This window comes from Streptomyces venetus (genome assembly GCF_039540295.1).
In the GTDB taxonomy this organism is placed as follows: Bacteria; Actinomycetota; Actinomycetes; order Streptomycetales; family Streptomycetaceae; genus Streptomyces; species Streptomyces venetus.
This window is the reverse complement of sequence record NZ_BAABET010000003.1, coordinates 115,344-173,014: the sequence shown is the minus strand read 5'-3', so window position 1 is coordinate 173,014 and position 57,671 is coordinate 115,344. Positions and strand designations below refer to the sequence as shown.

General features: G+C 71.5%; 47 protein-coding genes, 1 tRNA gene and 2 pseudogenes (2 of these 50 cut by a window edge). 35 read left to right on the top strand and 15 right to left on the bottom strand.

The features are described 5' to 3' along the window. On the top strand, window positions 1-331 hold the 3' portion of the coding sequence (gene wblA, locus ABEA82_RS10555) for a transcriptional regulator WblA (protein ID WP_345661131.1). The gene continues 8 nt to the left of window position 1, outside the view; only the last 331 of its 339 coding nucleotides appear in the window; its start codon lies off the left edge, out of view; it ends in the stop codon at window positions 329-331. A 243-nt stretch (window positions 332-574) separates the two neighbouring features. Here the strand turns inward: wblA and bagB are convergent, their stop codons facing one another. After that, complete coding sequence (gene bagB, locus ABEA82_RS10550) at window positions 575-1,975, bottom strand: ATPase BagB (RefSeq protein WP_345661130.1); 1,401 nt, start codon at window positions 1,973-1,975, stop codon at window positions 575-577. Between the two features lie 127 nt (window positions 1,976-2,102). After that, window positions 2,103-3,080 carry an ATPase BagA gene (bagA, locus tag ABEA82_RS10545; RefSeq protein ID WP_345661129.1) on the bottom strand — a complete coding sequence of 326 codons (978 nt, stop codon included), beginning with the start codon at window positions 3,078-3,080 and terminating at the stop codon, window positions 2,103-2,105. A 106-nt stretch (window positions 3,081-3,186) separates the two neighbouring features. Here bagA and sp36 point away from each other — a divergent pair, with 106 nt between their 5' ends. The 4 genes from sp36 (at window position 3,187) to ABEA82_RS10525 (ending at window position 5,624) form a co-directional block, all read left to right on the top strand. After that, the gene (gene sp36 / locus ABEA82_RS10540; protein WP_003991873.1) at window positions 3,187-3,345 is read left to right on the top strand and encodes a Sp36 family protein; all 159 of its coding nucleotides are present in this window, start codon (window positions 3,187-3,189) and stop codon (window positions 3,343-3,345) included. Then, a complete protein-coding gene (locus ABEA82_RS10535) occupies window positions 3,345-3,806 on the top strand; it encodes a RidA family protein (RefSeq protein ID WP_003991874.1) in 462 nt (153 codons plus the stop codon). Before sp36 ends, ABEA82_RS10535 begins: the two co-directional genes overlap by 1 nt. A 112-nt stretch (window positions 3,807-3,918) precedes the next feature. Next, window positions 3,919-4,797: an NUDIX hydrolase gene (locus ABEA82_RS10530; protein WP_345661128.1), complete on the top strand. Its 879-nt coding sequence runs from the start codon at window positions 3,919-3,921 to the stop codon at window positions 4,795-4,797. Beyond that, the gene (locus tag ABEA82_RS10525) at window positions 4,794-5,624 is read left to right on the top strand and encodes an MBL fold metallo-hydrolase (protein WP_345661127.1); all 831 of its coding nucleotides are present in this window, start codon (window positions 4,794-4,796) and stop codon (window positions 5,622-5,624) included. Before ABEA82_RS10530 ends, ABEA82_RS10525 begins: the two co-directional genes overlap by 4 nt. 86 nt (window positions 5,625-5,710) lie before the next feature. Here the strand turns inward: ABEA82_RS10525 and ABEA82_RS10520 are convergent, their stop codons facing one another. Continuing rightward, window positions 5,711-6,385, bottom strand: a complete 675-nt coding sequence (locus ABEA82_RS10520; RefSeq protein ID WP_003991877.1) for a Crp/Fnr family transcriptional regulator — start codon at window positions 6,383-6,385, stop codon at window positions 5,711-5,713. A gap of 572 nt (window positions 6,386-6,957) precedes the next feature. Between ABEA82_RS10520 and nth the strand changes: the two genes are divergently transcribed. The 3 genes from nth to ABEA82_RS10505 all read left to right on the top strand — a co-directional run bounded on the left by nth (window position 6,958) and on the right by ABEA82_RS10505 (window position 10,004). Next, a complete protein-coding gene (gene nth / locus ABEA82_RS10515; protein ID WP_345661126.1) occupies window positions 6,958-7,905 on the top strand; it encodes an endonuclease III in 948 nt (315 codons plus the stop codon). A gap of 190 nt (window positions 7,906-8,095) precedes the next feature. Beyond that, a complete protein-coding gene (locus ABEA82_RS10510; RefSeq protein WP_345661125.1) occupies window positions 8,096-8,791 on the top strand; it encodes an NUDIX hydrolase in 696 nt (231 codons plus the stop codon). Window positions 8,792-8,804: 13 nt separating this feature from the next. Continuing rightward, window positions 8,805-10,004, top strand: a complete 1,200-nt coding sequence (locus ABEA82_RS10505) for a MarP family serine protease (protein WP_345661124.1) — start codon at window positions 8,805-8,807, stop codon at window positions 10,002-10,004. A 70-nt stretch (window positions 10,005-10,074) separates the two neighbouring features. On the opposite strand, the gene ABEA82_RS10500 is transcribed toward ABEA82_RS10505, so the two are convergent. The 5 genes from ABEA82_RS10500 to acs form a co-directional block, all read right to left on the bottom strand. Next, window positions 10,075-10,257, bottom strand: a complete 183-nt coding sequence (locus ABEA82_RS10500; protein ID WP_078506886.1) for a hypothetical protein — start codon at window positions 10,255-10,257, stop codon at window positions 10,075-10,077. Between the two features lie 139 nt (window positions 10,258-10,396). Beyond that, window positions 10,397-11,335: an alpha/beta fold hydrolase gene (locus tag ABEA82_RS10495; RefSeq protein ID WP_345661123.1), complete on the bottom strand. Its 939-nt coding sequence runs from the start codon at window positions 11,333-11,335 to the stop codon at window positions 10,397-10,399. Beyond that, on the bottom strand, window positions 11,332-11,820 hold the full coding sequence (locus tag ABEA82_RS10490) for a phage holin family protein (protein WP_003991883.1): 489 nt from the start codon (window positions 11,818-11,820) through the stop codon (window positions 11,332-11,334). Before ABEA82_RS10490 ends, ABEA82_RS10495 begins: the two co-directional genes overlap by 4 nt. Window positions 11,821-11,949: 129 nt before the next feature. Then, a complete protein-coding gene (gene nhaA / locus ABEA82_RS10485; protein WP_345661122.1) occupies window positions 11,950-13,386 on the bottom strand; it encodes a Na+/H+ antiporter NhaA in 1,437 nt (478 codons plus the stop codon). 211 nt (window positions 13,387-13,597) lie between these two features. After that, a complete protein-coding gene (acs, locus tag ABEA82_RS10480) occupies window positions 13,598-15,553 on the bottom strand; it encodes an acetate--CoA ligase (RefSeq protein ID WP_345661121.1) in 1,956 nt (651 codons plus the stop codon). Window positions 15,554-15,808: 255 nt separating this feature from the next. Here acs and ABEA82_RS10475 point away from each other — a divergent pair, with 255 nt between their 5' ends. Both ABEA82_RS10475 and ABEA82_RS10470 read left to right on the top strand, forming a co-directional pair. Next, window positions 15,809-16,423, top strand: a complete 615-nt coding sequence (locus ABEA82_RS10475; RefSeq protein WP_345661120.1) for an RNA polymerase sigma factor — start codon at window positions 15,809-15,811, stop codon at window positions 16,421-16,423. Further along, the gene (locus ABEA82_RS10470; RefSeq protein ID WP_345661119.1) at window positions 16,420-17,076 is read left to right on the top strand and encodes a hypothetical protein; all 657 of its coding nucleotides are present in this window, start codon (window positions 16,420-16,422) and stop codon (window positions 17,074-17,076) included. The genes ABEA82_RS10475 and ABEA82_RS10470 overlap by 4 nt, the downstream gene beginning before the upstream one ends. Window positions 17,077-17,224: 148 nt before the next feature. Here the strand turns inward: ABEA82_RS10470 and ABEA82_RS10465 are convergent, their stop codons facing one another. Next, entirely contained in the window at window positions 17,225-19,594 is a 2,370-nt protein-coding gene (locus ABEA82_RS10465) for a bifunctional SulP family inorganic anion transporter/carbonic anhydrase (RefSeq protein WP_345661118.1), read from the bottom strand. Window positions 19,595-19,889: 295 nt separating this feature from the next. Between ABEA82_RS10465 and ABEA82_RS10460 the strand changes: the two genes are divergently transcribed. Together ABEA82_RS10460 and ABEA82_RS10455 are read left to right on the top strand one after the other, a co-directional pair. Then, entirely contained in the window at window positions 19,890-21,170 is a 1,281-nt protein-coding gene (locus ABEA82_RS10460) for a polysaccharide deacetylase family protein (protein WP_345661117.1), read from the top strand. Between the two features lie 247 nt (window positions 21,171-21,417). Next, window positions 21,418-22,242 (top strand): Fic family protein, encoded by an 825-nt coding sequence (locus ABEA82_RS10455; protein WP_345661116.1) that lies wholly within the window; start codon window positions 21,418-21,420, stop codon window positions 22,240-22,242. A gap of 383 nt (window positions 22,243-22,625) precedes the next feature. On the opposite strand, the gene ABEA82_RS10450 is transcribed toward ABEA82_RS10455, so the two are convergent. Then, the gene (locus ABEA82_RS10450; protein WP_345661115.1) at window positions 22,626-23,459 is read right to left on the bottom strand and encodes an HAD family hydrolase; all 834 of its coding nucleotides are present in this window, start codon (window positions 23,457-23,459) and stop codon (window positions 22,626-22,628) included. A 573-nt stretch (window positions 23,460-24,032) separates the two neighbouring features. Between ABEA82_RS10450 and ssd the strand changes: the two genes are divergently transcribed. From ssd to ABEA82_RS10415, 7 genes are all read left to right on the top strand, one after another. Beyond that, the gene (gene ssd / locus ABEA82_RS10445) at window positions 24,033-25,145 is read left to right on the top strand and encodes a septum site-determining protein Ssd (protein ID WP_345661114.1); all 1,113 of its coding nucleotides are present in this window, start codon (window positions 24,033-24,035) and stop codon (window positions 25,143-25,145) included. Continuing rightward, window positions 25,142-26,443, top strand: a complete 1,302-nt coding sequence (locus ABEA82_RS10440) for a TadA family conjugal transfer-associated ATPase (RefSeq protein ID WP_345661113.1) — start codon at window positions 25,142-25,144, stop codon at window positions 26,441-26,443. Before ssd ends, ABEA82_RS10440 begins: the two co-directional genes overlap by 4 nt. Further along, entirely contained in the window at window positions 26,427-27,299 is an 873-nt protein-coding gene (locus tag ABEA82_RS10435) for a type II secretion system F family protein (RefSeq protein ID WP_345661112.1), read from the top strand. Before ABEA82_RS10440 ends, ABEA82_RS10435 begins: the two co-directional genes overlap by 17 nt. Next, entirely contained in the window at window positions 27,296-28,084 is a 789-nt protein-coding gene (locus ABEA82_RS10430; protein WP_345661111.1) for a type II secretion system F family protein, read from the top strand. Before ABEA82_RS10435 ends, ABEA82_RS10430 begins: the two co-directional genes overlap by 4 nt. Window positions 28,085-28,156: 72 nt before the next feature. Beyond that, window positions 28,157-28,366 carry a DUF4244 domain-containing protein gene (locus ABEA82_RS10425; protein ID WP_345661110.1) on the top strand — a complete coding sequence of 70 codons (210 nt, stop codon included), beginning with the start codon at window positions 28,157-28,159 and terminating at the stop codon, window positions 28,364-28,366. Further along, a complete protein-coding gene (locus tag ABEA82_RS10420) occupies window positions 28,353-28,718 on the top strand; it encodes a TadE family type IV pilus minor pilin (protein ID WP_345661109.1) in 366 nt (121 codons plus the stop codon). The genes ABEA82_RS10425 and ABEA82_RS10420 overlap by 14 nt, the downstream gene beginning before the upstream one ends. Then, a complete protein-coding gene (locus tag ABEA82_RS10415) occupies window positions 28,715-29,131 on the top strand; it encodes an Rv3654c family TadE-like protein (protein ID WP_425588505.1) in 417 nt (138 codons plus the stop codon). The genes ABEA82_RS10420 and ABEA82_RS10415 overlap by 4 nt, the downstream gene beginning before the upstream one ends. On the opposite strand, the gene ABEA82_RS10410 is transcribed toward ABEA82_RS10415, so the two are convergent. Next, window positions 29,073-31,610 carry a DEAD/DEAH box helicase gene (locus tag ABEA82_RS10410; RefSeq protein ID WP_345661108.1) on the bottom strand — a complete coding sequence of 846 codons (2,538 nt, stop codon included), beginning with the start codon at window positions 31,608-31,610 and terminating at the stop codon, window positions 29,073-29,075. The genes ABEA82_RS10415 and ABEA82_RS10410 overlap by 59 nt on opposite strands. Before the next feature lie 79 nt (window positions 31,611-31,689). Here ABEA82_RS10410 and bldG point away from each other — a divergent pair, with 79 nt between their 5' ends. The 12 genes and pseudogenes from bldG to ABEA82_RS38655 form a co-directional block, all read left to right on the top strand. Next, entirely contained in the window at window positions 31,690-32,031 is a 342-nt protein-coding gene (bldG, locus tag ABEA82_RS10405) for an anti-sigma factor antagonist BldG (RefSeq protein WP_003991900.1), read from the top strand. A 135-nt stretch (window positions 32,032-32,166) separates the two neighbouring features. Further along, window positions 32,167-32,604: an ATP-binding protein gene (locus ABEA82_RS10400; RefSeq protein ID WP_345661106.1), complete on the top strand. Its 438-nt coding sequence runs from the start codon at window positions 32,167-32,169 to the stop codon at window positions 32,602-32,604. Window positions 32,605-32,877: 273 nt separating this feature from the next. Continuing rightward, a complete protein-coding gene (locus ABEA82_RS10395; RefSeq protein WP_345661105.1) occupies window positions 32,878-35,283 on the top strand; it encodes a sodium-translocating pyrophosphatase in 2,406 nt (801 codons plus the stop codon). 194 nt (window positions 35,284-35,477) lie between these two features. Further along, window positions 35,478-36,062: a small secreted protein gene (locus ABEA82_RS10390; protein WP_345661104.1), complete on the top strand. Its 585-nt coding sequence runs from the start codon at window positions 35,478-35,480 to the stop codon at window positions 36,060-36,062. 285 nt (window positions 36,063-36,347) lie between these two features. Next, complete coding sequence (locus tag ABEA82_RS10385; protein ID WP_345661103.1) at window positions 36,348-37,877, top strand: DUF7059 domain-containing protein; 1,530 nt, start codon at window positions 36,348-36,350, stop codon at window positions 37,875-37,877. Between the two features lie 223 nt (window positions 37,878-38,100). Beyond that, a complete protein-coding gene (locus ABEA82_RS10380) occupies window positions 38,101-38,298 on the top strand; it encodes a hypothetical protein (protein ID WP_345661102.1) in 198 nt (65 codons plus the stop codon). Between the two features lie 246 nt (window positions 38,299-38,544). Continuing rightward, window positions 38,545-41,373 carry a type I DNA topoisomerase gene (gene topA / locus ABEA82_RS10375; RefSeq protein ID WP_345661101.1) on the top strand — a complete coding sequence of 943 codons (2,829 nt, stop codon included), beginning with the start codon at window positions 38,545-38,547 and terminating at the stop codon, window positions 41,371-41,373. 156 nt (window positions 41,374-41,529) lie between these two features. Next, window positions 41,530-44,805: a dTMP kinase gene (tmk, locus tag ABEA82_RS10370; protein WP_345661100.1), complete on the top strand. Its 3,276-nt coding sequence runs from the start codon at window positions 41,530-41,532 to the stop codon at window positions 44,803-44,805. Window positions 44,806-45,173: 368 nt separating this feature from the next. Continuing rightward, window positions 45,174-46,379 carry a DNA polymerase III subunit delta' gene (locus tag ABEA82_RS10365; RefSeq protein WP_345661099.1) on the top strand — a complete coding sequence of 402 codons (1,206 nt, stop codon included), beginning with the start codon at window positions 45,174-45,176 and terminating at the stop codon, window positions 46,377-46,379. 123 nt (window positions 46,380-46,502) lie between these two features. Next, window positions 46,503-48,164: an alpha/beta hydrolase gene (locus ABEA82_RS10360; protein WP_345661098.1), complete on the top strand. Its 1,662-nt coding sequence runs from the start codon at window positions 46,503-46,505 to the stop codon at window positions 48,162-48,164. Window positions 48,165-48,272: 108 nt separating this feature from the next. After that, a tRNA-Thr gene (locus tag ABEA82_RS10355) sits at window positions 48,273-48,349 on the top strand. A 121-nt stretch (window positions 48,350-48,470) separates the two neighbouring features. Next, window positions 48,471-49,395: pseudogene (locus ABEA82_RS38655) on the top strand (IS630 family transposase); the annotation flags it as partial. A gap of 88 nt (window positions 49,396-49,483) precedes the next feature. Here ABEA82_RS38655 and ABEA82_RS10335 read toward each other — a convergent pair. The 4 genes and pseudogenes from ABEA82_RS10335 to ABEA82_RS10320 form a co-directional block, all read right to left on the bottom strand. Then, window positions 49,484-50,122 (bottom strand): methyltransferase domain-containing protein, encoded by a 639-nt coding sequence (locus ABEA82_RS10335; protein ID WP_345661096.1) that lies wholly within the window; start codon window positions 50,120-50,122, stop codon window positions 49,484-49,486. 316 nt (window positions 50,123-50,438) lie between these two features. Continuing rightward, window positions 50,439-51,097: pseudogene (locus ABEA82_RS38830) on the bottom strand (hypothetical protein); the annotation flags it as partial. A gap of 439 nt (window positions 51,098-51,536) precedes the next feature. Further along, on the bottom strand, window positions 51,537-52,781 hold the full coding sequence (locus ABEA82_RS10325) for an MFS transporter (protein ID WP_345661095.1): 1,245 nt from the start codon (window positions 52,779-52,781) through the stop codon (window positions 51,537-51,539). A gap of 29 nt (window positions 52,782-52,810) precedes the next feature. Further along, entirely contained in the window at window positions 52,811-53,878 is a 1,068-nt protein-coding gene (locus ABEA82_RS10320) for a 3-oxoacyl-ACP synthase III family protein (RefSeq protein ID WP_345661094.1), read from the bottom strand. 343 nt (window positions 53,879-54,221) lie between these two features. Between ABEA82_RS10320 and ABEA82_RS10315 the strand changes: the two genes are divergently transcribed. The 4 genes from ABEA82_RS10315 to ABEA82_RS10300 form a co-directional block, all read left to right on the top strand. Beyond that, window positions 54,222-54,881 carry an MmyB family transcriptional regulator gene (locus tag ABEA82_RS10315; RefSeq protein ID WP_345661093.1) on the top strand — a complete coding sequence of 220 codons (660 nt, stop codon included), beginning with the start codon at window positions 54,222-54,224 and terminating at the stop codon, window positions 54,879-54,881. A gap of 200 nt (window positions 54,882-55,081) precedes the next feature. Beyond that, complete coding sequence (locus ABEA82_RS10310) at window positions 55,082-55,942, top strand: 3-hydroxybutyryl-CoA dehydrogenase (protein ID WP_345661693.1); 861 nt, start codon at window positions 55,082-55,084, stop codon at window positions 55,940-55,942. 53 nt (window positions 55,943-55,995) lie between these two features. Next, complete coding sequence (locus ABEA82_RS10305; RefSeq protein WP_345661092.1) at window positions 55,996-57,213, top strand: 8-amino-7-oxononanoate synthase family protein; 1,218 nt, start codon at window positions 55,996-55,998, stop codon at window positions 57,211-57,213. A 3-nt stretch (window positions 57,214-57,216) separates the two neighbouring features. Next, on the top strand, window positions 57,217-57,671 hold the 5' end (the start) of the coding sequence (locus ABEA82_RS10300) for a carboxyl transferase domain-containing protein (protein WP_345661091.1). The gene runs 1,150 nt beyond the window's last position; the window shows 455 of its 1,605 coding nt (coding positions 1-455); the start codon lies at window positions 57,217-57,219; the stop codon falls past the right edge of the window.

Here is a 57,671-nt window from a genome sequence, read left to right as displayed (position 1 = left end):
GGTAGTCGACTGGAGTGCGCAGGCGGCCTGCCGCACTACCGATCCGGATGAACTGTTCGTTCAAGGAGCAGCGCAGAACAGGGCCAAGGCGGTGTGCACCGGATGCCCGGTGCGGACGGAGTGCCTGGCCGATGCGCTGGACAACCGCGTCGAGTTCGGCGTGTGGGGAGGCATGACGGAGCGGGAGCGCCGTGCACTGCTGCGCAGGCGGCCCACGGTGACCTCCTGGCGCCGGCTGCTGGAGACCGCGCGCTCGGAGTACGAGCGCGGCACGGGGATCGTGCCCCTCGACGACGACGAGATCTACGAGAACTACGCGGCGGTGAGCTGAGGTGAGCTGAGGGGGTTCCACCGGGAACTCCACGGCTGGGCCGGGAACCTTACGGTTAGGCCTGGAACTCCAGGGTTACGCCTGGAACTCCACGGTTAGGCCGGGAACCTGACGGTTGGGCCGGGACCTCCACGGTCGGCGCCGGACACTCCATGGCTGGCGCCGGGTGCTTCACGGCCGGCAGGCCCTCGACGGGCCCTTCGCCGTCGCCGGTTTCGCTGGTTTCGCCGAGGACGGTTGCCCTCAGGCACTCGCCTCGGGCAGGTCGGGGTCTTCGGTGGGGTCGGGCAGCTCGCGCTCGTCCGCCGCGAGCCGGTCGCCGATGTCGCGCAGTCCCGTGAGGTCGTGCACGTCGCCGGGCAGTGCGGCCACTTCCGTCACGGCCACCTCGGGGTGGAGCGCGGTGAAGCGGTCACGCGTGCGCTGCTCACGGGAGAGCAGCTGCATCCGTTCGGCGTGCAGCCTCAACAGGCCTGCCGTGAGCTGGTCGACGGACCGCTCGGCGTGCCCGGCATCCTCGGCGGGGGAGCCACCCTCAGGAGCCGGAGCGGGCGCCTCGGCACGGTCGTGAGCTGGTGCTTCCGACGTGGGAGAGTCTGAACTGCCGTACGTTTCGGGAGAGTTACGAAGTCCAGCTTTCCCGTCCTCCTGATCCACAATGCGGGCGTCCTCAAGATTTTCCGCGGCGGCGAGCGCCCGCTCGGCCGACAGGCCGTCGGCGCCGCTGCCATGGACCCGGTTGAGGACGAGACCGGCGAGCGGCATGTCCTCCGCGGCCAGCCGCTCCACGAAGTACGCGGCCTCGCGCAGCGCGTCCCGCTCCGGGGCCGCGACCACCAGGAACGCCGTGCCGGGCGCCTGGAGCAGCTTGTACGTGGCGTCCGCGCGGGTGCGGAACCCGCCGAAGGTCGTGTCCATCGCGGACACGAACGTCTGGACGTCCTTGAGGAGCTGGCCGCCGAGCAGCTTGCCGAGGGTGCCGGTCATCATCGACATCCCGACGTTCAGGAACTTCATCCCGGCCCGGCCGCCCAGCTTCGCCGGTGCCGTCAGCAGCCGGATCAGCCGGCCGTCCAGGAACGACCCGAGCCGCTTCGGCGCGTCCAGGAAGTCCAGCGCCGAGCGGGACGGCGGGGTGTCGACGACGATCAGGTCCCACTCGTCCCGGGCCCGCAACTGCCCGAGCTTCTCCATCGCCATGTACTCCTGCGTGCCCGCGAAGCCCGCCGAGAGCGACTGGTAGAAGGGGTTGCCCAGGATCGTGGCCGCCCGCTCGGAGTCCGCGTGCGCCTCGACGATCTCGTCGAAGGTGCGCTTCATGTCGAGCATCATCGCGTGCAGCTCGCCGCCCGCGGAGTCGTCGATGCCCTTCACCCGGCGCGGGGTGTTGTCGAGCGAGTCGATGCCCATGGACTGGGCCAGCCGGCGGGCCGGGTCGATGGTGAGGACCACGACCTTGCGGCCCCGCTCGGCCGCGCGCAGCCCCAGGGCGGCGGCCGTCGTGGTCTTGCCGACGCCGCCCGAGCCGCAGCAGACCACGATCCGGGTCTTCGGATCCGCCAGCAGCGGATCCACGTCGAGCACGCGCGCGGGGTCCAGAGGGCGGGCCGGGTCGTGTGTGTGGGCCGGGTCCGGACGACTCATGACATCCCCTGCTTCCGACTCATGACGGGCCTTGCCTGTGCTTCCGACTCATGACGGGCCGCCTGCGTACTTCGCCGGGGCTCGAGGCACGCCCGGTTCACGACACCTCGGGTCATAACACCCCGGCTCACGACACACCCTGCTCGCGCAGCTCGCGGGCCAGCGCGTACAGCCCCGCCAGATCCATGCCTTCGGCGAACAGCGGCAGTTCGTGCAGCGGCAGCCCCAGCTCGGCGAGGACCGCGCGCTGGTCGTGCTCCAGCGTGTACCGCTCGGCGTACTCCTCGGCCTGGGTGAGCAGCGGGTCCACCAGCCGCTCGGCGTGCCCGCCGCGCCGCGCCCCGCCGAGCCCGGCGGACGACAGGGACCGCGCGACAGTGGAACGCGGGACCGACCTCAGGAGTTCCAGGTCGGTCTCGTCCAACACCTCCGGCCGGACCATGTTCACGATGATCCGCCCCACCGGCAGCCGGGCCGAACGCAGCTCGGCGATGCCGTCCACGGTCTCCTGGACGGGCATCTCCTCCAGCAGCGTCACCAGGTGCACGGCCGTCTCCGGCGACTTCAGCACCCGCATCACGGCCTGGGCCTGATTGTGTATCGGGCCGATCTTGGCGAGGCCCGCGACCTCGTCGTTGACGTTGAGGAACCGCGTGATGCGCCCGGTGGGCGGGGCGTCCATGACGACGTAGTCGTACGCGAACCGCCCGCTGCGTTCCTTGCGGCGCACCGCCTCACACGCCTTGCCGGTGAGGAGTACGTCCCTCAGGCCGGGCGCGATGGTGGTGGCGAAGTCGATCGCGCCGAGCTTCTTCAGGGCCCGTCCGGCACTCCCCAGCTTGTAGAACATCTGGAGGTAGTCCAGAAGGGCCAGTTCGGGGTCGATGGCGAGGGCGTACACCTCCCCGCCCCCTGGAGCGACGGCGATCTTCCGCTCCTCATAAGGCAGCGCTTCCGTTTCGAAGAGCTGCGCGATGCCCTGGCGACCCTCGACCTCGACGAGAAGCGTCCGCTTCCCCTCCGTGGCCAGGGCCAGCGCTAGGGCGGCGGCCACCGTGGTCTTACCGGTACCGCCCTTGCCGCTGACGACCTGGAGCCTGCTCACGTATTCGAGCCTAACCAGTCCGCGCCCGGGCTACGCGGGAGGCTGTGGACAACCGGTGCCCGGTCGGCTGCGTGACGCCTCCCGGGCAGGGGCTAAAGTCGGCCGCATGACCAAGTGGGAATACGCAACCGTGCCGCTGCTCGTCCACGCCACGAAGCAGATTCTGGACACCTGGGGCGAGGACGGCTGGGAGCTCGTCCAGGTCGTGCCCGGGCCGAACAACCCCGAGCAGCTCGTGGCCTACCTGAAGCGGGAGAAGCAGTGATGGGCGCTGTCGAGGCGAAGCTGGCCGAGCTGGGCCTGACCCTGCCCGACGTGGTCCCGCCGCTCGCCGCGTACCAGCCGGCCGTGCAGTCCGGACCGTACGTCTACACCGCCGGCCAGCTCCCGATGGTGGAGGGCAAGCTTCCGCTCACGGGCAAGGTCGGCGCGGAGGTCACCCCGGAGGAGGCGAAGGAGCTGGCGCGCACCTGCGCGCTGAACGCCCTGGCCGCCGTCAAGTCCGTCGCCGGTGACCTGGACCGCATCGCGCGCGTGGTGAAGGTCGTGGGCTTCGTGGCCTCGGCCTCGGACTTCACGGGCCAGCCCGCGGTGCTGAACGGCGCGAGCGAGCTGCTCGGCGAGGTTCTCGGCGACAAGGGCGTGCACGCGCGCAGTGCCGTGGGCGTGGCGGTGCTGCCACTGGACGCGCCGGTGGAGGTCGAGATCCAGGTGGAGCTCGCGTAGGACCCCGCGAGCTCGCACAGGACCCTTCAGGGCCTCCTCAGTGGGCTCTAGCTGCGGAGTCCGTCCCGGGGGCCACTCGAACATCCGCCCGTCACCAGATAGCCTCGCGCCCATGGCGAACGGTCAGTGGTACCCCCCGGAGTGGCCGGACCGCATCCGCGCACTCGCGGCCGGCAGCCTCACCCCGGTCACCCCGAAACGCGCGGCCACCGTCATGCTCCTGAAGGACACCGGCGCCGGCCCCGCCGTCCACATGCTGCGCAGACGCGCCTCCATGGCCTTCGCCGGAGGCGCGTACGCGTATCCGGGCGGCGGCGTCGACCCACGGGACGACGACCACCAGGTCCGCTGGGCGGGCCCCACGCGCGCGTGGTGGGCCGAGCGGCTCGGCGTCGACGAGAGGTCGGCCCAGGCGATCGTCTGCGCGGCCGTCCGGGAGACGTACGAGGAGGCGGGCGTGCTGCTCGCCGGTCCCACGCCCGACTCGGTCGTCGGCGACACCACCGGCGCCGACTGGGAGGCCGACCGTGCCGCCCTGGTCGCCCGGGACCTGTCCTTCGCGGAGTTCCTGGACCGCCGCGGCCTGGTGCTGCGCTCCGACCTGCTGGGCGCCTGGACCCGCTGGATCACGCCGGAGTTCGAGTCCCGCCGCTACGACACCTGGTTCTTCGTGGCCGCCCTGCCGGACGGGCAGCGCACCCGCAACGCCTCCACGGAGGCGGACCGCACGGTGTGGATCACCCCGGGCGAGGCGGCGTCCGGCTACGACAAGGGCGAGCTGCTGATGATGCCGCCGACGATCGCGACCCTGCGCCAGCTGACGGAGTACGACAGCGCCGCCGGGGCGCTCGCGGCCGCCCCGGGGCGTGACCTCACGCCCGTGCTGGCCACCGCCCGGCTGGTGGACGGCGAGATCGTGCTGTCCTGGCCGGGGCACGACGAGTTCACCAAGCACGTCCCGACCCTCCCGACCGGTGGAGCCACCGCATGACGGACGCAGCAGCCCTTCCCGGACAGCCTCGCGGCGGGGTCCTCTCGGGCCCTGCCACCGCACGGGCAGTCAACGTCCTCGCCCCCAACCCGTCCGCGATGACCCTGGACGGCACCAACACCTGGCTCCTGTCCGAGCCGGACTCGGACCTGGCCGTGGTCGTCGACCCGGGCCCGCTCGACGACGGGCACCTGCGCCAGGTCGTCGCCACGGCCGAGCAGGCCGGCAAGCGGGTCGCCCTGACCCTGCTGACCCACGGCCACCCCGACCACGCGGAGGGCGCCGTCCGTTTCGCCGAACTGACCGGCACGCGCGTGCGTGCCCTCGATCCGGCGCTGCGGCTGGGCGACGAGGGCCTGGCCTCGGGGGACGTCATCACCACCGGCGGTCTGGAGCTGAGGGTCGTCCCGACCCCCGGCCACACCGCCGACTCCCTCTCCTTCCACCTCCCGGCGGACCGGGCGGTGCTGACCGGCGACACGATCCTCGGCCGCGGCACGACGGTCGTGGCCCACCCCGACGGCCGTCTCGGCGACTACCTGGACACCCTGCGGCGCCTGCGCTCCCTCACGGTCGACGACGGCGTCCACACGGTGCTCCCGGGCCACGGCCCGGTCCTGGAGGACGCCCAGGGCGCCGTCGAGTACTACCTCGCCCACCGCGCCAACCGCCTCGCTCAGGTGGAGACCGCCGTCGAGGACGGCTACCGCACCCCCGCCGACGTCGTCGCCCACGTCTACGCCGACGTGGACCGCTCCCTGTGGCCCGCGGCGGAGCTGTCGGTCCGGGCCCAGCTGGACTACCTGGAGGAGCACGGCCTCATCTGACCGTGCCGGCTACTCGGGTACGACGTCGGGCCCCGTCCCCGAGTGGGGGACAGGGCCCGATGACGTACGGCTGGGGGGTGTGCGCGTCAGCGCGAGCGCTTGGCGAGGCGCTCCACGTCCAGGAGGATCACCGCGCGGGCCTCCAGGCGCAGCCAGCCGCGCTGGGCGAAGTCCGCCAGGGCCTTGTTGACCGTCTCGCGAGACGCGCCGACCAGCTGGGCCAGCTCCTCCTGCGTGAGGTCGTGGACGACGTGGATGCCCTCCTCGGACTGCACACCGAACCGGCGGGACAGGTCCAGCAGGGCGCGGGCGACACGGCCCGGGACGTCCGAGAAGACGAGGTCGGACATCGCGTCGTTGGTCTTGCGCAGCCGGCGCGCGACGGCACGCAGCAGCGCGGTGGCCACCTCGGGGCGGACGTTCAGCCAGGGCTGGAGGTCGCCGTGGCCGAGACCGAGCAGCTTGACCTCGGTCAGCGCGGTGGCGGTCGCGGTGCGCGGGCCCGGGTCGAACAGCGACAGCTCGCCGATGAGCTCGCCGGGGCCGACCACGGCCAGCATGTTCTCGCGGCCGTCGGGGGACGTGCGGTGGAGCTTGACCTTGCCCTCGGTGACCACGTAGAGGCGGTCACCCGGGTCGCCCTCATGGAACAGGGCGTCACCACGCGCGAGGGTCACCTCACTCATGGAGGCGCGGAGCTCCGCGGCCTGCTCGTCGTCGAGCGCCGCGAAGAGCGGATTGCGCCGCAGAACGTCGTCCACGAGTTCTCTCCTTGTCGACCTGCTCAGGGGAGGTTGATCCCCCGCGTACCAAGGCACCGAGGTGCCCATTTTTCCGGACGGTCCAAACAGTGTGATCTGTCACAAGGATGCCGCACACATGTCCCGGGGTACGCGGCAGGGGTCCAATTGGGCGCCGATCTTCAGGGGCCGGGCCGGATGTCGGTGCCGGGGCTTAGGCTGGCCGGGTGTCCAAATCGCCGGTGAGAGCACAGGCCGAGGGGGCTGCGCGGGTGGTTGTACGTCGCGATTCCGCTGTGGGCGAACAGAGCCCCGATGGCGGTAGGAAAACGGCGAAAGCGACAGAGGAGGCGGCGCCCGCGGGGAAGCCGACCACCGGGGAGTCGGCTGCCGCGAAGAAAACGGCCGCGGCCAAGAAGTCGGCTGCGGCGAAGAAGTCGGCTGATACGAAGAAGCCCGCGTCCGTCGGCAAGAAGGCGCCAGGCAAGAAGGCCCCTGCCGAGAAGGCCCCCGCCGAGAAGACGCCCGGCAATAAGGCTGCGTCCTCGAAGCGGGTGGGATCCGCTGCAAAGAAGGCGGCGTCCTCGAGGCGGGTGGCGTCCGCTGCCAAGGAGGCCTCGGCGCCTGTGAGGAAAGCCCCCGCCGTGAAGAAGGCCCCCGCTGTGAAGAAGGCGCCCGCCGCGAAGAAGGTCACCGTCGCGACCAAGAAGGCCACCGCCCGCATCAAGGGCACCGCCCCCGCCAGGGCCGTCGTCCATCCGCCGGGCGGCGAGTCGCGCACCGCCCTGGTCCGGCGTGCCCGCCGTATCAACCGGGAGCTCGCCGAGGTCTACCCGTACGCCCACCCCGAGCTGGACTTCACCAACCCCTTCCAGCTGGTGGTCGCCACGGTCCTGTCCGCCCAGACCACCGACCTGCGCGTCAACCAGACGACACCCGCCCTCTTCGCCAGGTACCCGACCCCGGAGGATCTGGCCGCGGCGAACCCGGAGGAGGTGGAGGAGATCCTCCGCCCGTGCGGCTTCTTCCGGGCCAAGACGAAGTCGGTCATAGGGCTGTCGAAGGCCCTGGTCGAGGACTTCGGCGGTGAGGTCCCCGGCCGGCTGGAGGACCTGGTCAAGCTGCCCGGAGTCGGCCGCAAGACCGCCTTCGTCGTGCTCGGCAACGCCTTCGGCCGCCCCGGCATCACCGTGGACACGCACTTCCAGCGCCTGGTGCGCCGCTGGCAGTGGACCGGCGAGACCGACCCGGACAAGATCGAGGCCGCCATCGGCGCGCTCTTCCCGAAGAGCGACTGGACGGACCTCTCGCACCACGTGATCTGGCACGGCCGCCGTATCTGCCACGCCCGCAAGCCCGCGTGCGGCGCCTGCCCCGTCGCACCCCTCTGCCCGGCGTACGGCGAGGGCGAGACCGACCCGGAGAAGGCGAAGAAGCTGCTCAAGTACGAGAAGGGCGGTTTCCCCGGCCAGCGCCTGAATCCCCCGCAGGCGTATCTGGACGCCGGCGGCAAGCCGGCGCCGCCGCTGGGGGCCGGATGACCCGGCGGGACGGCCGGATGTCCCGGCGGGACGCCCAGGTGGCTGGGCAGGACGGCCGGGTGGCTCGGCAGGACGTCCGGACGGCCCGGCGAGCCGTCCTGGAGGACCGCCCGAACGGTGGGTTTCGGCCGCCGGCGGAACGATCTCGGGCCGACCGGACGTTGGACGCGGCAGGACGACGGGGGTGGCGATGACGCGTGCGAGCAACACACGGGGCGGCCGGGTGACGGTCACCAAGGAGGGGCTGCCCACTTGGCTGGACCCGGTCGTCCACGCCGTCGAGACGGTGCGGCCGACGCAGTTGAGCCGCTTCCTGCCGCCGGAGGACGGCGCGGGGCGCCAGTCCGCCGTGCTGATCCTGTTCGGGGAGGGCGAGCGCGGGCCGGAGCTGCTGCTCATGGAGCGCGCGAGCTCGCTGCGTTCCCATGCCGGCCAGCCCTCGTTCCCCGGCGGCGCCCTCGACCCGGAGGACGGGGACCCGCGGGGCGACGGCCCGCTGCGGGCCGCCCTGCGCGAGGCCGAGGAGGAGACCGGGCTCGACCCCTCCGGCGTCCAGCTCTTCGGCGTGCTGCCCAGGCTCTACATCCCGGTCAGCGGCTTCGTCGTCACCCCGGTCCTGGGCTGGTGGCGGGAGCCCACCCCCGTCGGGGTCGTCGATCCCAACGAGACCGCCAGGGTCTTCACCGTCCCCGTGGTGGATCTCACTGATCCCGCGAACCGCGCCACCACCGTCCACCCAAGCGGCCACCGAGGTCCGGCATTTCTGGTCGAATCAGCCCTTGTCTGGGGTTTCACGGCCGGAATCATCGACCGGCTGCTGCACTACGCGGGCTGGGAGCGGCCCTGGGACCGCGAGAAGCAGGTCCCGCTCGACTGGCGCGCATGACAGGGTGGCCTCCGTGAACGTGCTGGACATCTTGTTGCTGGTCGCCGCCGTGTGGTTCGCGGTCGTCGGGTACCGCCAGGGCTTCGTCGTCGGCATCCTGTCGGTGATCGGCTTCCTGGGCGGTGGCCTCGTCGCGGTCTACGTGCTGCCCGTCATCTGGGACGCGCTCACGGACAACGCGGAGGTGAACACGACAGCAGCCGTCGTCGCGGTCGTCGTCGTCATCGTCTGCGCCTCCGTCGGCCAGGCCCTCACCACCCACCTCGGCAACAAGCTCCGCCGGTACATCACTTGGTCCCCGGCCCGGGCCCTCGACGCCACCGGCGGCGCCCTGGTCAACGTCGTGGCGATGCTCCTGGTCGCCTGGCTGATCGGCTCCGCCCTCGCGGGCACCACACTGCCGACGCTCGGCAAGGAGGTCCGCAACTCCAAGGTGCTGCTCGGTGTCTCCCAGGCGCTGCCCGACCAAGCCGCCACGTGGTTCGCGGACTTCTCCTCCGTCCTCGCGCAGAACGGCTTCCCACAGGTCTTCAGCCCGTTCTCGAACGAGCCGATCACCGACGTCCAGCCCCCGGACCCGGCCCTGGCGAACAGCCCCGTGGCGAGTCGTGCCCAGCGCTCCATCGTCAAGGTCATGGGCACGGCGCCGAGCTGCGGCAAGGTCCTGGAGGGCACCGGTTTCGTCTTCTCCGACCGCCGTGTGATGACCAACGCGCACGTGGTGGGCGGCGTCGACGAGCCGACCGTGCAGATAGGCGGCGAGGGCAGGAAGTACGACGCGAAGGTCGTGCTCTACGACTGGCGGCGCGACATCGCCGTACTCGACGTGCCGGACATCAAGGCGCCCGTACTGCGGTTCACCAAGGAGGACGCGAACAGCGGGGACGGCGCGATCGTCGCGGGCTTCCCGGAGAACGGGGCGTACGACGTGCGTGCCGCACGCGTGCGTGGCCGCATCACGGCCAACGGCCCGGACATCTACCACCGCGGCACGGTCCGCCGCGACGTCTACTCCCTCTTCGCCAACGTCCGCCAGGGCAACTCCGGCGGCCCGCTGCTCACGCCCGACGGCAAGGTCTACGGCGTGGTGTTCGCCAAGTCCCTCGACGACGCCCAGACGGGCTACGCGCTCACCGCGGACGAGATCCAGGACGACATCACCAAGGGGCGCACCGCCAACCAGCAGGTGGGCAGCGACAGCTGCGCCCTCTAGGAGCGGTCCTGGAGAAGGATGGCCGGGGCGTCACTCACACGGGTGGCGTCTCCGTCGCGTGTGTGGCGCCTCAGTCGCGGGTGTGGCGCAGACGTACGGAGACCCAGCGGGCCCGGCGGCGGAGGATGCGCGGAATCCCCACCCTGGGATCCGCGGTCACCATCTGCGGTGCGCCGCTTCTCTGGTGGGGGTTCGCACCGCCCGCCGAGCGGCGATTGCGGCTTGCGTCACTGTAGTCGTGCGTCCAGCCCATACCCCGACGTGTGCCCCCGCCCCATGGTCGATAACCGCTCCCGGCGCCTCCAATTGGCCTATGCGCCAGGCAATTGGCCAGGCATGCGGCCGGGCGTCGGACAAGCGTTCACCTGCGGGCACGGGACGCGCTCGCTCGGTCACCGATCGGGTTCGGGATCCTTCAGCCAGTTGATCAGCTCGGAGGAGAACGCGACCGGGTCCTCCTCGTGCGGGTAGTGGCCGAGGCCGTCGAACAGGCGCCAGCGGTAGGGGGCTTCGACGTACTCGCCGGATCCCGCCGCGCTGCGGGTGCGCATCACGGGGTCGAGCGAGCCGTGCAGGTGGAGCGTCGGCACGCGCACGGGCCGCTTCATGCGGCGGTTGAACTGGATACCGTCAGGGCGGGCCAGGGAGCGCACCATCCAGCGGTACGGCTCGACCGCGCAGTGCGCCGCGGAGGGGATGCACATGGCGCGCCGGTAGTTGTCCAGCGCCTCGTCCTCGGGCGGGCGCGGCCCCGACCAGTCGTGGATCAGGTCGGCCACGAGCGCCCCGTCGTCGGCGGTGAGCTGGCGCTCCGGGATCCAGGGCCGCTGGAACCCCCAGATGTGTGAACCGGCGCGCGTCTGCTTGACGTCCCGCAGCATGGCCGAGCGCCAGCGCCGCGGGTGCGGCATGGACGCGACCGCCAGCCGCCGCACCAGCTTGGGGCGCATCGCGGCCGCCGTCCACGCGAGGTATCCGCCCAGGTCGTGGCCGACCAGCGCGGCGTCCGGCTCGCCGAGCGAGCGGATGACGCCGGTGACGTCGAGCGCGAGGTTGGCGGGGTCGTAGCCGCGCGGTGTGCGGTCGCTGCCCCCGACGCCCCGCAGGTCCATGGCGACGGCCCGGAAGCCCGCGTCGGCGAGTGCCACCAGCTGGTGCCGCCAGGTCCACCAGAACTGCGGGAAACCGTGCAGCAGCAGCACCAGCGGCCCGTCTCCCAGCTCGGCGATGTGGAAACGCGCGCCGTTGGCGGCGACGTCGCGGTGGCTCCAGGGCCCGTCCAGAAGTACGGCCGAGGCTGGTTGTGCCGGGGGAGTGGCGGGGTCCGTCATGACGACGAGCGTGCCACAGCCTCGATGGCCTCGGGGACCCGGTCCTGGGCGAGCTCGGGACGCGGGTGCGGCTTGGCCTTCTGCAGGACGCCCGCGGTCTCCTTCATCGAGGCGGCGACCTTCTGCGGGCCCTTGCTCTTCTTGGCCTTCTTCGCGAAGACCACGCCGATCAGCGCCAGCACGACGGCGACCAGCACGTTCGCCGCGAAGGAGAGCAGGAAGCAGATCGCGAGGTTCCAGTCGCTCCAGGTCCGGATGCCGTACGCCAGCGCGAAGTTCAGCATCGGCAGGGAGAAGATCAGTACCGCGCCGGCCATCGAGAAGGCGCCGCCGCTGGTCGCGCCGCGTTTGACGTCCTGCTTGAGCTGCGCCTTGGCCAGCGCGATCTCGTCGTGCACCAGCGCCGACATTTCCGCCGTCGCCGAGGCGAACAGCTGGCCGATGGTGCGTTCGGCGCCGACCGGGCTGCCGTCGGGTGCGCTCATCGCGGTCTCCCTCTTCTGCTCTTCCGCGTACGGTCCGCTTTTCCGCGTCTTGTGCCTGACCGGCCGCAGTCGCCCGACTGCGTACGGCCTGACTGCGTACGGTCCCGTCTTTTGTACCGTCTCGTCAGATCATGCCGGACGGTGGTGGTCCTCGCCTGCCCCGCCCGGTACTTCGGCAAGCCCGTGCCGCGTCGTCGCCTTCTCCTGGGCGATCCGGCGGTGCTCGGCGGCCTTGCGTTCGTAGAGGGCGGCCAGGCGCAGGTGGTACGCCGGATCGTCCTCCTCGTAGACGTCCGGGATGCCGTCGAGGTCCTCGTCGCGCTCCTCGGCCTCCCACAGCCGGCGGTACTTGGCGTTGCGGATTTTCAGCAGCACGGTCGCGAGTGTCGCGGCGATGATCGAGCCCAGCAGGACGGCTGCCTTGACCTCGTCGGTCATGGTCTGGTCACCCTCGAAGGCGAGTTCGCCGATGAGCAGCGAGACGGTGAAGCCGATTCCGGCGAGGCTCGCCACCGCGAACACGTCCGCCCAGGCGAGGTCGTCGCTGAGCGAGGCCCGGGTGAAACGGGCCGTCAGCCAGGTCCCGCCGAAGATGCCGAGGGCCTTGCCGACGACGAGTCCGAGGACGACACCCAGCGTCTCGGGCTGGGTGAACACGTCGGTGAGCGCGCCGCCGGAGACGGCGACGCCCGCGCTGAACAGCGCGAACAGCGGTACGGCCAGACCGGCCGACAGGGGCCGTACGAGGTGCTCGATGTGCTCGCCGGGGGAGTGGTCCTCGCCCTCGTGGCGGTGGCAGCGCAGCATCAGGCCCATGGCGACGCCCGCGATGGTGGCGTGCACGCCGCTGTTGTACATCAGCGCCCAGACGACCAGGGCGAGCGGCACGTACACGTACCAGCCGCGTACGCCCTTGCGCAGCAGCACCCAGAAGACGACCAGCCCCGCCACGGCGCCGCCGAGCGCGGCGAAGTTCAGGTCGGCGGTGAAGAACACCGCGATGATCAGGATCGCGAAGAGGTCGTCGACGACGGCGAGCGTGAGCAGGAAGGCCCGCAGCGCGCTCGGCAGGGAGGTGCCGATGACCGCGAGCACGGCGAGCGCGAAGGCGATGTCGGTGGCGGTGGGCACGGCCCAGCCGGCCAGGGAGCCACCGCCGATGACGCCGGTGACGGTGTAGACGAGCGCCGGTACGGCCATGCCGCAGAGGGCGGCGACGACCGGCAGCGCGGCGGCCTTCGGATCACGCAGGTCACCCGCGACGAGCTCACGCTTGAGCTCGATCCCGGCGACGAAGAAGAAGAGCGCCAGCAGTCCGTCGGCGGCCCAGTGCGCCACCGACAGGTCGAGGCCGAGGGCGGCGGGCCCCAGGTGGAAGTGGGAGACGCTCTCGTAGCTGTCCCGAAGGGCCGGGATGTTCGCCCAGAGCAGCGCGGTCACCGCCGCGGCGAGCAGCAGGACCCCGCCGACGGTCTCGGTGCGCAGCGCGTCCGCCACATAGGTCCGCTCCGGCAGTGACAGCCGGGCGAGGACCTTGCGGGGGGTGCTGGGGCGGGGCGCGGTCACGGGAGCAACCTCCGGTCGGTGGGCAGGACGGAACGTTTTGCCGACCAGACTTCCCGGCGCACCTTGGAGCAGTTGTTTTGGTTAGTTTAGGTAACCATAGGGCTGAGCGCACGCCAGGACTTTCACCAAGGACGCCACGAGGGCACCCGGCGTGCTGCCTGCCGGGTGCCCTTCGCCTGTTCTGCTATGCCTGACAGCCCTCGCTGCCTGATCAGTCCTCGCTGGGCGCGGCGGGCAGCTTGCTCTGGATGAGGTCCATGACGGTGGAGTCCGTCAGCGTGGTGACGTCACCGAGCTGGCGGTTCTCGGCGACGTCCCGCAGCAGCCGGCGCATGATCTTGCCGGAGCGGGTCTTGGGCAGCTCGGCCACCGGCAGGATCCGCTGGGGCTTGGCGATCGGGCCGAGGGTGTTGCCGACGTGCGTGCGCAGCTCGGCGACCAGATCCTCGGTCTCGGCGGCCGTACCGCGCAGGATCACGAAGGCGACGATCGCCTGCCCGGTCGTCTCGTCCGCCGCACCGACCACGGCCGCCTCGGCGACCGAGGGGTGGGAGACGAGCGCGGACTCGACCTCCGTGGTGGAGATGTTGTGGCCGGAGACGAGCATGACGTCGTCGACCCGGCCGAGCAGCCAGATGTCGCCGTCGTCGTCCTTCTTGGCGCCGTCACCCGCGAAGTACTTGCCCTCGAAGCGCGACCAGTAGGTGTCGATGAACCGCTGGTCGTCGCCCCAGATGGTGCGCAGCATCGACGGCCACGGCTCGGTCAGCACCAGGTAGCCGCCACCGCCGTTCGGCACCTCGTTCGCCTCGTCGTCGACGACCGTCGCGGAGATGCCGGGCAGCGGCGTCTGGGCCGAGCCGGGCTTGGTCGCGGTGACGCCCGGCAGCGGGGTGATCATCATCGAGCCGGTCTCGGTCTGCCACCAGGTGTCGACGACCGGGGTGCGGTCGCCGCCGATGTTCTTGCGGTACCAGATCCATGCCTCGGGGTTGATCGGCTCGCCCACCGACCCCAGCACCCGCAGGCTGGACAGGTCGAACTTGGCGGGGATGTCGTCGCCCCACTTCATGAACGTGCGGATCGCGGTCGGCGCGGTGTAGAGGATCGTCACGCCGTACTTCTGCACGATCTCCCAGAAGCGGCCCTGGTGCGGCGTGTCGGGCGTGCCCTCGTACATGACCTGCGTCGCGCCGTTCGCCAGCGGGCCGTAGACGATGTACGAGTGGCCGGTGACCCAGCCGACGTCGGCGGTGCACCAGTACACGTCGGTCTCCGGCTTGAGGTCGAAGACGGCGTGGTGGGTGTAGGCGGTCTGGGTGAGGTAGCCGCCGGAGGTGTGCAGGATGCCCTTCGGCTTACCCGTGGTGCCCGAGGTGTAGAGGATGAACAGCGGGTGCTCGGCGTTGAACGCCTGCGGGGTGTGCTCGGCGGACTGCCGCCCGACGACGTCGTGCCACCAGACGTCGCGGCCCTCGGCGAAGGCGACCTCCTGGCCCGTGCGGCGCACGACCAGGACGTGCTCGACGATGCCCGCCTTCTCCACCGCCTCGTCCACGGCCGGCTTCAGCGCGGACGGCTTGCCGCGCCGGTAACCGCCGTCGGAGGTGATGACCACGCGCGCGTCGGCGTCCTTGATGCGGGTGGCGAGCGCGTCGGAGGAGAAGCCGCCGAAGACGACCGAGTGCGCGGCGCCGATGCGGGCGCAGGCCAGCATCGCGATCGCCGTCTCGGGGATCATCGGCATGTAGACGGCGACCCGGTCGCCGGCCTGAACTCCCAGCTCCAGCAGCGCGTTGGCCGCCTTGGAGACCTCGTCCTTGAGCTCGGCGTAGGTGATCGCGCGGCTGTCGCCGGGCTCGCCCTCGAAGTGGATGGCGACGCGGTCGCCGTGCCCGGCCTCCACATGCCGGTCGACGCAGTTGTAGGCGACGTTGAGTTCGCCGTCCTTGAACCACTTGGCGAACGGCGGGTTCGACCAGTCGAGGGTCTCGGTGGGCTCCTTGGCCCAGGTCAGCCGACGGGCCTGCTCGGCCCAGAAGCCGAGCCTGTCAGCCTTGGCCTGTTCATACGCCTCCGCGGTGACGTTGGCGTCAGCGGCCAGGTCGGCGGGGGGTTCGAACCTGCGCTCTTCCTTCAAGAGGTTGGCCAGGCTTTCGTTGCTCACGACATCTCCCGTTCTCAGGGTTGTCCGCTGTGTCCCGTGCCACAGCTCATCAGACCGGGCGGCCCGATGACAAGGGCCGACGGATTATTGGTTTAGACCTCTTTGCGGGGCATTTACGCAGGCCGTCCGCCCGTGGCGCGCGGCGGCCCGGTCATTCCTACCCACGGACGCCGACCGGACCGGGTTCAGCCTCTGTAACGCCCTTCACACGTCGGCCCAATTACAGGTGAAGCGCACCGACGAAAGGACAGGCGAGTGGACGGCATACGGGGCGGGCCCGCGGCGGCGGCCCACGACCCCCAGCTCTTCGAAGAGTTCTACCGGCGCCACGTGGACGCCGTGATGTCTTTCGTGGCCCGGCGTGTCGCCGACGTCCACACCGTGGCGGACCTGACCGCCGAGGTCTTCCTCGCGGCCCTCGACTCGGCCCACACCTATCGCCCCGGCCGAGGTGACGAACGGGCCTGGCTGTACGGCATCGCGCGCAACATCGTCTCCTCCGAGCGCCGCCGGATCGCACGTGAGACGGCGCGTGACGTCCGTATCTCGGGGCGCCGGTTGCTGGAGCCCGACGACATCGCGCGGCTGGAGGACAAGCTCGACGCCGAGAGCCCGGGGCGCCGGGCGCTGGCCGCGCTGGAGCGGCTGCCGGACGGTGAACGGGCCGTCGTCGAACTCGTCGCCGTGGACCAGCTCACGGTCACCGAGGCCGCCGCGGCGCTCGGCATCCGCCAGGTCACGGCCCGGGTGCGGCTGCACCGGGCCCGCAAGGCCCTGCGGGCGGAGGCGGATCCGGCGACGGAGACCCCGCCCCGCCCGTCCCTGTCGTACGTCACCGGCGGAGCCGGAGGAACCGGAGGAGAGGCGTGACCACGAAGACCACGTTCGAGGACCGGCTGCTGGCCGAGCTGCGGCACGAGATCGAGATGCGCGAGGCCGCCGCTCCCGACTGGGCCGCCGCTCCCGCCCGTGCTGCCGCTCCGCGCCGCGCCCCGTTCGCGGGGGTGCTGACGGGGGTGCTCACGGGGCGGCGGCTCGCCCTGGCCGCGGGTGCCTGTGCCGTGGCCGGGCTGGTGCTGGTGCTCGTGCCGGGGTCACCGGCCGAATCACCGGCGTACGCGGTGGAGCGGCACGGCGACGGCAGCGTCACACTCACCCTCACGAAGATCGCGATCGGTGAGAAATCCCAGCGTCAACTGGCCGAACGCCTGCGTGCCGAGGGCATCCACGTGACCATCGACGACCTCCCCTTCGGTCACTACTGCGCGCAGCCACGCGGCAAGATGCTGTCGGGCAGCGTGGCACGGGGATTCATCGGGGAGCCCCCCGAGGAGGGCTCCGTCCCCGTCGGCGGTCCGACCGACCCGGCCTTCCACCGCCAGTGGCAAGTCACCCTGCACCGGGGCGATTCCCTGGGTATCGAGAACACCAGCCGCAAGGACGGCAAGCCCGGCCACAACAGCGAGGCGTTCTACGCGGTCAAGGGCGAGATCAAGCCCTGCGAGCCGGAGTCCCAGGGCTGAGGCTGCGGCGGGCGGCGGGCGGCGGGCGGCGGGCGGCGGGCGGCGGGCGGCGTACGGGGGTCGCCGCTCGCCTACGCCTGATCGGCCCTGGACAGGGGCCACCGGGTGTGGCCCGCCGCGGCCGGCTGCCGTGCGGCGGGCTGCCCGCTCACGCCGGCTGGTCGGCCTCCCGGACATGGTCGAACACTCGGTCCCCGTCCACCTCGGTGAGCAGGTAGGCCTGGGCCTCGCCCACGTGGAAGTACATGCCCTGCAGCTCCAGCTCGCCCTCCCGCAGGGCGCGGGCGACCGAGTCGTGAGCACGCAGGTGCTCCAACTGCTGGACCACGTTGGTCAGGCAGAGCTGCTCGACCGAGTCGGCGGGCGGGCGTCCGCCCAGCCGGGTCGGCTGCCGGCTGCCGTCGCCCATGTGCTCCAGGCTGGGCAGCCCGTGCCGCAGCCACCGCTTGAGCGGCGTCTGTGCACCGCCGGGCTCGGAGCTGAGCAGCGCCTGCATGGCTCCGCACCCCGAGTGCCCGCACACCGTGATGGACCGCACCTGGAGCACGTCCACGGCGTACTCGATCGCGGCCGCCACCGAGTCGTCGCCGCTCTCCTCCCCCGGCAGCGGGACGAGGTTGCCCACGTTGCGCACCACGAACAGGTCGCCCGGACCACTGGAGGTGATCATCGACGTGACCAGTCGTGAGTCGGCACAGGTCAGGAAGAGCTGCGAAGGCTGCTGCCCTTCGCGAGCCAGCCGCGCCAGCTCGCCGCGCACCAGGGGCGCGGTGTTGCGCTGGAACGCGCTGATGCCACGCGCCAGTTCGTGCCCGCCGGCGGTGCCGGTGCCCGTCGGGTCCGGCTCGGAGCGGTCCGTCCCGTCCGGGGCGTTCCCGGAGGGGAGAGCGGACTGGGGGCGTTCGCACTGGTGGTTGCGCCAGGGTGTCCAGGGACGGCAACGGCAGCCGGGGGAGGCGTGGGGCTCGGAGATGCGTGTGCCGGGGTGCCGGCCGGCGATCTCGACCTTGCCTCCCTGCGCGGTGTGCGTCTTCTGCCAGTCCTGCAAGGTCTCGTACGCCGCGTGGTCCATGAACGAACCGTCCAGCTCGACGACCGTGTCGGCGCCGTGGGGTACGAGATGCAGGGCCCGGCTCAGCCGTGGCACCGCGAGGAACGTCAACTGTCCTCTGACGTGTACGTGATGGACTCCTTCCTTCTCCTCGTGCGTGATGCGGGTGCGGGTGAGGCGGTGCAGGGCGACGCCGACCGCCATGGCGATGCCGAGCGCCACGCCCTGGAGGACGCCGAGGAAGACGACGCCGAGGGTCGTGACGGCGTAGACCCATACTTCGCGGTGGCGCGTCACCGTGCGGATGTGGTGCAGGGACACCATCTGGATGCCGACGGCCATCACCAGGGCGGCGAGCGAGGCGAGCGGGATGAGCTCCAGGATCGGGACCATCAGCAGCGCGGCGATCACTACGAGAACGCCGTGCAGCATCGTGGAGTTCCGGCTGACCGCACCCGAGTTCACATTCGCCGAACTGCGTACGGCGACACCGGCGATGGGCAGCCCGCCGAGCGATCCGGAGACGATGTTGGCGGCGCCCTGGCCCAGCAGTTCGCGGTCGAGGTCGGAGCGCCCGACGTGGGCGGACAGGCCCGGCCGGCCGGCCACCAGCTTGTCCACGGCGACCGCGCCGAGCAGCGACTGCACACTGCACACCAGCGTGATGGTGAGCACCGCGGCGACGAGGCCGAGCCCGGGGCCCTCGGGCAGCCCGGCCAGGGCGTGGTTGCTCCAGGACGGCAGGTCGACCTTGGGCAGGCGGAGGCCGGCGAGGGCGGCGGCCGCGGTGGCTCCGGCGACGGCGACGAGTGCCGCCGGGACCTTGCGCAGCAGGCGCCCGGCCCGGCCGGGCAGCCTCGGCCAGAGCAGCAGCAGCGCCAGCGTCAGCAGGCTCACCGACACGGCCGACGGGCGCATGTGCGCCAACTGGGCGGGCAGGGAACGCAGGTTGTCGGGCACGGAGCTCTGGGGTGTGCCGCCGAGCACGATGTGCAGCTGGGCGACGGCGATGGTGACGCCGATCCCGGCGAGCATGCCGTGCACGATGGCGGGGCTGACGGCGAGGGCGCCACGCGCCACGCGCAGGCAGCCCAGGCCGAGTTGGGCGAGGCCGGCGAGGACCGTGATGGCGCAGGTCGTCCGCCAGCCGTAGCGCTGGATGAGGTCGGCGGTGACGACGGTGAGTCCGGCGGCCGGTCCGCTCACCTGGAGCGGGGAGCCGCCGATCCGCCCGGCGACGAGCCCGCCCACCGCGGCGGCGACGAGGCCGGCCTGGAGGGGCGCGCCGGTGGCCAGGGCGATGCCCAGAGACAGGGGCAGGGCGATCAGGAAGACCGCGATCGAGGCCGACACGTCGGCACCCGCGATCCGGAATCGCCGGGGGCCGCTCGGCGGCGGGCTGTGGGGTGGATGGGTGCGCTCGGTCCGGTTCGGATCGGCGGCGCGTGTGGGGACGCAGGCTGACATGGTTTCCCGTCTCCTCCGGGGCTGCGCGGTCGCGTGACGTGGGGGTCCCGCTCGGGGCGGGGGTTCGGTCGCGGCCGTGGGTCACGGCGTAAATCGGCGGGATGAATCAACGCTCAGTAAACGGATCGTAATGCAGAGTAAAGGGCAAGCATAGACTTTACGGGCAAATGGGCGAATAAATCACCCTCAAGAGTGAAGTGGCTATTTCATCGGCTTGTCTTACTAATTCCTTCTTCGTCTCGTGCGAATTTGGCGGCGTTGTCGCACCCGAGAGAAGGAAGAAGGTGGGCGACACATGGCCACTCGCAGGATCGCCGCGGGCTCAGTGATCGCCGCGGTCTGCGCCGTATCGCTCGCCGGTTGCGCGACCGCGCCCCGGCAGGAGGCCGCCCCCGCCCCGCGGAAGCCGAAGCCGGCCCAGGCGCCGAAGAGCGTGGTCCGGCTGATCGGAGACGGCTCCACCGCCTACACCGGCGCCCAGCCCCACCTGCCCAGACCCGAGCGGCTGCGGCCCGGCCAGAAGCCACCCCAGTTCGTCGTCTTCTCCTGGGACGGAGCCGGCGAGGACAGCCAGAAGCTGTTCTCGCACTTCCGCAAGGTCGCCAAGGAGAACCGCGCGACCATGACGTACTTCCTGAGCGGTGTGTACATGCTGCCGGAGGACAAGCGCGACCTGTACCGGCCACCCCAGCACTCGCCGGGCCGCTCCGACATCGGCTTCAACGACCGCCGCGGCATCGCGGCCACCGTGCGGCAGCTGCGTCTGGCCTGGCTGGAGGGCAACGAGATCGGTACCCACTTCAACGGTCACTTCTGCGGCAGCGGCGGCGGGGTCGGCGAGTGGTCGGTGAAGGAGTGGAAGGACGAGATCACCCAGGCCAAACAGTTCGTGAAGACCTGGAAGACCAACGCCGGCATGAGGAACGCGCCGCCGCTGCCCTTCGACTACGACAAGGAGCTCATCGGCGCCCGCACGCCCTGCCTGGAGGGCCGGCGGAACTTCATCAGGGCGGCCGGCGATCTTGGCTTCCGCTACGACACCAGTGGCGTCAACGACCAGGTCTGGCCCGGCAGGAAACGAGGCCTGTGGGACCTGTCCATGCAGCTCGTGCCCTTCCCCGGCCACTCCTACGAGCAGCTGAGCATGGACTACAACTTCATGGTCAACCAGTCGGGCACCGACACCCAGGGCAACCCCGCCAAGCACGACTTCTGGGGTGACCAGATGCGCGACGGCCTGCTGAGGGGCTTCCACCGGGCTTACAACGGCAACCGCGCACCTCTGATCATCGGCAACCACTTCGAGTCCTGGAACGGCGGCACCTACATGCGGGCCGTCGAGGAGGTCATCGAAGCGGTGTGCACCAAGGAAGAGGTGCGCTGCGTTTCGTTCCGCCAGCTGGCGGACTGGCTGGACGCCCAGGACCCCAGGACGGTGGCGAGGCTGCGCACGCTGAAGGTCGGCGAGGCGCCGAGGCAGGGGTGGGCGTCCTTCCTCGCGGGGCGGCCCGCTCCGGCTCCGAGGGGCGCGCCGGGGACTTCGGGGGCTCCGGCGACTCCGGGGGCGAAGGGGTAGCCGCCGTAGGCAGTAGGCCGTTTGGGGGAGCGAGGTGGTGGTGGGGGTGGGGGGGGGCACGCGCGCGTGGAGCTGTCTCGGTGGGCGTGTGCTGTTCGCTGAGCGCCGGCCGGATCCCGCGGTGCGTGCGTTCCGTGCTCCCCGGGCGGTGGCCCGAGTGTGGTGGCCGAGTGCGGTGGCCCGAGTACCGAGTGAGGAAGGCCACTCCGTCGTGGGGCGGGGCCTCGGGCTGCGTAGGGTCGTACTCATGAGTACAGCAGGCGCGACCGCCGATCCCCTCGCGGCCCTGGGGGCGCTGCCCGGTGTGGCCGAGTCCGTGGAGTCCGTACGCAAGGCCGTGGACCGGGTCTACGGGCACCGGATCATGCGGCGGCGCAGCAACGAGATCACCTCCGAGGCGGCCCTGCGCGGCGCCCGCGGCTCGGCGGCGCTGTCCGGCGCGGACTGGGCCCTGGAGGAGGTGCGTCGGCGTACGGACTTCAGCGGGGACGACGAGGCACGTGTAGTGGGGGCCGCCCTGCGGCTCACCGCGGAGGCGGGCCAGCTGCTGTCGATCTGGCGGCAGTCGCCCCTGAGGGTGCTGGCCCGGCTGCACCTGGTGGCGGCGGCCGACAAGGCGGACCAGGTGGGGCGGCCCCGGCAGGAGGGCGAGCCGGTCGACGAGCCGCTCGTCGGGCTGCCGTTGCCCGGTGCTGCCGAGGCGCACGGCCGGCTGGAGGGGCTGGGCGGACTGGTCATCGCCGGGAGTTCCGCGCCGGCTCTGGTGACGGCCGCCGTGGTGCACGGCGAGCTGCTCGCGCTGCGACCCTTCACGTCCCACAACGGCCTGGTGGCGCGCACGGCCGAACGCATCGTCCTGGTCGGCAGCGGTCTGGATCCGAAGTCGGTCTGCCCGGCCGAGGTCGGTTACGCCGAGCTGGGCCGCGACGCCTACCTGGAGGCCCTGGGCGGGTACGTCTCCGGCACGCCGGAGGGCATGGCCGCCTGGATCGCCCACTGCGGCAGGGCGGTGGAACTCGGGGCGCGCGAGTCCACGGCGGTGTGCGAGGCGCTGCAGCGCGGAGCCGCGTGACGTCACCGGTCCGGGGCGGCCGTCACCGGTCCGGGTGGCGTATCCGCCCCTGAAGCCCGAGAACAGAAATGCGGCGGTACGAGAACTCGTACCGCCGCTGGCATGAGCATCGGGTTACCAAGCGTCCTCGATATATGCCCATCAGGTCGGGAACTTTGCCCGTCACCTGGTGCGGCTGGCCCGTAATCGACGGGTCGACGTCGCGTGGGTGCCCGGTGTTCATGCGCGGTCCGTGGGGCCAAATGCGTATTTAAGGTGATCCTCTCGGATGTCCTTGGTCTCGCGGGCCGTTGAGTCCTTTGTACTCCTGCCGTGCAGTAAGCGGAAGTCCACGCTGCACTTCTTTACTTTTGGGTTCAAATACGACTTCGGGTGGTCGCGGGTCAAGCGGCAGTGGTCCGGCGCCGGTTGGCGTACCAGACGAGGCCGGCGGTGGCCGCCGCGGCACCTATCGCGGCGACCGCGACGAGTGCCGGGCGCGGCGGTACGGAGAAAGAGGGAATGCGCTGCTTGAGTCGGACCGGTCGGTGGAAGTCCAGAATCGGCCACCCGCGCGTGAGTGCCTCGCGGCGCAGCGCGCGGTCCGGGTTCACGGCGTGGGGGCGGCCGACGGTCTCCAGCATGGGCACGTCGGTCGCCGAGTCGCTGTAGGCGTAGCAGCGGCTGAGGTCGTACCCCTCGGACGCGGCCAGCTCCCTGATGGCCTCGGCCTTGGTCGGGCCGTAGGCGTAGTACTCCACCTCGCCCGTGAAGCAGCCGTCGTCGCCCACGACCATGCGGGTCGCCACCACGCGGTCCGCGCCGAGCAGCTCGCCGATCGGCTCGACGACCTCCGCGCCCGACGTGGACACGATCACCACGTCGCGGCCGGCGGTGTGGTGCTCCTCGATGAGGGAGGCGGCCTCGTCGTAGATGATCGGGTCGATCAGGTCGTGCAGTGTCTCGGCGACGATCTCCTTGACCTGCTGCACGTTCCAGCCGCGGCACAGTGCCGACAGATACGAGCGCATGCGCTCCATCTGGTCGTGGTCGGCGCCGCCGGCGAGGAAGACGAACTGGGCATATGCGGTTCGCAAGACGGCCCTGCGGTTGATCAGACCGCCTTGGTAGAACGACTTGCTGAACGTGAGCGTGCTCGACTTCGCAATGACCGTCTTGTCCAGGTCAAAGAAGGCCGCTGTGCGGGGCAAGGAGTGGTTTTCCACGCCCCTGAGCATAGGGGCAGCCCATTCGGCGTAAGGTGGGGCGCGTGGGTTTGCCTGAGAGGGCTCTCGGGTACACCATGGAAGTCACGGATCGTTCGCGACCGTGCTAACCCGGCCCGACTCCTCCCCCCCCGAGTCGGCCGTGGGGACGACCCCCGCTCTCCCCCCCGGCGGGGGTCGTCGCATGTCCGGGTGGGTTTTCTCCCCCTCAAACGGCCGAAGCGCTGTTCCGGTGCGTCTCCGGTGAGCGGTCTTGTCATGCTCATGATTGTTTACTGTGTGTAGCTGTCGGGCTGCTCTGCGGGAGTCGCACTGAGGGGCTGCCGAGGTCACCGGTGTGGGTGAAGGCGATATTCACAACCACCGAGACGTCCACAGTTATCCACCAAGATCCACACGATTTCCGGGATCGCTGCACCGTGATTCCAGCGCACCCCGCTCGCGGCAGTTCATGGCCGGTTCCGATAGCCGGGGGCGTTCGGCCGGTTTCTGCCGACCGTGCATAGGGAGGCCGTCTTGTCGGCTCTTCCCACGTTTGGGAATCGCGGGGCCGCAGGGGCCGTGCGAGTCATGCAGCGAAGGGGGATGACGACCGTGGCCGGAACCGTCACACACGATCCGCCGCCCGCCGCCGGAGGGCGGCAGGGCGGACCGCTGATCGTCACCGAGGACAGCGAACTCCTCGACGACTTGCTGCGCCTGTGCGCGGCGGCGGGCGCGACACCCGAGGTGCACCACGGGGTGCCGGAGCGCAGAGGCAGCTGGGAGGCCGCGCCCCTGGTCCTCGTGGGCGACGACGCGGCGCGGCGCGTACGCGGGGCCGCGCGCAGAAGGGGAGTCGTCCTCGTCGGCAAGGACCAGGACGACTCCGGGGTGTGGCGGCGGGCCGTCGAGATCGGCGCCGAGCACGTGCTGATGCTGCCCGACGGCGAGCAGTGGCTGGTCGACCGCATCGCCGACGTGGCCGAGGGAGTCGGCCGGCCCGCCCTCACCGTGGGCGTCATCGGCGGCCGGGGCGGGGCCGGAGCGTCCACGCTCGCGTGCGCGCTCGCCGTCACCTCCGCGCGGGAAGGACTGCGCACCCTCCTCGTGGACGCAGATCCGCTGGGTGGCGGACTCGACGTACTCCTCGGCGGGGAAACGGCCGACGGACTGCGCTGGCCCGCGTTCGCGTCCTCCCGCGGGCGGGTCGGCGGCGGAGCCCTGGAGGAGTCGCTGCCCGAGCTGCACTCGCTGCGGGTGCTCAGCTGGGACCGGGGCGACCGGATCGCCGTGCCGCCACAGGCGGTGCGCGCGGTGCTCGCGGCGGCCAGACGCCGGGGCGGCACGGTCGTGGTCGACCTGCCGCGCCGCATCGACGACGGCGTCGCCGAGGTTCTCACCCAGCTCGACATCGGCGTGCTCGTGGTCCCGGCCGAGCTGCGGGCCGTCGCGGCCGCCGGGCGGGTGGCGTCCGCCGTCGGCATGGTGCTGCGCGATCTGCGGGTGGCGGTCCGCGGGCCCTACCCGCCGGGGCTCGACGAACGCGAGGTGGCGAGGCTGCTGGGACTTCCCCTGGTCGGCGAAGTGCCCGTCGAGCCCGGGTTGTTGCGCCCGGACGAGGACGCGGCGCCGCCCGGCGCCGTCCCGCGCGGACCGCTCGCCCGGTTCTGCAAGGAGTTCTGGGAGCGTTCCCTCGTCGAGGCGGGTGCCGCGTGAGCGCGGCGACGGGCACGGCGACCGGACTCGAGGGTGCCGGGCTGCTCGACGGGGTGCGGCGGTGGCTGGCCGAGAGCGGAGCCGAGCCGACACCCGCGCGGGTGGCGCAGGCCCTGCGGGAGCAGGGCCGGGTGCTCGGCGACGCGGAAGTCCTGGGAGCCGCCGCGCAGTTGCGGTCCGAGCTGGTGGGCAGCGGACCGCTGGAGCCGCTGCTGGCCGACCCGTCGGTGACGGACGTGCTGGTGTCGGCCCCGGACAGGGTCTGGGTGGACCGGGGCGGAGGGCTGGAACTGACGTCGGTGCGTTTCACCGACGCGGCGGCCGTACGACGGCTCGCCCAGCGCCTCGCGGCGGTGGCCGGACGCCGTCTGGACGACGCCCGCCCCTGGGCCGACGCCCGCCTGCCCGACGGGACGCGGCTGCACGCCGTGCTGCCGCCGGTGGCCGTGGACTGCGCCTGCCTCTCGCTGCGGGTCGTACGGCCACGTGCCTTCACACTCGGCGAGCTGGTCGCGGCGGGCACGGTGCCGCCGGGCGGGGACCGGGTGCTGCGCGCGCTGCTCGACGCCCGGTTGTCCTTCCTCGTCAGCGGGGGCACCGGCACCGGCAAGACGACACTGCTGAGCGCCCTGCTGGGGCTGGTCGGACCGGACGAACGGATCGTCCTCGCCGAGGACTCGGCGGAGCTGCGGCCCGATCATCCGCACGTCGTGCGGCTGGAGACGAGACCCGCCAACCAGGAGGGAGCGGGCCTCGTCACCCTCGAGGACCTGGTGCGCCAGGCGCTGCGCATGCGGCCCGACCGGCTGGTCGTGGGCGAGGTGCGCGGGCCCGAAGTGGTGCATCTGCTGGCCGCGTTGAACACCGGCCACGAGGGCGGATGCGGAACGGTGCACGCCAATGCCGCCGCCGACGTACCGGCCCGGCTGGAGGCGCTCGGCACGGCCGCCGGGCTCGACCGGGCCGCGCTGCACAGCCAGGTGGCGGCCGCCCTCTCCGTGGTGCTGCACCTCGTACGCGACCGGGCCGGACGGCGGCGGATCGCCGAGGTGCATGTGCTGGAGCGGGACCCGACGGGGCTGGTGCGGACGGTGCCGGCGCTGCGGTGGGGCGCGCAGGCCTTCGCGCGGGAGCGGGGGTGGGAGCGGCTGCGGGGGCTGCTTCGCGACCACGCGAGCCGGAGCGGGGCGGAGGAGACCGGCCCTGCGCCGGTGGCGGGGCGTGTGATGACGGGGTCCGAGGGGGCCCGCGTGACGAAGTGGACCGAGAGGGAGCCGACTGATGGCGGGGGTGGCTGAGATGTCGATGGGTGCGGCAGTGGCGTGCATGGGGGCGGCAGCCTGGCTGCTGGGGGAGCGGAACTCGGTGGCGCGCCGGGCGCGGCTGCTGCTCGCGGGCGGCGGGGCCGTCGGGAGCGGGCCGCCCGGGTCGTGGTGGATGACCGGTCGGCTGCGGCGCGTTCGTGGGCGGCTGCGGGCCGAGTGGTGGGCGCCGGTGGCCGGGCTGGTGCTGGCGGTGCTCGGGGCGTCGGTGCTGCCGGCCGTCCTGGGGGTGGCCGGGGTGCCGCTGGTGCGGCGGGCCCGGCTGGCCGGTCGGGCCCATCGGGACCGGGAGCGCCGGGCCGATGCGGTGATCGCGCTGTGCGGGGTGCTCGCCGGGGAGGTGCGGGCCGGACGCCAGCCGGGTGAGGCGCTGCTGCGGGCCGCGCGGGACTGCGGCGGGCTCGCGGACGCACAGGCGACGGTGCTGGCGGCGGCGCGGTTCGGCGGCGACGTGCCGCGTGCGCTCGCGACCGCAGCGCGGCAACCGGGCGCGGAGGGGCTGCGGGGACTCGCGGCCTGCTGGCGGGTGGCCGTGGACCAGGGGGCGGGCCTCGCGGCCGGACTCGACCGGCTCACCGCCGCCCTGCGCGCGGAACGGGACCAACGCTCGGACCTGCGCGCCCAGTTGGCGGGCGCCCGCACCACGGCCGTGATGCTCGCCGGGCTCCCGGCCCTCGGGCTCCTCATCGGCACGGCCCTGGGCGCCGATCCTCTCCATGTCCTGCTGCACACCACGGCGGGCCTGGGCTGCCTGGTGGCCGGTGGGGCGCTGGAGGGTCTCGGCCTGTGGTGGGTGCTGAGGATCGTGCGGGGTGCGGAGGCGGCGGCATGAGCGCGGAAGTTATCCACAGGCTGGGGGTGATCGTGGGGATGCTGCTGAGCCTCGTGTGGACGGTGCGGAGGCTGGTGGCGGCGCGGCGCCGCCGGAGGCTGCGGCGCAGGCTGGCCGGGCTGTCGGCCCGGGAAGCGGCCGCTCCCGTCCCGCGCCTCGCGTTACGGGGTGCGGCGCGGAGATGGCTCCCTCCCGTCGGCGTGGCGTGCGCCGGGTGGGCGCTGGTCGGAGGGCTCGCCGGTGTCGCGGTGGGACTGGGCGGTGCGGCGGGGATGTGGCGATGGCGACTGCGGCAGGAGGCGGCCGGTACGGACGCCCGGGCACCCGATCTCGCCGAGGCGGCGCGGCAACTGCCCCTGGCCGCCGACCTGCTGGCCGCCTGCATCGCCGCGGGCGCCGGCCCGGTGATCGCGGCGCGGGCGGTGGGCGAGGCCCTGGGCGGCCCGGTGGGCGAGGCGCTGGTCCACGGTGCGGCGGAGGTGCGGCTGGGCGGTGAACCGGGTTGTGCATGGCGGAGCTTGGCCGCCGTCCCGGGTGCCGACGGCCTGGCCCGGCTGCTCGAACGGGCCGGTGTGTCGGGACTGCCCGCCGCCACACCGGTCGCACGGCTCGCCGCCGAGGCCCGCGCCGACCGGTGCCGCGCCGCGACGGCCAGGGCACGCCGAGCGGGCGTCATGGTCAGCGCACCGGTCGGGCTGTGTTTCCTGCCGGCGTTCATCGCGGTCGGAGTGCTGCCCGTGGTGATCGGACTCGCGGGCGGGGTGCTCGGAGGGGGTGGTGGCTGAGGCGGACACGGGTCGGCGAGGCAAGTCAGCGACAGACAGCAGAGGTTCGAACTCTTTCCTACGGGGGTCGAGATGTATCAGGTGGTACGGGCACGGCTGCGCGCCCTGGTGTGCGGAATGCGTGCGGCACGGAGGGACGCGGGGATGGTCACCTCCGAGTACGCGGTGGGCATCGTCGCCGCGGTGGCGTTCGCGGTGGTGCTCTACAAGGTCGTCACGAGCGGTGCCGTCGGCGCGGAGCTGCAGGGCATCGTGCAGGAAGCCCTCAATGCGCGGATGTGAGCGGGGCGCGGACCGGGGGTTCGTCACGGCGGAGTCGGCGGTCGTGCTGCCCGTCCTGGTGATGTTCGCGATGGCGCTGGTCTGGGGGCTGCTGGCCGTGGCCGCCCAGATCCAGTGTGTGGACGCGGCACGGACGGGCGCCCGCGCGGCGGCCCGCCAGGACCCGCCCGGCACGGTGGTGCGGCTGACCCGCGAGGCGGCACCGCCCGGTGCGAAGGTCACCGTCAGCCGGGGCGCGGAACACGTCCGGGTGGTCGTCGTGGCCGAGCCGCCGGTGCTGCACGGGCTGCCGTTCGCCGTGCGCGAGGAGGCGGTGGCGTCGGTGGAGGAGACAGTGGGGGTGGGCACGTGAGACGGCGGGCGGCGGTGCGGGGCCGGGACATACGACGCCGAGTGCGGCCAGGCGCCGCCTCCGACCAGGGGTCGGCCACCGTGTGGAGCGTCGGGGCGATCGCCGTGCTGTGCGTGGTGTTCGGCGTCGTCCTCGCGCTCGGGCAGGCCGTGGTGCTCCGGCACCGGGCGGCGGGCGGTGCGGATCTCGCGGCGCTCGCGGCGGCGGACCACTGGGCCGAGGGCGGTCCGGCGGCCTGTGCCCGGGCCGGCCGGGTGGCCACGGCTCAGGGCGTTCGGCTGGTGCGGTGCGAGGTCGTCGGTGAGATCTCGGACGTGACGGCGGCCTCGGGCCGGGGGCCCTTCACGGCGGAGGTCAGGGCACGGGCGGGGCCTCCGACGGACCGGCCGGGCCTCCCGTCGCCTGCACCGTAGCCTCATCCGCCTCGTCGGCTGCCTCCTTCTCCTCCGGAGCCCCTTCCAGCAGCACCGTGAGCAGCCGCACCGCCCCCCTCTTGTGCAGCGGGTCGTTGCCGTTGCCGCACTTGGGGGACTGGATGCAGGAGGGGCAGCCCGCGTCGCACTCACAGGAGGCGATGGCCTCACGGGTGGCGGTCAGCCAGGTGCGGGCGGTGTGGAAGGCGCGCTCCGCGAAGCCCGCGCCGCCCGGGTGGCCGTCGTAGACGAAGACCGTGGGCAGGAGCGTGTCGGGGTGGAGCGGGATCGACACACCGCCGATGTCCCAGCGGTCGCAGGTCGCGAAGAGGGGCAGCAGGCCGATCGACGCGTGCTCGGCGGCGTGCAGGGCGCCGCCGAGGATCTCCGGGTTGATCCGGGCCCGGTCCAGCTGGTCCTCGGTGACGGTCCACCACACCGCCCGGGTGCGCAGCGTACGAGGAGGGAGGTCGAGCTTCGTCTCACCCAGCACTTCACCGGTGATGAGCCGTCGGCGCAGGAAGGAGACCACCTGGTTGGTGACCTCGACGGACCCGTAGCACAGGCGGCCGTCGCCCCAGGGGATCTCGACGTCCGTCTCCAGGACGGAGATCGACGTCGTGTCGCGGGCGACCGTGGAGTAGGGCGGGGCCGCCTCCTCGACGAGGGCGACGGAGTCCTCCAGGTCCAGGGAGCGCACCAGGTATGTGCGGCCCTGGTGGAGGTGGACCGCCCCTTCGTGCACCGTCGAGTGGGAGGCGCCCGCGTCGACCGTGCCGAGCAGCCGGCCGGTGCCGGTCTCCACGACCTGGACGGGCCGCCCGCCCGCGCCGCGGATGTCGGCGAGGTCGGCGGCGCGCTCGCGGCGGGTCCAGTGCCACGCCCTGGTGCGGCGGCGCAGCAGCTTCGCGGCCTCCAGCTGGGGCAGCAGGGCCTCGCAGGCCGGGCCGAACAGATCGAGGTCCTCGTCCGTCAGGGGCAGCTCCGCCGCGGCCGCGCACAGGTGCGGGGCCAGTACGTACGGGTTGTCGGGGTCGAGGACGGTCGACTCGACGGGCTGGTCGAACAGGGCCTCCGGATGGTGGACGAGGAAGGTGTCCAGCGGGTCGTCGCGGGCGACCAGGACGGCGAGGGCGCCCTGCCCCGACCGTCCGGCCCGGCCCGCCTGCTGCCACAGGGAGGCGCGTGTGCCCGGGTAGCCGGCGATGACGACCGCGTCGAGGCCGGAGATGTCGATGCCGAGTTCGAGGGCGTTCGTCGCGGCGAGGCCCAGCAGTTCACCCGAATGGAGGGCGCGTTCGAGCGCGCGGCGCTCCTCCGGGAGATAGCCGCCCCGGTACGCCGCGACACGCCGGGCCAGCGACCGGTCGACCTCGGACAGGCGCTCCTGGGAGATGACGGAGATCAGCTCGGCGCCGCGCCGGGACCGTACGAAGGCGACCGAACGCACGCCCTGCACCGTGAGGTCGGTCAGCAGGTCGGCGGCCTCGGCCGTGGCCGTGCGGCGGACGGGAGCGCCCTTCTCGCCGTGCAGGTCGGTCAGCGGCGGCTCCCAGAGGGCGAACACCAGTTCACCGCGGGGTGAGGCGTCGTCGGCGACCTCCACCACCGGCAGACCGGTCAGGCGGCCGGCGGCCACCGCCGGTTCGGCGGCGGTCGCCGAGGCCAGCAGGAACACGGGCGAGGCGCCGTAGCGGGCGCACAGGCGGCGCAGCCGGCGCAGCACCTGGGCGACGTGCGAGCCGAAGACGCCGCGGTAGGTGTGGCACTCGTCGATGACGACGTACCGCAGTGACTTCAGGAAGGAGGACCAGCGGGGATGGGACGGCAGGATGCCCCGGTGCAGCATGTCCGGGTTGGTGAGGACGTAGTTGGCGTACTGACGGATCCACTCGCGTTCCTCGAACGCGGTGTCGCCGTCGTACACGGCGGCGCGCACCGAATGGCCCAACGGATGTGAAAATTCCTTCACGGAGCGGCACTGATCCGCCGCAAGGGCCTTGGTCGGGGCCAGGTAGAGGGCGGTCGCGCCCCGCCCGTTGGGGGCCTCGGCGCCGTCCAGAAGGGTGGACAGGACCGGCACCAGATAGGCGAGGGACTTGCCGGAGGCGGTGCCGGTGGCCACGACGACCGATTCGCCGTCCAGGGCGTGCTCGGCCGCGCGTGCCTGGTGGGCCCAGGGGTCTTGGATGCCCGCGGCCTGCACGGCGGCGACGACCTCGGCGCGGATCCGGTCCGGCCAGACGGCATGCCGACCCTCGCGCGGGGGCAAGTGCTCCGTATGAGTAATGCGCGAAGCCCTGCTTGGGCCGGATGCGAGCCGGTCCAGGACCGCGCCCGGCGCGGGCCGGGAGACGGGGTCCGCCGGGCGTCGATCGGATCGGTGATTCTTGGCCATCGGCACCGAGTGTGTCACTGGAGTGACGGACAATGGAGCCAAGGCGTCGTGCACGCCTGCCGGTAAGTGATTGAATGCCATCGCGGCTGGCGAAGCGTCCAAGGGCTGAAGCCGAGATGCCCCGAGGGCGACCGCTCGATAGCAAGGTGCTGGAGGATCCGTGGACCTGTCCCTGTCGACCGAAACCATGGGCGATCGCACGATCGTCAGGGTCGGTGGCGAAATCGACGTATATACCGCGCCCAAGCTGCGCGAGCAGTTGGTCGAGCTGGTGAACGACGGCAGTTTCCACCTTGTCGTCGACATGGAGGGCGTGGACTTCCTCGACTCCACCGGACTCGGCGTACTGGTCGGCGGCCTGAAGCGCGTGCGGGCCCATGAGGGCTCCCTGCGCCTGGTCTGCAACCAGGAGCGCATTCTGAAGATCTTCCGCATCACCGGCCTCACCAAGGTGTTCCCGATTCACACCTCGGTCGAGGAAGCGGTGGCGGCGACCGACTGACCACCGGACCCGGGCCCTCGCGCCCGGGTCGGCCGATGTGCGGCAAGAGTTCGGCAGAAGTGAAGACCGAGGGGGCCCGGGCTTTCGGCGGCCCGGAGCCCCTCGACAGCACGCCCGTAGTTGCGAGGGGGATGCATGGCCACCGTTGAGCTCCGCTTCAGCGCGCTGCCCGAGCACGTCAGGACCGCCCGGCTGGTGGCGGCAGCGGTGGCGCGCAGGGCCGGAGTGGACGAGGCCGTCCTCGACGAGGTCAGACTCGCCGTCGGCGAGGCCTGCACCCGGGCCGTCGGACTGCACCAGACCGGCGGGATCTCGGCACCGGTCAAGGTGCTGCTGATCGAGGAGGAGAAGCAGTTCTCCATCGAGGTCGGCGACGAGGCGCCGCACGCGGTCCCGGGAGAGCGCGCCGACGGCGCCGGGCCCGGTGACCCCGACGGCGAGGCCGAAGAGGACGAGATGGGCCTCGCGGTCATCAGCGGACTCGTCGACGACGTCGAGGTCAGCGCGGGAGAACACGGCGGTTCGATCAAGATGACCTGGCCGACCACACCGCCGCCGACCATCCTGGTCTGACCGGCCACCACCCACAGCGTTACCGACGAAGGGCCCCACCCGTGGGGCCCTTCGTCGTGTGCGGTTGTCGGTGGCCGCCTTTACAGTGGGTGCTGTGCTGTTCATCGCGTGAATTCGTTCACGATCATTCGCGTGCTCCACGGCCGGTTGAGAATGCTTTCAGGGCATTACCTCAGAAGGCTAATTCCGTTTATCGCGCTCTGTTTTGATCAGGTTCCGGTACCTAGAATCCCGTCCACATCTTGAGCTCAGCCCAAGCGTCAAGGAGGACGAATGGCGGGGCTTTCCCTCTCACAACAGTCGGGCCATCCCACAGACCTCGCAGCCGCCGTACTGACCGACGGCAACCGCGTACTCATCGCGGTCATCGCGGTCGTAGCCCTTGCGGCGCTCGTGGTCGCGGGCGTCCTGGTGCGCCAGGTACTCGCGGCCGGCGAGGGCACCGACAGCATGAAGAAGATCGCGGCGGCGGTCCAGGAAGGCGCGAACGCCTATCTGGCACGTCAGCTGCGCACACTCGGCGTATTCGCCGTGGTCGTCTTCTTCCTGCTCCTGCTGCTTCCCGCGGACGACTGGAATCAGCGGGCCGGACGTTCGGTGTTCTTCCTGATCGGAGCGGCGTTCTCGGCAGCCACCGGCTATATCGGCATGTGGCTCGCCGTACGCAGCAATGTGCGCGTCGCCGCGGCGGCGCGTGAAGCCACCCCGGCGGCAGGCGAGCCGGAAAAGGATCTGACCACCGTCTCGCACAAAGCGATGAAGATCGCATTTCGCACGGGCGGTGTGGTCGGCATGTTCACCGTGGGCCTCGGCCTGCTGGGCGCCTCCTGTGTGGTGCTGGTGTACGCGGCCGACGCGCCGAAGGTGCTCGAGGGCTTCGGTCTCGGGGCCGCGCTGATCGCGATGTTCATGCGTGTCGGCGGTGGCATCTTCACCAAGGCCGCCGACGTCGGCGCCGACCTGGTCGGCAAGGTCGAACAGGGCATTCCGGAGGACGATCCGCGCAATGCCGCGACCATCGCCGACAATGTGGGCGACAACGTCGGCGACTGTGCGGGCATGGCGGCCGACCTCTTCGAGTCGTACGCCGTGACCCTGGTCGCCGCGCTGATCCTCGGCTCGGCGGCCTTCGGCGACGCGGGGCTCGGCTTCCCGCTGCTCGTGCCGGCGATCGGGGTGATCACGGCGATGATCGGCATCTTCGCCGTGGCCCCCAGGCGCACCGACCGCAGCGGCATGAGCGCCATCAACCGCGGGTTCTTCATCTCCGCGGTGATCTCGCTCGTGCTGGTGGCGGTGGCCGTCTTCGTCTACCTGCCGGGGAAGTACTCCGAGCTCGACGGTGTCACCGACGCCGCGATCCAGGCCAAGGACGGCGACCCGCGGATCCTCGCGCTCGTCGCGGTGGCCATCGGCATCGTGCTCGCCGCGCTGATCCAGCAACTGACCGGCTACTTCACCGAGACCACCCGACGGCCGGTCAGAGACATCGGCAAGACCTCGCTGACCGGTCCGGCCACCGTCGTCCTCGCCGGTATCTCCGTCGGCCTGGAATCCGCCGTCTACACCGCCCTGTTGATCGGCCTCGGCGTGTACGGGGCGTTCCTGCTCGGCGGTACGTCGATCATGCTGGCGCTGTTCGCGGTGGCCCTGGCTGGCACCGGCCTGCTCACCACGGTCGGGGTGATCGTCGCGATGGACACCTTCGGGCCGGTCTCCGACAACGCGCAGGGCATCGCGGAGATGTCCGGCGACGTCGAGGGCGCGGGCGCGCAGGTGCTCACCAACCTGGACGCGGTCGGCAACACCACCAAGGCGATCACCAAGGGCATCGCGATCGCCACGGCCGTGCTCGCGGCGGCGGCGCTGTTCGGCTCGTACCGGGACGCGATCTTCACCGGCGCTCGGGACGTGGGCGAGAAGCTCAGCGGGGAAGGCGCCCCGATGAGCCTGATGATGGACATCTCCCAGCCCAACAACCTCGTGGGTCTCGTCGCGGGAGCGGCGGTCGTCTTCCTCTTCTCGGGGCTGGCGATCAACGCCGTGTCGCGATCGGCGGGTTCCGTGGTCCTCGAGGTCCGCAGGCAGTTCCGGGAGAAGCCCGGGATCATGGACTACAGCGAGAAACCGGAGTACGGCAAGGTCGTCGACATCTGCACCAAGGACGCGTTGCGCGAGCTCGCGACCCCGGGTCTGCTGGCCGTGATGGCGCCCATCTTCATCGGGTTCACTCTCGGCGTCGGGGCGCTCGGCGCGTATCTGGCGGGCGCGATCGGCACCGGCACGCTGATGGCGGTGTTCCTCGCCAACTCCGGCGGAGCCTGGGACAACGCCAAGAAGCTCGTCGAGGACGGCCACCACGGCGGCAAGGGCAGCGAGGCGCATGCGGCGACCGTGATCGGCGACACGGTCGGTGACCCCTTCAAGGACACCGCCGGTCCCGCGATCAACCCGCTGCTGAAGGTCATGAACCTGGTGTCGCTGCTCATCGCGCCCGCGGTGATCAAGTTCTCCTACGGCGCGGACAAGAGCGTCGGGGTGCGGATTCTGATCGCGGCGCTCGCGTTCGTCGTGATCGCCGGCGCGGTGTACGTGTCAAAGCGGCGCGGAATCGCGATGGGTGACGAAGACAACGCCGAGTCGGAGCCCAAGTCGGCCGACCCGGCGGTGGTTTCGTAGGGAGGTCCTCCGAGCCCCAGCTCAAGGTGCGGGCGGGCGGCGCGCGTTGGCGTGCCGCCCGCCCGCTCTGTGCCGTCACGCGATCACACCGTGAGCCTTCTCTCGCTTGGTGCAAAAGGTTACGAAAAGGTCTTAATAGACCACCGGCGTGGGGCTGCCGTGCCTCTGGCGTGTATGTTCCGGGGCCGAGAGCCATGGAAGGGACCAAACCGGTGAACAAGAAGCTCGCGGCCGCACTGTCCGGCGGTGCGGTACTGGTACTGGCGCTGTCGGGGTGTGGCGGCGACGACAACGAGAAGCTGGACTCCTGGGCCAAGGAGGTCTGCGACGCGGTGCAGCCGCAGGCCAAGAAGATCGAGTCGGCCAATGCCTCGATCCAGAAGGAGACCTCGGACAACAGCAAGCCGGCGGACGTCCAGAAGACCGACGCGAAGGCTTTCCAGGACATGTCCGACGCCTACAAGGCGATCGGGTCCGCGGTGACCAAGGCCGGGGCGCCGGACGTCGAGAACGGCGAGAAGAAGCAGCAGAACGCGGTCAAGGAGCTCAACTCGATCTCCGCCGCCTACGCCTCCCTGAAGAAGCAGGTCGACGACCTCGACACCAAGGACCAGGGCAAGTTCGCGGACGGTCTCAAGGACATCGCCACCGAGCTCGACAAGCTCGGCAAGAGCGGGAACGACGCGCTCCGGACCCTGGAGGAGGGCGAGGTCGGCCAGGCGATGTCCCGCCAGTCCAGCTGCAAGGCGGCGACGGCTCCGGCTTCGACGCAGGGCTGAGCGGGCGCGGGCGGCCGCGCCGACTCCCGTGAAGGACCAGCGTGTGCCGGCTGTGACCGATGAGCCGCAGGGGGCTGCTGTGGGCTGCTGTGATCGATGCTGCTGTGATCGACGGCGGTGGTGACTCTGTGGGGCGAGGGTGACTGCCGGGTTCGAGAGTGACCGCCGGTCCGGGCAGCGGGGGCGCGCACGCACCCGGCACGGGCGCGTGCTACCCGGTACGGGCACGTGGGATACCCGGGCACGGGCACGTGCGCTACCCGCTCCGGCGGACACAATGGGGGCGTGAGTAACGCCAGCCAGTCACCCCTGCCCCCGCTGCCCTCCTCCGACCGCCCCGAGGTCGCCGCCCGGCTGAGGGACGCCCTGCTCGCGGCCTCCTTCACCGCCGACGGACTGCTCGAACTGCTCGGCGCCCCCGCGTACGCGGCACTGGCCCGGAGCGAGACCGTGCCCGCGCTCCGGGCGACCCGCGGGGACACTCCGCTGGAACTGCTCGTCCGGCTGTTCCTCCTCCAGCAACCCGTGCCGCACGCGCGCGTGGCGGACGTCCTGCCCGTCGACGCCTGCCTGGAGAGCGGCTGGCTGACGCGTGGCGGCGGGGGCGAGCTCGCCGCCACGGTGGACGTCCGGCCGTACGGCGGGCCCGACGGCGAGGACTGGTTCATCGTGTCGGACCTGGGCTGCGCGGTCGGCGGCGCCGGCGGGATCGGCCGGCGGGACGAGGGAGTCGTCCTGGGAGTCGGCGGCGCCTCGACGACACTCGCCGGCATCACCGTCCGCAGGCCCGTCGCCGCCGCGCTCGACCTCGGCACCGGCTCCGGCGTCCAGGCGCTGCACGCCACCCGGCACGCCACGCGCGTGACGGCCACCGACCTCAACCCGCGCGCGCTGCACATCACCGCCCTGACACTGGCGCTGTCCGGTTCCCCGGCCGCCGATCTGCGCGAGGGCTCGCTCTTCGACCCGGTCCGGGACGACGAGACGTACGACTTGATCGTCTCCAACCCGCCGTTCGTGATCTCGCCCGGTGCCCGCCTCACCTACCGCGACGGGGGCATGGGCGGGGACGATCTGTGCCGCACGCTCGTATCTGAGGCGGGGGAGCGGCTGAACGAGGGCGGGTTCGCGCAGTTCCTCGCCAACTGGCAGCACGTAGAAGGGGAGGACTGGCAGGAGCGGCTCCGGTCATGGGTGCCGCGCGGCTGCGACGCGTGGATCGTGCAGCGCGAGGTGCAGGACATCAACCAGTACGCCGAGCTGTGGCTGCGGGACGCGGGCGACCACCGCGAGGACACGGCGGAGTACCAGGCGCGGTACGACGCATGGCTCGACGAGTTCGAGGCGCGCAAGGTGAAGGCCGTCGGCTTCGGCTGGATCACCCTGCGCAAGACCGGCTCAGCCGTGCCCTCCGTCACGGTGGAGGAGTGGCCGCATCCGGTGGAGCAGCCGCTCGGCGACACCATCCGGGCCCATTTCGACCGGGTCGACTACCTGCGCGACCACGACGACGCCGCCCTGCTCGCAGGACGCTTCCGGCTCGCCGCCGAGGTCGTGCAGGAGCAGGTCGGGCTGCCCGGCGCTGAGGACCCCGAGCATGTCGTGCTGCGCCAGAACCGCGGCATGCGCCGGGCCACCCGGGTGGACACCGTCGGCGCGGGTTTCGCGGGCGTGTGCGACGGCAGCATGAGCGCCGGCGTCATCCTGGACGCCATCGCCCAGCTGGTCGGCGAGGACCCGGTCCTGCTGCGCGACCGCACACCGGCGCAGATCCGGCTGCTGGTCGAGCAGGGGTTCCTGGAGGCGGCCCGCTGACAGGCTCATCAGGGACACGGCAGGGGCGTCTGCGAGGCAGTCCGCCAACAAATTCGAGTCGATTTGAACACCTCGTCCGAAACGGGCCGTGAGGGTCCGGACGTCCCCGATCCACGGTCGTGCCGCCCCGGCGTTCACCTCCGGTTCGCCTGCCCGCCGCCCGCACGTGGCAGCCTCCCGAAACCGGGGAGACGCACACAGAGGAAAAGGGGCACGGCGGGTCATGGAGAGCGAACCGGCGATCTTCGCGGGAACGGTGTTCTCCCTGTTCGGAGGCGCGCTGCTGGTGTGGACCGTGACGCGCGTGCGCCGGCACCTGCCGGTCGCCCTGGGGGTGCGGCCCGTCGCGTCGGCGGCCCTCGCGAGCGTCGCCGGGGTGCTCGCCCTGGCGGTCGGAACGTGGTGCTTCACGCGCCTGTGAAGCCCGCTTCGGCGCCGCGTCCGCCGGTAACCGGGGGGTCGCGCTCCGCAACGGGCCGGGCCTGCACCCGGCAGTCCGGGCGGCAGGAATGGTGGTAGTCGGGTTACCGTTCGAGTGGCCGTTGCGGGCTTTTCCCGTTTGACACGGGGGCGGGATGTACCGTCACACTCCGCAGCGTCACCACGTACCCAGCCCCGGTAAGCGACTCCGGGGAGGCCCCAGCGTCGACCGGAGAGAAGAGCGAAGTTGTCCCCGACCAGCGAGACCGCAAAGGGCGGCCGCCGACTCGTCATCGTCGAGTCGCCTGCCAAGGCGAAGACGATCAAGGGCTATCTCGGGCCCGGATACACCGTCGAGGCGAGCGTCGGGCACATCCGCGACCTTCCCAACGGCGCCGCCGAGGTGCCGGAGAAGTACACCGGCGAGGTGCGCCGCCTCGGTGTGGACGTCGAACACGACTTCCAGCCGATCTATGTGGTGAACGCCGACAAGAAGGCCCAGGTCAAGAAGCTCAAGGACCTGCTGAAGGAATCCGACGAGCTCTTCCTCGCCACCGATGAGGACCGCGAGGGCGAGGCCATCGCGTGGCACCTCCAGGAGGTGCTCAAGCCCAAGGTCCCGGTCAAGCGGATGGTCTTCCACGAGATCACCAAGGCCGCGATCCAGGCCGCCGTGGCCAACCCGCGCCAGCTCAACCAGAAGCTCGTCGACGCCCAGGAGACCCGCCGCATCCTCGACCGCCTCTACGGCTACGAGGTCTCGCCGGTCCTGTGGAAGAAGGTCATGCCGCGGCTGTCCGCGGGCCGTGTCCAGTCGGTCGCCACCCGGCTCGTGGTGGAGCGGGAACGCGAGCGCATCGCCTTTCGTTCTGCTGAGTACTGGGACCTGACGGGCACCTTCGCGACCGGCCGCGCCGGAGACTCGTCGGACCCGTCGTCGCTGGTCGCGCGCCTGCAGACCGTCGACGGCCGGCGGGTCGCGCAGGGCCGTGACTTCGACTCCCTGGGACAACTGAAGAGCGCGAACACCCTCCACCTCGACGAGGCGAACGCCCGTGCCCTGGCCGCCGCCCTGGAGCAGACGCGGTTCGCTGTCCGCTCCGTCGAGTCCAAGCCCTACCGCCGCTCGCCGTACGCCCCGTTCCGTACGACGACGCTGCAACAGGAGGCCAGCCGCAAGCTCGGCTTCGGCGCGAAGGCCACGATGCAGATCGCGCAGAAGCTGTACGAGAACGGCTACATCACCTACATGCGTACGGACTCCACGACCCTGAGCGACACGGCGGTCTCCGCCGCCCGCGCCCAGGTCACCCAGCTGTACGGCGCCGACTACCTGCCGCCGCAGCCGAGGACGTACGCCGGGAAGGTCAAGAACGCGCAGGAGGCCCACGAGGCGATCCGCCCCTCGGGTGATCGTTTCCGCACTCCCGCCGAGACCGGACTGACCGGTGACCAGTTCAAGCTCTACGAGCTGATCTGGAAGCGGACCGTCGCCTCCCAGATGAAGGACGCCACCGGCAACAGCGTCACGGTGAAGATCGGCGGCACCGCCTCCGACGGCCGGGACGTCGAGTTCAGCGCGTCCGGCAAGACGATCACCTTCCACGGCTTCCTCAAGGCGTACGTCGAAGGCGCCGACGACCCGAACGCCGAGCTCGACGACCGCGAGCGCCGGCTGCCGCAGGTCTCCGAGGGCGACCCCCTGAGCGCCGAGGAGATCACGGTCGACGGGCACGCCACCAAGCCCCCGGCCCGCTACACCGAGGCCTCCCTGGTCAAGGAGCTGGAAGAGCGCGAGATCGGCCGCCCGTCGACATACGCGTCGATCATCGGCACGATCCTGGACCGCGGCTACGTGTTCAAGAAGGGCACGGCCCTGGTGCCGTCCTTCCTGTCCTTCGCCGTGGTCAACCTCCTGGAGAAGCACTTCGGGCGGCTCGTCGACTACGACTTCACCGCCAAGATGGAGGACGACCTCGACCGCATCGCCCGCGGCGAGGCGCAGTCCGTGCCGTGGCTGAAGCGGTTCTACTTCGGTGAAGGCGCGGGCGAAGGCGGCGCGGCCGACGCCGGCAACGGCGACGGGGACCACCTCGGCGGCCTCAAGGAGCTGGTGACGGACCTGGGCGCGATCGACGCCCGCGAGGTGTCGTCGTTCCCGGTGGGCAACGACATCGTGCTGCGGGTCGGCCGCTACGGGCCGTACATCGAGCGCGGCGAGAAGGACACCGAGCAGCACCAGCGCGCCGACATCCCCGCCGACCTGGCGCCCGACGAGCTGACCGTCGACCTCGCGGAGGAGCTGCTCGCCAAGCCGAGCGGTGACTACGAGCTGGGCACGGACCCGGCCACCGGCCACACCATCGTCGCCAAGGACGGCCGCTACGGCCCGTACGTGACGGAGATCCTCCCCGAGGGCACCCCGAAGACGGGCAAGAACGCGGTCAAGCCGCGCACGGCGTCCCTCTTCAAGACGATGTCCCTGGACACGGTGACCCTCGACGAGGCCCTCAAGCTGATGTCGCTGCCGCGTGTCGTCGGCACCGACGCCGAGGGCCAGGAGATCACCGCGCAGAACGGCCGCTACGGCCCGTATCTGAAGAAGGGCACGGACTCGCGCTCCCTCCAGGCCGAGGAGCAGCTCTTCACGATCACGCTGGAGGAGGCGCTGGCGATCTACGCCCAGCCCAAGCAGCGTGGCCGGGCCGCCGCCAAGCCGCCGCTGAAGGAGCTGGGCACCGACCCGGTGAGCGAGAAGCCGGTCGTCGTCAAGGACGGCCGCTTCGGCCCGTACGTCACCGACGGGGAGACCAACGCGACCCTGCGCTCCGGCGACAGCGTCGAGGAGATCACCCCGGAGCGCGGTTTCGAGCTGCTCGCCGAGAAGCGGGCGAAGGGGCCGGCGAAGAAGACCGCGAAGAAGGCGGCCAAGAAGGCACCGCCGAAGAAGACGACGGCCAAGAAGACCGCGGCGAAGAAGACCACGGCCGCGAAGAAGACGACCGCGAAGAAGACCACGACGGCGAAGAAGACGGCCGCCAAGACGGCGACCGCCTCGAAGCCGACGGAGGACTGAGGTCCCTTCAACACCTGTTCGCGAGCCGGGCCGCCAAGGCCCGGGCCTTCGCCCAGGGTTCGGAAAGCGAACGCCCCGGCAACACTTCGGTGTCGGGGCGTGCGCATGTCAGGACGGGCTCCCCAGTGTGTCGGCGGCTGCCGATAGGCTGAATGCATGACGCGAGCCGAGCACCCTACGGCCCCTCAGCCGGCCCCCGACGACGCCCTGGTCGCGGACTCCCGCGAGCGTGCCGTCCGCGCCCTGCTGCGCCGTCCGCAGTTGAAACGGTTGTGGAGCGCACAGCTCGTGGGCGGCGTGGGCGACACCCTGTCCCTTCTCGTCCTGGTCCTCCTCGCTCTCCAGGCGGCAGTCGCCGAGGGCTCCTTCGGGGGCGGCTACCGGGGCGTGGCGTTCGCAGTGGCGACCGTTTTCGGGGTGCGCATCCTGGCGACGCTCCTCTTCGGCGCCGTGCTCCTCGGCCCGCTCACGGCGCTCACCTCGCAGGACGGCCCGCTCGACCGCCGCTGGACCATGGTGGGCGCGGACGGACTGCGCGCGGCGCTGCTGATCGTCGCGCCGCTGTGGATCGACTGGACGCCCAAGGACGCGCTGGCCGTCCTCCTCGTCACGGCCTTCGTCACCGGCGTCGCCGAGCGGTTCTGGACGGTCTGCCGCGAGAGCGCGGCCCCCGCCCTGCTGCCCGCTCCGCCGCCGGAAGGCGCGACGGTCCGGCCGCTGCCGGACCACCTGGACGCCCTGCGCCGCCTGTCGCTGCGCACCGGCTTCGTCGCGATCCCGCTCGCGGCCGCCGTCCTCGTCATCGCCTCCCTGTTCAACAACCTGCTGGGCGCCGGCATCGACTGGTTCGGCCAGCACCAGGCGGCCCTCGCCTCGTACGTCGCGGCGGGGCTGTTCGCCGCGTCCCTGTCCGTACTGACCTTCCTGGAGCTGCCCGGCACGCGCACCCCGCGCGCCCGCTCGCCGCTCGAGGGACTGCGCCGCCCGAAGACCACCACCGGCGCCGAGAAGGGCCGCACCGGCGCGATGCCGCTGCTGGTGCTGGCGTGCGCGGCCGTCGCCGCGGCGGTGTCCGCCGCCGTCGCCGTGGCCGTGCTGCACGCCAAGGACCTGGGCGGTGGCCCGGTGCTGTACGGGCTGTTCGTGGGCGCGCTGACCGGCGGTGTCGTCGTCGGCATCCGTACGGCGCCCGCCCTGCTGCCCGCCTTCTCGCGCCGCCGGCTGCTGGCGCTGGCGATCGCCTTCACCGGTGTCGCGCTGCTGGCCGGCGGCCTCGTCCCGGACGTCACCACCGTGCTGCTGATCCTCGCGCTGGCCGGTGTCGGCGCGGGCATAGCCGCCAACACCGGGCACACCCTGCTCGACCAGGAGACCGAGGAGTACCGGCGGTCCCGTACGACCGAGCACCTGCACGCGGTCGTCCGGGTCTGCGTGGCGCTCGGCGCGGTGATCGCCCCGCTGGTCGCGGCGGGGATCGGGCCGCACCGGCTGGAGAGCGGCAAGTTCGTCTTCGCGCACGGCGGCGCGGCCTTCACGCTGATGCTGGCCGGTGCCCTGCTGCTGCCGGTCGCCGCGCTGGTACTGGCCAAGGTCGACGACCGTTCCGGCGTGCCGCTGCGGCAGGACCTGCGCGACGCGCTGCTGCGCGGCGACGACCCGGACCAGGCGCCCGCGAGCACCGGCTTCTTCATCGCCCTGGAGGGCGGCGACGGGGCCGGGAAGTCCACGCAGGCCGAGGCGCTCGCCGAGTGGATCCGAGGCAAGGGCCACGAGGTCGTGCTGACGCGCGAGCCGGGGGCGACGCCGGTGGGCAAGCGGCTGCGGTCGATCCTGCTGGACGTGTCGAGCGCGGGCCTCTCGCACCGCGCGGAGGCGCTGCTGTACGCGGCCGACCGGGCCGAGCACATCGACACCGTCGTACGGCCCGCCCTGGAGCGCGGCGCGGTCGTCATCTCCGACCGGTACATCGACTCGTCCGTGGCCTACCAGGGGGCGGGCCGTGACCTGTCGCCGACCGAGATCGCCCGGATCAACCGGTGGGCCACCAACGGGCTCGTGCCGCATCTGACCGTCCTGCTGGACGTGGCGCCGGAGACCGCTCGCGAGCGGTTCACGGAGGCGCCGGACCGGCTGGAGTCGGAGCCCGCGGAGTTCCACGCGCGCGTGCGGGCCGGTTTCCTGACCCTGGCCGCGGCCGACGCCGGGCGGTACCTGGTGGTGGACGCCGGCCAGGAGGCCGAGGCCGTCACGACCGTCATCCGGCACCGGCTCGACCAGGTGCTGCCGCTGTCCGAGGCCGAGATCGAGGCCCGGGAGGAGGCGCGGCGCAAGGCCGAGGAGGAGGCCCGCCGGAAGGCCGAGGAAGAGGCCGCCCGCAAGGCCGAGGAGGAGCGCCTGGAGCGCGAGCGCCAGGAGCAGCTGGCGAAGCTGCGGGCCGAGGAGGAGGAGCGCAAGCGGCGCGAGCTGGAGGAGGCGCAGCGGCGCGAGGCCGAACGGCAGGCGGAGGAGGCCCGGCGGCGGGCTGAGGAAGCGGCCAGGAAGGCCGAGGAGGAGCGGGCGCGTCTTCTCGCGGAGGAGAAGGCCCGCGCCGAGGAGGAAGCCCGGCGCAAGGCCGAGGAGGAGCGGCGCCGCAAGCAGGCCGAGGAGGAGGCCCGGCTGCGTGCCGAGGCCGAGGCGCTCCGCCTGGAGAAGCAGCACAAGGCCGAGGAGGCCCTGATGCGGGCCGAGGAGGCGCGGCGTCTGGCGGAGGCGGCGGCCGCGGCGGCGGAGGCCGGGCCGAAGAGTTCCGCTCCGGACGCCGGTTCGCGGCGTCCGTCGCGTCCGTCGGCCACGCCGGACGACGCGACCGTCCCGACGCCGGTGGTGTCGCCGGAGAACGCCCCGGGCCGGTCCCCGGGCGGGTCCGAGGCCGAGCGGACCGCCGAGCTGCCGAAGCCGCCGGTCCCGCCGGGTGCGGGGGATGAGACGGCGGTGCTGCCGCCGGTCCGCCCTGACGCGGACGACGAGGACGGCAGGACTGACGGCAGGACTGGCGGCAGGAGCGACGCCGGGACCGACGACAGGACCGAGGTCCTGCCCGCGTTTCCTCCCGGTGCGGCGGATGAGACGGCCGTGCTGCCTCCGGTCCGGCCGGGGGATGCCGAGGAGACGGCCGTCCTGCCGCCGGTGCGCGGCGACGGACCGGCGGACCGGGTGCCGCCCGGCTACTTCCGCGACGACGCCCCGGCCGACCGCCCCGACGGCACCGAGGACCGTACGCGTGAGCTGCCCCAGCTGGACGCCGAGGGCAGGCCCCGCCGGCGTTCCGAGTGGGCCGAGGAGACGCCGCTGGACGACCTGCCCTCCCTGGCGGACGAACTGCTGGGACCGCACGAGGACGAGCCGGACGAGGGCCGGGGCCGCGGCGGCAAGGGCCGGGGCCGGGGCCGCTGAGGCCGCTGCCGGTCACCAGGGGCCCGGGTCTCCGGTGGCCGGCCACTGTCCGGCTACCGGCCGTGCCCGGCGACTGGGCTCTGCCGGTGACTGGCCTCTGCCGGATGGTCTGCCCGGATCCGGCGGCGACTCGGGGCGAGCGGCCCCCGCCAGGGACCCGCCCGCGGCTCGGCACCCGGCCTCGTACCGGCGGCTCGGCACCCGGCCTCGGCTCGGCGGCCCGGCACTCGCCGTTGGCCCGGCACCCGGCCTCGGACCGGTGCCCCGCGCCGGGCCGTGCCCCGGTTGTCAGTGGTCGCCCCCACAATGGATCTCGCAGCGGCAGTACGGTCCGCAGACGCGGAGCTGAGGAAAGGGCGGCGTGACCCATGACCGTGTGGGACGACCTCGTCGGGCAGGAGCGGGTGAGCGAGCAGCTGGACGCTGCCGCTCGGGACGCCGACGCCCTGGTCACCGCGGCCGGGTCCGGCACTCCGCCGCCCGAGGCGTCGAAGATGACGCACGCGTGGCTGTTCACGGGCCCGCCCGGGGCCGGGCGGAACCAGGCGGCGCGGGCGTTCGCGGCGGCGCTGCAGTGCGTCAGCCCCGACCGGGCCCTCGGCGGAGCCCCGGGCTGCGGCTTCTGCGACGGCTGCCACACCGCCCTGGTCGGCACCCACGCCGACGTCACCACCGTCGCCGCGGTCGGCACCCAGATCCTCGCCGACGACATGCGCGACACCGTCCGCAAGTCCTTCACCTCGCCGGCGAACGGCCGCTGGCAGGTCATCCTCGTCGAGGACGCCGAGCGGCTGAACGAGAAGTCGGCCAACGCCGTCCTGAAGGCAGTGGAGGAACCGGCCCCGCGCACGGTCTGGCTGCTGTGCGCCCCCTCCATCGAGGACGTACTGCCGACCATCCGCTCCCGCTGCCGCCACCTGAACCTGAGCACGCCGCGGGTCGACGCCGTCGCCGACATGCTCGTACGCCGCGAGGGCATCGAGCCGGACGTCGCCGCCGCGGCGGCCCGCGCCACTCAGGGCCACGTCGACCGGGCACGCCGGCTGGCCACCGACCCGGCCGCGCGCGAGCGCCGCGCCGCCGTGCTGAGGCTGCCGCAGCGGGTCGGGGAGATCGGCGGAGCGCTCAAGGCGGCCCAGGAACTCGTCGACGCGGCCGCCGAGGACGCCAAGCAGCTCGCGGAGGAGATGGACGCCAAGGAGACCGAGGAACTGAAGGCCGCCCTCGGCGCGGCCCAGGGCGGCCGGATGCCCCGCGGCACGGCGGGCGTGATCAAGGACCTCGAGGACAAGCAGAAGCGCCGCAGAACGCGCACCCAGCGCGACAGCCTCGACCTCGCCCTGACCGACCTCACGGCCTTCTACCGCGACGTCCTCGCCCTCCAGCTCGGCTCACGCGTGGCCATCGCCAACGCGGACGCCGAGGACACCCTGGAGCGGCTCGCCCGCGACAGCTCCCCGGAGGCCACACTCCGCCGCATCGAGGCGATCGCCGCCTGCCGCGACGCCCTCGACCGCAACGTGGCACCGCTGCTGGCCGTGGAGGCGATGACCATGGCGCTCAGAGCGGGCTGAGACGCCCCGGCCCACCTCTGCGAGCCCCGTCCGACTCGCGCACAGGGGTTGAGCTCGTAATCCGTACGAGGCACGACACGCACGCAGGGCGTCCATCCCGTCGCCCACAGTTACGCTCGCTGGATGGACACAAGGCGCACCCACAGCACCGCCACCGGCGCGGTCTCCGGCCCCGTACCTCGCCGCGCAGGCTCCGGCGGCGCCCACCGCAGGACCCGTGGCGGGGCCAGGACCGCGGCCGGTCTCCTCGCCACGGCCGCGCTGCTCGTCTCCGCGTGCTCCTCCGGGAGCCCGTCGACGTCCGCCACCGCGGCGGCCGCGGCGGAGGCGGCGGTACTGGTCGCGTTGCCGCCGTCCACACCGGCGGCGCTCAAGCCGTACTACAGCCAGAAGCCCGCTTGGCGCGGCTGCGGCGTCCCCGGCTTCCAGTGCGCCACCCTCAAGGCACCGCTCGACTACGCCAAGCCGTCCGCGGGCGACCTCCGGCTCGCCGTCGCCCGAAAGAAGGCCACCGGCCCCGGGAAGCGGCTCGGCTCACTACTGGTGAACCCCGGCGGGCCGGGTGGCTCGGCGATCGGCTACGTGCAGTCGTACGCCGGCATCGGCTACCCGGCCGAGGTCCGTGCCCGCTACGACATGGTGGCGGTCGACCCGCGCGGCGTGGCCGGCAGCGAGCCCGTCACGTGTCTGGACGGGCCGGGCATGGACAGGTACACCCGGACGGACCTCACGCCCGACGACCAGAAGGAGACCACCGGGCTGGTCGCGGCGTACCGGACGTTCGCCGAGGGCTGCGGCGCCGACTCGCCCAGGCTGCTGCGCCATGTGTCCACGGTGGAGGCCGCCCGGGACATGGACATCGTGCGGGCGGCGCTCGGCGACGAGAAGCTGAACTACGTCGGCGCCTCCTACGGCACCTTCCTCGGGGCGACGTACGCCGGGCTCTTCCCGGGCCGGGCGGGCCGGCTGGTGCTGGACGGCGCGATGGACCCGTCGCTGCCCGCGCGGCGGCTGAACCTCGAACAGACCGCCGGGTTCGACACGGCGTTCCGGTCGTTCGCGAAGGACTGCGTGCGCCGGACCGACTGCCCGCTGGGCAAGGCGGGCACCTCGCCGGAGCAGGTCGGCCGTAACCTCAAGGCGTTCTTCGGGAAGCTGGACGCGCGGCCGGTGCGCACGGGCGACGCCGACGGCCGCCGCCTCACCGAGTCGCTCGCCACCACCGGCGTGATCGCGGCCATGTACGACGAGGGCGCGTGGCAGCAGCTGCGCGAGGCGCTGACGTCCGCGATGAAGGAGAACGACGGCTCCGGGCTCCTCGTCCTCTCGGACAGCTACTACGAGCGGGACGCCGACGGCCGCTACAGCAACCTGATGTTCGCCAACGCGGCGGTGAACTGCCTGGACCTGCCGGCCGCCTTCGACACCCCGGACGAGGTGCGCCGGGCGCTCCCCGCGTTCCGGAAGGCGTCCCCGGTCTTCGGTGAGGGCCTCGCCTGGGCCGCCCTGAACTGCGCGTACTGGCCCGTGCACGCCACGGGTGAGCCGCACCGCATCGAGGCGAAGGGCGCGGCGCCCATCGTGGTGGTCGGCACCACCCGCGACCCCGCGACCCCGTACCGCTGGGCCCGGGCGCTGGCCGGCCAGCTCTCCTCGGGCCGCCTCCTCACCTACGAGGGCGACGGTCACACGGCGTACGGCCGCGGCAGCTCCTGCATCGACCGCACGATCAACGCCTACCTCCTCCGCGGCACCCCGCCCCAGGACGGAAAGCGCTGCTCATAACCCCTGCTCCCAGCCCCGGAGGGAGCGCCTCCGGGGCTGGTACGGAGCACCCCTCGAAACTGTGTAGACTTACCGTCGTTGCTGATCGCACCATAGTGCGGACAGCGCGCCGCCTTAGCTCAGATGGCCAGAGCAACGCACTCGTAATGCGTAGGTCTCGGGTTCGAATCCCGAAGGCGGCTCCACTGGAACCCCAGGTCAGATCTATCTGACCTGGGGTTTTTGCGCTTCCGGACGCGTCAACGACACCGTTCGCGGGCCGCGCGTCGGTGCTCGGTCTCAGTCCTGGTCTCAGTTGTGGATTAGGCGGCCGAGCGGTTCGCTCGTAGTGAGAAGACCGAGGCCGTCGCGAGGGAGCTTCGGGTGACGTCGCGGTCGGTGAGACGTTGGCGGCGGGAGTGGGAGGAGGGCGGTGCGGACGCCCTGCGCTCGAAGGGGCCGCCCTCGGTGGAACGACTGAGCCCCAGGCAATGGGAGCGGCTGGAGCGGGAGTTGAAGCGGGGCCCGCTCGCGCACGGCTGGGACGACGAGTTCCAGGGGTGGACGTTGAAGCGGGTCAAGCTGCTGATCGGGCTGATGTTCCACGTCGGGTACACGATCCAGGGCGTGTGGAAGCTGTTGCGGCGGCACGGCTGGTCCGCGCAGGTGCCCCTGCGGCGGGCGATCGAACGCGACGACGAGGCGATCGAGAGGTGGAAGGCCGAGGTGTGGCCGCAGGTAAAAGGACCGCGGCGGACCTGGGCGCCCACATCTGCTTCGAGGACGAGGCAGGCCAGGGACTGAGACCGCCGAAGGGACACACCTGGGCACCGCGCGGAGCCCGGCCGGTGGTGCGCGTGCGCGGCCGCAACCGGGGACGGGTCAACATCGCCGGCGTGGTCTGCTACCGCGCCGGACACCGCTCCCGGTTCTTCTTCAAGCTGCACATCCGGCACGGGCGCCGGGGTGAGCCGAAGGCGTTCTCCTGGCGCCAGTACCGCGATCTGATCGTCATGACCCACCTGCAGCTCGGCACCCCGGTGGTGTGGTGCCGGGACAACCTGAACGTGCATCTGGTCAAGGAGCCGGCCGACTTCGCAGCTGCCGACCTCACGCACCTCACCCGTGTGATCAAGCGGAGGCTGAAGAAGATCCAGTACCGGCCCCCCTGGTCGACGGCTGTCTGCCACCCACCGGTCTGACCATAGGGTGTTCACGAGTAGGGGTGAGCTGTGGCGTCCCGGCCTTGTGAAGATCGCTTCCCGTCTCGAAGGTGATCGTTTCCCGCCTTGGAGGCGCAGTTCCAGGCTTGAGTGTGCAGTCAGGCGGTTCGCCTGGTTCTAGAGGTCGGCTACGAGAAGCCGGTAGCCCGCGTCGAGTGCTTCGCGGTCGAGCAGGTCGGCGTGGTGCTGGTGCCACCGGCCGGAGGCCAGGTCGTCGGACAGCCGGGCCAGGCCTGGCTGGAGGACCTCGTCGCCGGTCTGGGCGAACAGCGAGATGCCGGCCCGTACTTCCGGGTCGAGGTATGCCTCGGGCCGACGCCAGAAGGCGGCGAGGAATCCGTCGGTGCAGTCGTGCGGGATGGGGACGGTTTCGATGCCGGCTCCTCCCAGCAGCGTGACCAGGCGCTCGACGGCGACGGCTCGTGTGTCGTCGAGCGCGGCTGCTTCGGGCAGGTACTCCTTCAGCAGCCAGAACCTGCGGTTGACGTCGGGGTCGAAGGTGAGGATGACGATCCGCTGCCGGGCGATGCGGAGGAGTTCGCCGATGCCGGCTTCCAGGTCGCTCCAGTGGTGCACGGTCAGGAGGGCCATCGCCGCGTCGGCCGAGTCGTCAGCGAGAGGGATCGACTCAGCGGATGCTTCCAGGACGGGTGCGGATCCGGCCGGGCGCTGGGCGGTCATCACTGAGCTGGGTTCAACAGCGAGCACGGTTTGCGGCGGTTCGTAGGAGCCGGTACCGGCTCCTACGTTGATCACGGTGGCAGCCCCGCCGAGTGCTTGATGGATCCTGGCAGCGATTCGGGGGTCCGGTCGCCGGGTGTCTGCGTAGGTTGCACCGATGCTGTTGTAGGTCGCCACACCGTGCAGTATGCGCTTCTTGCCGGGACCGTGCTGGGGGTGAAGGCTGTTTTCCGTCTGCGGTGTGATCGTTTCGCACGGTGATGGACGGCTTAGCGCATCTGGTGCTTCGAGGCCATCTCCAGGACGACGACGCGATCAGACCGCCGGACTCCACGAGTTCAACCTGAGTAAGACAAGAAGAAGTTTGGGCTCGGCACGGAAGTCGGGGTTCTTACCGCCCGTGCCTATTGGATACTCGATCTCCACGGCGCAACCGGAACCGAGCAGCATCTCGTGCAGGTACCACTCCCACAGCGCTGAGTAGACATTTGCGTCCGAGTTCCGGTCCAGCAGTCGACTCCGCCGCACGTTTCGGCGACGCATCCGCCCGATTCCATTCCCGGTATACGACCATGGCTATGTTGGTAGATCGCCCCTCCCGACCACCCCCATACCTTTTCTGCTGCGCGGCAGTGGACGCATGACGCAACCGACGTGTCCCGCCGCTGTGCGTGTACGTCGGGGACTGCGGAATGCGGCGGCTGCCGTCGTAGAGGCGACGGTCGTCGATCCCGGCTTCCACCAACAACTCCTTGAACTCCTCCCAGTCCTGCCGAGGGTCAAGTGGGCGGCCGTCCGGGCGGGAGGCGTGAAGATCAAGCCGCCGCCCTTGCACGCGCTTGTAGCCCTTGTGGGTCGTGCAGTCCGGGGGACACGGCTCGAACCGGTGGAACTTCGCGCCGCACGCGTGCGAGTCCTTGCAGCAGTGCCGCCACGTGAGGCGCTGGAGCTGCCATTCGGGGCGGAACAGCTCGTTGTCGAGGTCGACGTACGGCTGCCGACGCCGACGCACCATCGCATGAAGGTGGGGCGCTTGGCGGCGGCCTCAAGGACCTGTACCACGGAGAGTGACTCTCGATCTGTGGCACGGGAGACCCGTTTGCCGCACCCGCCGACGGACGCCTATGCGGAGTTCGGGCTCCTCGGAGAGGAGGTCGCGGGCTCCTACGACCATGCGGGATCCGTCGCCGAACGGTCAGCGTGAGCGGGGGCAGCCACTACGACATGTCGGCGACATGCCGGCGGCGAGTCGTTGGCCCTCGGCCAAGAGCGGTGCGTCGCAGCTCGGCGGTCTGGATGAGGGCTTCGACGTAGGCGGACACTTGACCGGAGGCGGTGGCATTGCCTCGCGGGGTACTGATCTGATGTGATCGCCGAGCGCGACGGCGCGTCCCGTGGGCTGACGCGCGAGGAACTGCTCGCGTTGCCCGCGGCGGTGGACCCGGAGACGGCGAACCGTGCGCTGTCTCTCAGCCGGACCAGTCTGCGCTCACGCCGGTGGAGGCTTCGTTGCCTCGACGAAGGGGGCCGCGGGCTCAGGATCCTGCGGGCGGTCGCGCTCGGCCCAGCGGACCGCCGCCGGGACGGCCAAGCCGGTCACCGCGAAGAGGGCGCCGACGATCCACCAACCGGGGGCGCCCCAGTCGACGCAGAGGGTGATGAGGAGCGCGGGGCCGATGGCGACGCCGAGACCGAGGCCCATGCCGAACAGGCCCTGGTACTGACCCACCGCGTGGCGGGGAGCCAGGGCGAAGGAGACCTCGAAGCCGCCCGCGGCGTGCCAGAGTTCGCCGATGGTGTGGACGACGACCCCGGTGAGCAGAAGGGGCATCACGAGCCAGGCGGGCACCCCGGCCAGCAGGGAGAACAGCGCGCAGGCCGCGAAGAAGGCGAAACCCGCCCGCCGGAAGGCGACGGCGCCCGAGCGAGGGGTGTCGATGCGGCGGCTCGCGCGGACCTGAAGCAGTACCACGATCGCGGTGTTGACCAGCATCACCGCTGAGACCGACCAACGGGGCGCCGAGGTGCGGGCGATGAGCCAGAGGGGTATGGCGGCGGTGAGCACCCGGTACTGAATGGCCATGATGCCGTCGAGCAGGGTCAACGCGAGATAGGGGCGGTCCCGCAGCGCGATCCAGCGGGGCCCCGCCGTGGACCGTACCGGCGGTACGGAGGGCAGGAAGAGGACCACGGCGGCGCAGGCGGCCCACGAGACGGCGCTGCCGGCGATCAGCAGCAGGTACGCACCGCGGGTGTCGGCCTGGACGCCCCAGCCGGCCAGCACGGCTCCCAACGAGATGCCGACGTTGGTGACCGAGCGCAGGTAGGCGCGGAACTCGGCCGGGCGCTCGCCTCCGTACTGCTGGATCAGTGGGCCGCGGGCGGCCGGGCCCGCCGCCTGGGCGACGGCCCCGAGGGAGGCGAAGAGCAGGAACGTCCAGAAGTCGTCGGCCAGGCAGAGACCGGCCATCGCGACGGCGCCGAGCAGCAAAGTGGCCGTGTAGACACCGCGCGCCCCGCGGCGGTCGGCGAGGTGGCCGACCGGGATGCCTCCGGCCAGCGCCACGGCTCCGGCGATGCTCAGGCCGATGCCGACCTGGGAGGTCGGCAGGTGCACGGAGCGGGTGAAGTAGACGACTCCGGCGGTGAGATAGATCCCGTAGCCGGTCATGTTCACCAGCGTCGAGACCGCCAGCAGGCGTCGCGGCCCGGAGTCGGGCAGCAGGGCGGGCATAACAGGGCGCCTTTCTGGTAGGAGGGGGGTCAGCTCAGCACGCCGCTGAACTGGCGAGCACCGGGCGTCGCGGCGGTGGGCCGGTTCGCCGTGGGGGCCCAGCGGCACAGTGTCAGGGCCGTGTTCATGCCGCCGCCGAATCCCGCGAGCAGGACGGTGTGGCCCGGCGCCAGGACGCCGGAGCGGTGCGCCGCGTCGAGGGTGACCGGAATGGAGGCGGAGCCGGTGTTGGCGAAGCGGTCGACGGTCAGGTGGAGGGTGGCGCGGGGCAGGTCCAGGGAGGACCACAGATCGCGCAGCATGACGCCGTTGGCCTGGTGCGGGACGAAGTGGTCGACGTCGGCCGCCGAGATCGCGCTGTCCCGCAGCACGGCGGAGACCGCGGCCGGGAGTTCGTCGTTGACGAAGCCGCGTACGCCGCGGCCGTCCATGCGGAAGTAGTGCGCGCCCTCGCGTACGGTCCGCTCGGAGGCCGGGATCCGGCTGCCGCCAGCCGGCACGCTGATCAGGTGGTGGGCATCGCCGTGCCCGCGCAGTCGGGTGCCGCCGAACCCGTGGCCTTCCGGTACCGGGCCGAGGACGACGGCCCCGGCTCCGTCGCCGAACAGAACGGCGGTTCTGCGATCGCTCGGGTCGAGGATGCGTGAGTAGATGTCGGCGCCGATCACCAGAGCGTGGCCGTCCGGCCGGGCGGCGCTGTGGAGCAGGCCCTGAGCGGTGGCCAGGGCGTAGACGAAGCCGCTGCAGACCGCGTTGACGTCGACCGCGGCCGCTGAGGTGGCGCCGATCAGGTGCTGGACGATGCTGGCAGTGGCGGGCTGGGGGTGGTCGGGGGTGGAGGTGGCGACGACGACGCAGTCGATCTCCGTCGGGGACAGGCCCGCCGCCGCCAGTGCCCGGTCGGCGGCGATGGCCGCCAGATTCGAGGTGGCCTGGCCCGGTGCGGCGCGGCGACGCTCCCGGATGCCGGTTTTCCGCTCGATCCACTCGGCGGTGACTCCGGCCGGGGCGCCGGCTTCGGTATTCGTGACCGTGCGATCGGGCAGATAGGAACCAGTAGCGATAATTCCGGCTGGCTGCACGCCGTCATTCCCCATCTCTTCTGTGAACGCGTCATGTCAGGGATATTGAGCGATGTGAAGTCGCCGCTCGCTCGCTTTTTCGGAAACCGTGTGCGCGGTAGGTTCGATGCGCGGCAAAGCCGCTCGAAGCGAGATCCTGTGATACTGGGGGAAAGTCCTGATGATCCGCGCCACCGAAAAACGTCCCGGACCGACCGAACTTCCCGGGCCGACCGAACTTCCCGGGCCGACCGGGCTTCCCGGATCCACCGGACTTCCTGGACTTCCCGCCCTGCTGCGCGGCTGGCGGGCGCGCGCGGGAGAGCGGCTCGGTCTCGGAAAGCCCCTGCCGCAGGTGGAGGTGGCAGGCAGGCTCGGCATGAGCGAGCGGTGGTACCGCGACCTGGAACGCGGCCTGGTCACCCGCTTCGACTCGGGGCTGCTGGCGCTCCTGGCTGAGGTGCTGCTGCTCGACGAGGACGAGGCGGTCACGCTCTACTCGTACGCCCTGGGGCGTCCTTCGGGCGAGGCCCTCCCGCAGGCCGGGGACGGTCCCGACGTGCGGGACCTGCAGGACTTCGCGGACCGGCACGAACCGCTGCCGGCCTACGTCACCGACGGCTCGTGGCACGTCGCGGGGTACAACCGGACCATGGCCGAGTGGTTCCCGTGGGTGCGCGGCGCCGACGCAAGCCCGCTGCACTGGGCGCTCACCGCTCCGGAGGCCCGCGAGCAACTGCTCGACTGGCCCTGGCACGCTCGGATGTACCTGGGCATGCTCCGCTTCGCCATGGTGCAGTACGGCCAGGACGTCCGGCTGCTCGCGCTGCTCGACGACGTGCTGCGGGACCGGTTCCTGGAACGGGTCTGGCGGGAGCGGACGTGCGTACTCGCGAGCCGCGACGGCCATCGCTTCCGGCTGCGTCTTCCGCACGTCTCCCCCGAGCTCATCGAAGTGGTCCCACAGGTACTCATCCCGGCACGGCAGCAGGGACTGCGCCTGATCCTCGCGACGCAGCCCGCACCCACGACAACCTGACGCCGGACATCCCGACGGCTGAATACAGATAACCCGGTCGGCGGGCCGAATTCAATGCCCGACGACCGGCAAAAAATCGCCGGTGGAAAACGGGTGCACTCTTTTCTGGTTTCGCATACCGGCAAAGTAATGCCGGTTGACAGTCCGCGGAGTCCATTGGAATCGTCTGGCCCGTGGAAACCAGAGAGAAAGAGCATCCCATCGATTTAAGTCCGATTGACCGGGTCGGCGTCGTCGGTTCCGGCACCATGGGTGCAGGAATTGCGGAACTCTGCGCCGTTCGCGGTCTGGACGTGACGCTCGCGGTGTCCCGGGAGTCCTCGCTGGCCTCCGCGCCCCGGCGGATCGAGGCCTCCCTCGAGCGAGCGGTCTCCCGCGGGCGGATACCCGAGCAGACCCGGGACGCGGCACTGGACCGGATCACGGTGACCACGGATCTGGCGGACCTCGGCGACCGGCATCTGGTGGTCGAGGCTGTCCCGGAGGACGAATCGCTCAAGCTCGGCCTGTTCGCCGCGCTGGACAAGGTGGTGGCCGACGACGCGATACTGGCGTCCACGACGTCGGCGATCACCATCTCCAGGCTGGCGGGTGTCACGTCCCGCCCGCACCAGGTGCTGGGGATCCACTTCTTCAACCCGGTCGGTGTCATGTCCCTGGTGGAAGTGGTGCCGACGCTGCTGACGGACGCCGGACTCCTCGATCGCGCGGAGGAGTTCGTGGCGGGGGCGCTCGGCAAGGAGCCGATCCGCGTCTCGGACCGCAGCGGCTTCGTGGTGAACGCCCTGCTGATCCCCTATCTGCTGGCGGCCATCAGGATGGCCGACACCGCGCACGCCTCCTCCGAGTCCATCGACCGGGCTATGGAACTGGGCTGCGCCCACCCCATGGGGCCGCTGCGGCTGGCCGACTTCATCGGCCTCGACGTCGTCGCGGCGATCGCCGGCGCGCTGTACGAGGAGTTCAAGGAACCGCTCTACGCTCCGCCGCCCCTGCTGTCGCGGATGGTCACGTCGGGCCTGCTGGGCCACAAGAGCGGCCGCGGCTTCTACGCGTACTGAATTTCCCGCAACCCGCCGAAAATCAACAGAACTTCAAGGATCCGGACCCTTTCATGCACGCATTTCTCAATATCAAGAAGTCCGCTCGCATCAGTGACGAGTTCTGGACCGTCACCGATCAGGCCGGCCTGCTGGACGTGGTCGTGGCCGGGCTCGGCGACGGACGCCATCGGACGCTGTCCAACGGCCACGAGTTCGTGAACATGTCCTCGTACTCGTACCTGGGACTCGACACCCACCCGAAACTGGTCCGGGCCGCGGCCGACGCCGTGCTGGCCGAAGGCGCGCTCAACACCTCCACCTCCCGTATGAGGGTGCGCTTCGCCGCACTGCGGGACGCCGAGGACGCGCTCTCCGAGCTGTTCGACGTCGAGGCGGTCACCGTCAACTCCTGCGCCGCCGCGGCATGGGCGAGCCTGCCGCTGGTTGCCTCAGGGCTGTTCACGGACGCCGTCCCGCCGCTGATGGTCTTCGACAGGAACGCGCACTTCTGCCTCAACGCGATGAAGCCCAGCGTCGCCGACGAGGCGCAGGTGACCACCATCGGCCACAACGACCTCGACGCGCTGGAGGAGTTGTGCCGTACCCACCCCCAGGTGGCCTATGTCGCCGACGGGGTGTACAGCACCGGCGGTCAGGCGCCCGTCGCCGAACTCCTGCGTCTGCAGGAGCGGTACGGGCTGTTCCTGTTCTTCGACGAGGCGCACGGCATCTCCACCGTCGGCGAGCGCGGCCGGGGCGTGGTCCTGGAGCAGATGGGCGGCATCAACGACCGCACCCTGATCATCACCTCGCTCAACAAGGGCTTCGGGGCGTCCGGCGGCGCCATCTTCCTCGGCCGCAAGGGATCCCGGAAGCGCTACGACACCGCGCTGCGCAACGGGGGTCCCCTGATGTGGTCACAGCGCATCAACACCGCCGGTCTCGGCGCCGTACTGGCCTCGGTCGAGCTGCACCGCAGCGCCGAACTCACGGAGCTCCAGAGCAGGCTGCAGCGCAACATCGACCTCTTCGACAGCCTGGTCCACACTGAGCAGAGCGGTGACGGCCTGCCCATCAGGCATGTGAACCTCGGCGACGAGGACGCGACCGTGCGGCTGGCCGAGGCGCTGCTCGGGCACGGCTACTACGCCTCCCCGATCTTCTTCCCCGTCATCGGGCGGGGGAAGGCCGGACTGCGGCTGATGCTGCGCGCCAACATGACCACGGCCGAGATCGAGGACTTCAGCTCCCTGCTGAAGCAGCTGCGCGACCAGTACGCCGCCGCCTGAGCCATGACGACGCTGACCTCCCTCGTCGACGTCTCGTCGGATTCCTTCCGCCGTAACGCCGAAGCCTTCGACGACCAGCGCCGGAGCATTGCGCAGGCCCGTGCCGCCGCCGTGGCGGGCGGAGACGAACGCGCCCGCAAACGCCATGCGGACCGCGGCAAACTCACCGCCCGCCGACGCGTGTACCGGTTGCTCGACCCCGGTACGCCCTTCATGGAGATCGGCCAGCTCGCCGCCCACGACGTGTACGACCAGTCGGTCCCCTCGGCCGCTCTGGTCACGGGCATCGGCGTGGTCGGCGGCCGGCCCGTCATGGTCTTCGCCAACGACGCGACCGTCAAGGGCGGGACGTACTTCCCGCTCGGCGTCGCCAAGCACCTGCGCGCGCAGGACGTGGCGCGTGAGAACGGCCTGCCGTGCGTCTACCTGGTCGACTCCGGCGGCGTCTATCTGCCGCT

What these genes read in the sequence shown, in the direction of transcription:
- ABEA82_RS10325 (WP_345661095.1), bottom strand. Translation starts at nt 52,781, where the DNA reads ATGCCCGCCCTGCTGCCCGACTCCGGGCCGCGACGCCTGCTGGCGGTC.
- ABEA82_RS10500 (WP_078506886.1), bottom strand. Translation starts at nt 10,257, where the DNA reads ATGGGCTGGACGCACGACTACAGTGACGCAAGCCGCAATCGCCGCTCG.
- ABEA82_RS10425 (WP_345661110.1), top strand. Translation starts at nt 28,157, where the DNA reads ATGTATCAGGTGGTACGGGCACGGCTGCGCGCCCTGGTGTGCGGAATG.
- ABEA82_RS10305 (WP_345661092.1), top strand. Translation starts at nt 55,996, where the DNA reads ATGCACGCATTTCTCAATATCAAGAAGTCCGCTCGCATCAGTGACGAG.
- ABEA82_RS10510 (WP_345661125.1), top strand. Translation starts at nt 8,096, where the DNA reads ATGACGCGTGCGAGCAACACACGGGGCGGCCGGGTGACGGTCACCAAG.
- ABEA82_RS10465 (WP_345661118.1), bottom strand. Translation starts at nt 19,594, where the DNA reads ATGTCAGCCTGCGTCCCCACACGCGCCGCCGATCCGAACCGGACCGAG.
- ABEA82_RS10435 (WP_345661112.1), top strand. Translation starts at nt 26,427, where the DNA reads ATGGCGGGGGTGGCTGAGATGTCGATGGGTGCGGCAGTGGCGTGCATG.
- ABEA82_RS10315 (WP_345661093.1), top strand. Translation starts at nt 54,222, where the DNA reads ATGAGCGAGCGGTGGTACCGCGACCTGGAACGCGGCCTGGTCACCCGC.
- ABEA82_RS10395 (WP_345661105.1), top strand. Translation starts at nt 32,878, where the DNA reads ATGGCGGGGCTTTCCCTCTCACAACAGTCGGGCCATCCCACAGACCTC.
- ABEA82_RS10530 (WP_345661128.1), top strand. Translation starts at nt 3,919, where the DNA reads ATGGCGAACGGTCAGTGGTACCCCCCGGAGTGGCCGGACCGCATCCGC.
- ABEA82_RS10430 (WP_345661111.1), top strand. Translation starts at nt 27,296, where the DNA reads ATGAGCGCGGAAGTTATCCACAGGCTGGGGGTGATCGTGGGGATGCTG.
- ABEA82_RS10380 (WP_345661102.1), top strand. Translation starts at nt 38,101, where the DNA reads ATGGAGAGCGAACCGGCGATCTTCGCGGGAACGGTGTTCTCCCTGTTC.
- ABEA82_RS10420 (WP_345661109.1), top strand. Translation starts at nt 28,353, where the DNA reads ATGCGCGGATGTGAGCGGGGCGCGGACCGGGGGTTCGTCACGGCGGAG.
- ABEA82_RS10535 (WP_003991874.1), top strand. Translation starts at nt 3,345, where the DNA reads ATGGGCGCTGTCGAGGCGAAGCTGGCCGAGCTGGGCCTGACCCTGCCC.
- ssd (WP_345661114.1), top strand. Translation starts at nt 24,033, where the DNA reads ATGACGACCGTGGCCGGAACCGTCACACACGATCCGCCGCCCGCCGCC.
- ABEA82_RS10525 (WP_345661127.1), top strand. Translation starts at nt 4,794, where the DNA reads ATGACGGACGCAGCAGCCCTTCCCGGACAGCCTCGCGGCGGGGTCCTC.
- ABEA82_RS10320 (WP_345661094.1), bottom strand. Translation starts at nt 53,878, where the DNA reads ATGGGGAATGACGGCGTGCAGCCAGCCGGAATTATCGCTACTGGTTCC.
- tmk (WP_345661100.1), top strand. Translation starts at nt 41,530, where the DNA reads ATGACGCGAGCCGAGCACCCTACGGCCCCTCAGCCGGCCCCCGACGAC.
- ABEA82_RS10400 (WP_345661106.1), top strand. Translation starts at nt 32,167, where the DNA reads ATGGCCACCGTTGAGCTCCGCTTCAGCGCGCTGCCCGAGCACGTCAGG.
- ABEA82_RS10455 (WP_345661116.1), top strand. Translation starts at nt 21,418, where the DNA reads ATGAGTACAGCAGGCGCGACCGCCGATCCCCTCGCGGCCCTGGGGGCG.
- ABEA82_RS10390 (WP_345661104.1), top strand. Translation starts at nt 35,478, where the DNA reads ATGGAAGGGACCAAACCGGTGAACAAGAAGCTCGCGGCCGCACTGTCC.
- sp36 (WP_003991873.1), top strand. Translation starts at nt 3,187, where the DNA reads ATGACCAAGTGGGAATACGCAACCGTGCCGCTGCTCGTCCACGCCACG.
- bagB (WP_345661130.1), bottom strand. Translation starts at nt 1,975, where the DNA reads ATGAGTCGTCCGGACCCGGCCCACACACACGACCCGGCCCGCCCTCTG.
- ABEA82_RS10450 (WP_345661115.1), bottom strand. Translation starts at nt 23,459, where the DNA reads ATGCTCAGGGGCGTGGAAAACCACTCCTTGCCCCGCACAGCGGCCTTC.
- ABEA82_RS10410 (WP_345661108.1), bottom strand. Translation starts at nt 31,610, where the DNA reads ATGGCATTCAATCACTTACCGGCAGGCGTGCACGACGCCTTGGCTCCA.
- ABEA82_RS10365 (WP_345661099.1), top strand. Translation starts at nt 45,174, where the DNA reads ATGACCGTGTGGGACGACCTCGTCGGGCAGGAGCGGGTGAGCGAGCAG.
- ABEA82_RS10460 (WP_345661117.1), top strand. Translation starts at nt 19,890, where the DNA reads ATGGCCACTCGCAGGATCGCCGCGGGCTCAGTGATCGCCGCGGTCTGC.
- ABEA82_RS10360 (WP_345661098.1), top strand. Translation starts at nt 46,503, where the DNA reads ATGGACACAAGGCGCACCCACAGCACCGCCACCGGCGCGGTCTCCGGC.
- ABEA82_RS10490 (WP_003991883.1), bottom strand. Translation starts at nt 11,820, where the DNA reads ATGAGCGCACCCGACGGCAGCCCGGTCGGCGCCGAACGCACCATCGGC.
- ABEA82_RS10495 (WP_345661123.1), bottom strand. Translation starts at nt 11,335, where the DNA reads ATGACGGACCCCGCCACTCCCCCGGCACAACCAGCCTCGGCCGTACTT.